This is a genomic window from Pseudomonas brassicacearum subsp. brassicacearum (assembly GCF_008801605.1).
Taxonomy (GTDB): domain Bacteria; phylum Pseudomonadota; class Gammaproteobacteria; order Pseudomonadales; family Pseudomonadaceae; genus Aquipseudomonas; species Aquipseudomonas brassicacearum.
This window is the reverse complement of record NZ_VZPJ01000001.1, coordinates 1-57,259: the sequence shown is the minus strand read 5'-3', so window position 1 is coordinate 57,259 and position 57,259 is coordinate 1. Positions and strand designations below refer to the sequence as shown.

General features: G+C 60.9%; 52 protein-coding genes. 31 read left to right on the top strand and 21 right to left on the bottom strand.

Annotated elements, in window-relative coordinates; all coding sequences use genetic code 11:
- Positions 1-69 precede the first annotated feature (69 nt).
- Together F7R20_RS00250 and F7R20_RS00245 are read right to left on the bottom strand one after the other, a co-directional pair.
- Entirely contained in the window at positions 70-1,209 is a 1,140-nt protein-coding gene (locus F7R20_RS00250) for an epoxide hydrolase family protein (protein WP_003201304.1), read from the bottom strand.
- 17 nt (positions 1,210-1,226) lie between these two features.
- The gene (locus F7R20_RS00245; protein ID WP_013693213.1) at positions 1,227-1,688 is read right to left on the bottom strand and encodes a GNAT family N-acetyltransferase; all 462 of its coding nucleotides are present in this window, start codon (positions 1,686-1,688) and stop codon (positions 1,227-1,229) included.
- Between the two features lie 129 nt (positions 1,689-1,817).
- On the opposite strand from F7R20_RS00245, the gene F7R20_RS00240 reads away from it, so the two are divergent.
- A complete protein-coding gene (locus F7R20_RS00240) occupies positions 1,818-2,117 on the top strand; it encodes a DUF2628 domain-containing protein (RefSeq protein WP_003201306.1) in 300 nt (99 codons plus the stop codon).
- 20 nt (positions 2,118-2,137) lie between these two features.
- On the opposite strand, the gene gcvA is transcribed toward F7R20_RS00240, so the two are convergent.
- On the bottom strand, positions 2,138-3,052 hold the full coding sequence (gene gcvA / locus F7R20_RS00235) for a transcriptional regulator GcvA (RefSeq protein ID WP_003201308.1): 915 nt from the start codon (positions 3,050-3,052) through the stop codon (positions 2,138-2,140).
- 106 nt (positions 3,053-3,158) lie between these two features.
- Here gcvA and F7R20_RS00230 point away from each other — a divergent pair, with 106 nt between their 5' ends.
- Positions 3,159-3,767 carry a LysE family translocator gene (locus F7R20_RS00230; RefSeq protein ID WP_003201310.1) on the top strand — a complete coding sequence of 203 codons (609 nt, stop codon included), beginning with the start codon at positions 3,159-3,161 and terminating at the stop codon, positions 3,765-3,767.
- A 9-nt stretch (positions 3,768-3,776) separates the two neighbouring features.
- Here the strand turns inward: F7R20_RS00230 and F7R20_RS00225 are convergent, their stop codons facing one another.
- From F7R20_RS00225 to xylA, 4 genes are all read right to left on the bottom strand, one after another.
- Positions 3,777-4,913 (bottom strand): sugar ABC transporter permease, encoded by a 1,137-nt coding sequence (locus tag F7R20_RS00225; RefSeq protein ID WP_003201312.1) that lies wholly within the window; start codon positions 4,911-4,913, stop codon positions 3,777-3,779.
- On the bottom strand, positions 4,914-6,470 hold the full coding sequence (xylG, locus tag F7R20_RS00220) for a D-xylose ABC transporter ATP-binding protein (RefSeq protein WP_003201314.1): 1,557 nt from the start codon (positions 6,468-6,470) through the stop codon (positions 4,914-4,916).
- Positions 6,471-6,648: 178 nt separating this feature from the next.
- Positions 6,649-7,650: a D-xylose ABC transporter substrate-binding protein gene (gene xylF, locus F7R20_RS00215; protein WP_003201316.1), complete on the bottom strand. Its 1,002-nt coding sequence runs from the start codon at positions 7,648-7,650 to the stop codon at positions 6,649-6,651.
- Between the two features lie 146 nt (positions 7,651-7,796).
- Positions 7,797-9,113 (bottom strand): xylose isomerase, encoded by a 1,317-nt coding sequence (gene xylA / locus F7R20_RS00210; RefSeq protein ID WP_003201318.1) that lies wholly within the window; start codon positions 9,111-9,113, stop codon positions 7,797-7,799.
- A gap of 154 nt (positions 9,114-9,267) precedes the next feature.
- Between xylA and F7R20_RS00205 the strand changes: the two genes are divergently transcribed.
- The 3 genes from F7R20_RS00205 (at position 9,268) to F7R20_RS00195 (ending at position 12,177) form a co-directional block, all read left to right on the top strand.
- Positions 9,268-10,455, top strand: a complete 1,188-nt coding sequence (locus tag F7R20_RS00205; RefSeq protein WP_003201321.1) for a XylR family transcriptional regulator — start codon at positions 9,268-9,270, stop codon at positions 10,453-10,455.
- A 96-nt stretch (positions 10,456-10,551) separates the two neighbouring features.
- Entirely contained in the window at positions 10,552-11,679 is a 1,128-nt protein-coding gene (locus F7R20_RS00200; protein ID WP_003201323.1) for a saccharopine dehydrogenase family protein, read from the top strand.
- Positions 11,680-11,682: 3 nt separating this feature from the next.
- A complete protein-coding gene (locus F7R20_RS00195; RefSeq protein ID WP_003201326.1) occupies positions 11,683-12,177 on the top strand; it encodes a DUF2269 family protein in 495 nt (164 codons plus the stop codon).
- Here F7R20_RS00195 and F7R20_RS00190 read toward each other — a convergent pair.
- Positions 12,174-12,659, bottom strand: a complete 486-nt coding sequence (locus tag F7R20_RS00190) for a thiol-disulfide oxidoreductase DCC family protein (protein WP_003201328.1) — start codon at positions 12,657-12,659, stop codon at positions 12,174-12,176. The genes F7R20_RS00195 and F7R20_RS00190 overlap by 4 nt on opposite strands.
- 112 nt (positions 12,660-12,771) lie before the next feature.
- Here F7R20_RS00190 and F7R20_RS00185 point away from each other — a divergent pair, with 112 nt between their 5' ends.
- Entirely contained in the window at positions 12,772-13,710 is a 939-nt protein-coding gene (locus F7R20_RS00185) for a hypothetical protein (RefSeq protein ID WP_033028106.1), read from the top strand.
- Positions 13,711-13,841: 131 nt separating this feature from the next.
- Here F7R20_RS00185 and F7R20_RS00180 read toward each other — a convergent pair whose 3' ends face one another.
- Positions 13,842-14,078, bottom strand: a complete 237-nt coding sequence (locus F7R20_RS00180; protein WP_003201330.1) for a hypothetical protein — start codon at positions 14,076-14,078, stop codon at positions 13,842-13,844.
- Between the two features lie 151 nt (positions 14,079-14,229).
- Between F7R20_RS00180 and F7R20_RS00175 the strand changes: the two genes are divergently transcribed.
- Positions 14,230-14,571, top strand: coding sequence for a hypothetical protein (locus tag F7R20_RS00175; protein WP_003201332.1), 342 nt, complete (start codon positions 14,230-14,232; stop codon positions 14,569-14,571).
- 114 nt (positions 14,572-14,685) lie between these two features.
- Here F7R20_RS00175 and F7R20_RS00170 read toward each other — a convergent pair whose 3' ends face one another.
- Entirely contained in the window at positions 14,686-15,579 is an 894-nt protein-coding gene (locus F7R20_RS00170; RefSeq protein WP_003201334.1) for a LysR family transcriptional regulator, read from the bottom strand.
- A 93-nt stretch (positions 15,580-15,672) separates the two neighbouring features.
- On the opposite strand from F7R20_RS00170, the gene F7R20_RS00165 reads away from it, so the two are divergent.
- From F7R20_RS00165 to F7R20_RS00150, 4 genes are all read left to right on the top strand, one after another.
- Entirely contained in the window at positions 15,673-16,680 is a 1,008-nt protein-coding gene (locus tag F7R20_RS00165; protein WP_003201336.1) for an aldo/keto reductase, read from the top strand.
- Between the two features lie 111 nt (positions 16,681-16,791).
- Positions 16,792-17,586 (top strand): DeoR/GlpR family DNA-binding transcription regulator, encoded by a 795-nt coding sequence (locus F7R20_RS00160; protein ID WP_003201338.1) that lies wholly within the window; start codon positions 16,792-16,794, stop codon positions 17,584-17,586.
- 131 nt (positions 17,587-17,717) lie between these two features.
- Positions 17,718-18,644: a Gfo/Idh/MocA family protein gene (locus F7R20_RS00155; protein WP_003201340.1), complete on the top strand. Its 927-nt coding sequence runs from the start codon at positions 17,718-17,720 to the stop codon at positions 18,642-18,644.
- Positions 18,645-18,659: 15 nt separating this feature from the next.
- A complete protein-coding gene (locus F7R20_RS00150) occupies positions 18,660-19,355 on the top strand; it encodes a tRNA (adenine(22)-N(1))-methyltransferase (RefSeq protein ID WP_003201343.1) in 696 nt (231 codons plus the stop codon).
- Between the two features lie 47 nt (positions 19,356-19,402).
- On the opposite strand, the gene F7R20_RS00145 is transcribed toward F7R20_RS00150, so the two are convergent.
- On the bottom strand, positions 19,403-19,780 hold the full coding sequence (locus F7R20_RS00145; protein ID WP_003201346.1) for a hypothetical protein: 378 nt from the start codon (positions 19,778-19,780) through the stop codon (positions 19,403-19,405).
- A gap of 114 nt (positions 19,781-19,894) precedes the next feature.
- Here F7R20_RS00145 and F7R20_RS00140 point away from each other — a divergent pair, with 114 nt between their 5' ends.
- Positions 19,895-20,521, top strand: a complete 627-nt coding sequence (locus F7R20_RS00140) for a hypothetical protein (protein ID WP_003201348.1) — start codon at positions 19,895-19,897, stop codon at positions 20,519-20,521.
- 25 nt (positions 20,522-20,546) lie between these two features.
- Here the strand turns inward: F7R20_RS00140 and F7R20_RS31825 are convergent, their stop codons facing one another.
- Complete coding sequence (locus F7R20_RS31825) at positions 20,547-20,912, bottom strand: CPBP family intramembrane glutamic endopeptidase (RefSeq protein WP_223528722.1); 366 nt, start codon at positions 20,910-20,912, stop codon at positions 20,547-20,549.
- 102 nt (positions 20,913-21,014) lie between these two features.
- Between F7R20_RS31825 and F7R20_RS31820 the strand changes: the two genes are divergently transcribed.
- Positions 21,015-21,227 (top strand): hypothetical protein, encoded by a 213-nt coding sequence (locus F7R20_RS31820; RefSeq protein WP_223524342.1) that lies wholly within the window; start codon positions 21,015-21,017, stop codon positions 21,225-21,227.
- A gap of 135 nt (positions 21,228-21,362) precedes the next feature.
- Here the strand turns inward: F7R20_RS31820 and F7R20_RS00130 are convergent, their stop codons facing one another.
- Complete coding sequence (locus F7R20_RS00130; protein WP_003201352.1) at positions 21,363-22,133, bottom strand: class I SAM-dependent methyltransferase; 771 nt, start codon at positions 22,131-22,133, stop codon at positions 21,363-21,365.
- A 188-nt stretch (positions 22,134-22,321) separates the two neighbouring features.
- On the bottom strand, positions 22,322-23,566 hold the full coding sequence (locus F7R20_RS00125; protein WP_003201354.1) for an acyl-CoA dehydrogenase family protein: 1,245 nt from the start codon (positions 23,564-23,566) through the stop codon (positions 22,322-22,324).
- A gap of 377 nt (positions 23,567-23,943) precedes the next feature.
- Between F7R20_RS00125 and msuE the strand changes: the two genes are divergently transcribed.
- The 8 genes from msuE (at position 23,944) to F7R20_RS00085 (ending at position 31,867) form a co-directional block, all read left to right on the top strand.
- Positions 23,944-24,507: an FMN reductase gene (gene msuE / locus F7R20_RS00120; protein ID WP_003201356.1), complete on the top strand. Its 564-nt coding sequence runs from the start codon at positions 23,944-23,946 to the stop codon at positions 24,505-24,507.
- Between the two features lie 40 nt (positions 24,508-24,547).
- Complete coding sequence (gene sfnG, locus F7R20_RS00115) at positions 24,548-25,645, top strand: dimethylsulfone monooxygenase SfnG (RefSeq protein WP_003201358.1); 1,098 nt, start codon at positions 24,548-24,550, stop codon at positions 25,643-25,645.
- 14 nt (positions 25,646-25,659) lie between these two features.
- Positions 25,660-26,820, top strand: a complete 1,161-nt coding sequence (locus tag F7R20_RS00110) for an AMP-binding protein (RefSeq protein ID WP_003201359.1) — start codon at positions 25,660-25,662, stop codon at positions 26,818-26,820.
- Between the two features lie 13 nt (positions 26,821-26,833).
- Complete coding sequence (locus F7R20_RS00105) at positions 26,834-27,616, top strand: ABC transporter ATP-binding protein (protein WP_003201361.1); 783 nt, start codon at positions 26,834-26,836, stop codon at positions 27,614-27,616.
- Positions 27,617-27,683: 67 nt separating this feature from the next.
- Positions 27,684-28,565 (top strand): branched-chain amino acid ABC transporter permease, encoded by an 882-nt coding sequence (locus F7R20_RS00100; RefSeq protein WP_003201363.1) that lies wholly within the window; start codon positions 27,684-27,686, stop codon positions 28,563-28,565.
- Between the two features lie 11 nt (positions 28,566-28,576).
- Positions 28,577-29,644, top strand: coding sequence for a branched-chain amino acid ABC transporter permease (locus tag F7R20_RS00095; RefSeq protein WP_027911750.1), 1,068 nt, complete (start codon positions 28,577-28,579; stop codon positions 29,642-29,644).
- A gap of 72 nt (positions 29,645-29,716) precedes the next feature.
- Complete coding sequence (locus F7R20_RS00090) at positions 29,717-31,042, top strand: ABC transporter substrate-binding protein (protein WP_003201366.1); 1,326 nt, start codon at positions 29,717-29,719, stop codon at positions 31,040-31,042.
- A 57-nt stretch (positions 31,043-31,099) separates the two neighbouring features.
- A complete protein-coding gene (locus F7R20_RS00085) occupies positions 31,100-31,867 on the top strand; it encodes an ABC transporter ATP-binding protein (RefSeq protein ID WP_003201368.1) in 768 nt (255 codons plus the stop codon).
- A gap of 62 nt (positions 31,868-31,929) precedes the next feature.
- Here the strand turns inward: F7R20_RS00085 and F7R20_RS00080 are convergent, their stop codons facing one another.
- From F7R20_RS00080 to F7R20_RS00060, 5 genes are all read right to left on the bottom strand, one after another.
- Positions 31,930-33,033 (bottom strand): sigma-54 interaction domain-containing protein, encoded by a 1,104-nt coding sequence (locus F7R20_RS00080; RefSeq protein ID WP_003201370.1) that lies wholly within the window; start codon positions 33,031-33,033, stop codon positions 31,930-31,932.
- 318 nt (positions 33,034-33,351) lie between these two features.
- Positions 33,352-34,383: an HlyD family secretion protein gene (locus tag F7R20_RS00075; protein ID WP_003201371.1), complete on the bottom strand. Its 1,032-nt coding sequence runs from the start codon at positions 34,381-34,383 to the stop codon at positions 33,352-33,354.
- Positions 34,384-34,389: 6 nt separating this feature from the next.
- The gene (locus F7R20_RS00070) at positions 34,390-35,955 is read right to left on the bottom strand and encodes an MFS transporter (RefSeq protein ID WP_003201374.1); all 1,566 of its coding nucleotides are present in this window, start codon (positions 35,953-35,955) and stop codon (positions 34,390-34,392) included.
- On the bottom strand, positions 35,952-37,400 hold the full coding sequence (locus F7R20_RS00065; RefSeq protein ID WP_003201375.1) for an efflux transporter outer membrane subunit: 1,449 nt from the start codon (positions 37,398-37,400) through the stop codon (positions 35,952-35,954). Before F7R20_RS00065 ends, F7R20_RS00070 begins: the two co-directional genes overlap by 4 nt.
- Before the next feature lie 356 nt (positions 37,401-37,756).
- Positions 37,757-38,128: a response regulator transcription factor gene (locus tag F7R20_RS00060; protein ID WP_003201377.1), complete on the bottom strand. Its 372-nt coding sequence runs from the start codon at positions 38,126-38,128 to the stop codon at positions 37,757-37,759.
- A gap of 471 nt (positions 38,129-38,599) precedes the next feature.
- On the opposite strand from F7R20_RS00060, the gene F7R20_RS00055 reads away from it, so the two are divergent.
- The 6 genes from F7R20_RS00055 to F7R20_RS00030 all read left to right on the top strand — a co-directional run bounded on the left by F7R20_RS00055 (position 38,600) and on the right by F7R20_RS00030 (position 49,560).
- Entirely contained in the window at positions 38,600-44,089 is a 5,490-nt protein-coding gene (locus F7R20_RS00055; RefSeq protein ID WP_003201378.1) for a trifunctional serine/threonine-protein kinase/ATP-binding protein/sensor histidine kinase, read from the top strand.
- A gap of 117 nt (positions 44,090-44,206) precedes the next feature.
- Complete coding sequence (locus F7R20_RS00050; RefSeq protein WP_003201379.1) at positions 44,207-44,785, top strand: lecithin retinol acyltransferase family protein; 579 nt, start codon at positions 44,207-44,209, stop codon at positions 44,783-44,785.
- A gap of 95 nt (positions 44,786-44,880) precedes the next feature.
- Complete coding sequence (locus tag F7R20_RS00045) at positions 44,881-45,531, top strand: response regulator transcription factor (RefSeq protein WP_003201381.1); 651 nt, start codon at positions 44,881-44,883, stop codon at positions 45,529-45,531.
- A 167-nt stretch (positions 45,532-45,698) separates the two neighbouring features.
- Positions 45,699-46,961, top strand: coding sequence for a serine hydrolase domain-containing protein (locus F7R20_RS00040; RefSeq protein WP_003201383.1), 1,263 nt, complete (start codon positions 45,699-45,701; stop codon positions 46,959-46,961).
- Between the two features lie 118 nt (positions 46,962-47,079).
- The gene (locus tag F7R20_RS00035; protein WP_003201385.1) at positions 47,080-48,417 is read left to right on the top strand and encodes an alginate export family protein; all 1,338 of its coding nucleotides are present in this window, start codon (positions 47,080-47,082) and stop codon (positions 48,415-48,417) included.
- 39 nt (positions 48,418-48,456) lie between these two features.
- A complete protein-coding gene (locus F7R20_RS00030; RefSeq protein ID WP_003201387.1) occupies positions 48,457-49,560 on the top strand; it encodes a polyamine ABC transporter substrate-binding protein in 1,104 nt (367 codons plus the stop codon).
- 51 nt (positions 49,561-49,611) lie between these two features.
- Here F7R20_RS00030 and F7R20_RS00025 read toward each other — a convergent pair whose 3' ends face one another.
- Positions 49,612-50,223 (bottom strand): TetR/AcrR family transcriptional regulator, encoded by a 612-nt coding sequence (locus F7R20_RS00025; RefSeq protein ID WP_003201389.1) that lies wholly within the window; start codon positions 50,221-50,223, stop codon positions 49,612-49,614.
- 505 nt (positions 50,224-50,728) lie between these two features.
- On the opposite strand from F7R20_RS00025, the gene gabP reads away from it, so the two are divergent.
- The 4 genes from gabP to F7R20_RS00005 all read left to right on the top strand — a co-directional run bounded on the left by gabP (position 50,729) and on the right by F7R20_RS00005 (position 56,874).
- Complete coding sequence (gabP, locus tag F7R20_RS00020) at positions 50,729-52,129, top strand: GABA permease (RefSeq protein ID WP_003201391.1); 1,401 nt, start codon at positions 50,729-50,731, stop codon at positions 52,127-52,129.
- Between the two features lie 308 nt (positions 52,130-52,437).
- Positions 52,438-54,159, top strand: a complete 1,722-nt coding sequence (locus F7R20_RS00015; RefSeq protein ID WP_003201392.1) for a type I secretion system permease/ATPase — start codon at positions 52,438-52,440, stop codon at positions 54,157-54,159.
- Positions 54,152-55,522, top strand: coding sequence for an HlyD family type I secretion periplasmic adaptor subunit (locus F7R20_RS00010; protein ID WP_003201394.1), 1,371 nt, complete (start codon positions 54,152-54,154; stop codon positions 55,520-55,522). The genes F7R20_RS00015 and F7R20_RS00010 overlap by 8 nt, the downstream gene beginning before the upstream one ends.
- 2 nt (positions 55,523-55,524) lie before the next feature.
- The gene (locus tag F7R20_RS00005; RefSeq protein ID WP_003201396.1) at positions 55,525-56,874 is read left to right on the top strand and encodes a TolC family outer membrane protein; all 1,350 of its coding nucleotides are present in this window, start codon (positions 55,525-55,527) and stop codon (positions 56,872-56,874) included.
- Positions 56,875-56,968: 94 nt separating this feature from the next.
- Here F7R20_RS00005 and F7R20_RS31780 read toward each other — a convergent pair.
- The coding region (locus F7R20_RS31780; RefSeq protein ID WP_212613442.1) for a hypothetical protein at positions 56,969-57,259 on the bottom strand (291 nt) is incomplete at its 5' end.

Genomic DNA, 57,259 nt, shown 5'->3' with positions numbered 1-57,259 from the left:
GGAGCAAAGCTTGCTCCCACAGGAACAGTGCTCCCACAGGAGGCTTGCGGCGAGTATCTTCAGATTTTTCTAGCGACAGCCGCGAAAAAAAGCCCTGACATCCTCCGCCAACAACTCCGGCTGTTCCAACGCGGCAAAGTGACCACCGCGAGGCATGACGGTCCAGCGATCCACTTTAAAGCAGCGCTCCACCCAGCTCCTCGGCGGCATAGGCAGTTCGTTGGGAAACAGCGCAACCCCAACAGGCGGTTTCAGCCGTTCACCGTCGTTGAACAGCAACGGCCGCTTGCCACCTTCCACATACTGGCGAAACGACGAGCCGATGCAGTTCGTCAGCCAATACAGCGTGACATTGGTCAGCAACCACTCTCGGTCGATAGCGGGGCTGTCATCGCACCAGGACAGGATCTTTTCCCCCATCCACGCCAACAGTCCCGCCGGTGAATCATTCAGGCCCACCGCCAGGCTCTGCGGCTTGGTTCGCTGAATGTGCCCATAGGCGCCTTCGGCATCGGCAAAGGCAGCAGCGCGTTGCAGGAAGGCCGTTTCTGCCTCGGTCAGCGCAGGCTCGGTTTCGCCAAGGGGAGGGCGATAGGACCCGGGGATGTAATTGAGATGAATGCCCGTCACCCGCTCGGGAAAGCGCACGCCCAGCCACGTCGACACGCCTGCACCAATGTCCCCGCCCTGGCAGCCAAACCGGTCATAGCCCAACCCGCTCATCAACTCACCCCACAAACCCGCCACTTCATACGGCCCCATGCCGGATTGCTGGAACGGTGCGGAAAAGGTGTAGCCGGGCAGCGACGGCACCACCACATCGAAGGCGTCCGCAGGATCACCGCCATGGCGGGCCGGGTCCGTCAGCAATGGGATGATGCGCTGCATCTCGATGAACGAGCCGGGCCAGCCATGGGTGAGGATCAACGGCATCGGCTTCGGCCCGACGCCACGTTGATGAATGAAATGGACCCTTTGCCCATCGATGTGGGTGACAAATTGCGGCAAGCGATTGAGCACCGTTTCCTGGGCACGCCAATCGAACGTGTTCGACCAATAGGCGAGAAGCTCCCGAAGCACATCCATGTCGATGCCTTCGCTCCAGCCTTGGCCGGCCAGGGGTTCTGGCAGCCTTGCGTTCAGCAGGCGGTGGCGAAGGTCCTCAAGGGCGCTGTCGGGGATGTCGATGGAGAAAGGCTCGATGAGCATGCGTGTTTTCGTCCTGATTACCTAACATCTGAAAATGATATGACATGGGTCGCAAAATCATCTTCTACCGGCCGAAATCCGCAGCGCAGGTAAAAGGCTGCGCCCTCCGGCGTGTCTGTAGACAGGCGCACCGCTTGGAACCGTGACGCTGCGTGTTCCAAGAGATGTTCCACCAAAAACCTGCCCACCTTCAGCCCCCTTGAGGTTCGCGTGACATATACCCTTCGTAACCTACCGACACTCGGGGCGGCATAGGGATCACATGAAAGTCCGCCAACAGCAATCAGTTGCCCGTTGTCGAAGACTCCTAGAAAGCACTCCCCAGGTTGATCGAATCGATTGGACCCGTTTCTCCAATCGATGATCAAGCGAGTAAGAAACCTAAAACCCTCTGTAACAGATTCTGCCTCCAGTTGCAGAATCGCTGGAGGAAGTTCTAGCAGTTGCCGTACCGTCAGTGCTCGTACTGATTCAATCACTGGACATTCCTGTGTTGCTTTTAGTTGCCGGCACGACTTGGGCGCAGCTAGTGTAGCCACGATGGCCGTGCTTGATGCTGGACGAGTGCAGCAGATTAAAAATGGAAATATCTAACGAAGGAGTGGTACATGGCACGCTATTTCAAGAGCCCGGACAGTGATCAAGTTGAAGAAGTGGACGCGTTCCAGGTGTTGGCGATCCTGTTCTTGGGCGTGATCTATCTGTTTTTCGCAGGGCTCTGGCGACACTTGTTGATCTGGCTCGGCATCCTGGCGATCGGGCTTGTGGCGGGGCCGTCATGGATGGCAGGGGCAACGGCGCTACTGCATGTCGTCTACTGTTTCATGATCCGCAAGATTGTTGCGCAGGATTATTTGCGCAAGGGTTGGATTGAAGTCGTTGATCCAAAAGTTGTTGCTGGAAATTGAAGGCAAGCGGCTTTGCAGCTCTACGAGCTCTTTACTGGACCCTGTCCATCCCAATCCTGCTGGACCTGAGAAAACAACCAATCAACAAAAACCTGCGTCTCAGCCACCGCATCCCCGGACACCCCGTAGTAATAGCGGGCTAACGGCAGGCGCAACGACGGCAGTGGACAGGTCAGGCGCCCGTTGGACAAATCCCTGCCCAGCAGCGAAGCCGGACACAGCGCCACGCCCAGCCCATCGACGGCGGCCTGCAGCACGAGGTGCATGTGATCGAATTGCAGGGTCGGCGAGTTGTTTAATGACTCGATCCCAGCGTGTTCCGCCCAGTCTTGCCAATCGCTGCTGCGCGTCCTGCCCGACAACAAGGTGTGTCGGGCCAGGTCGTGGATGGTTTCCAATGGCACGCTGTGCAGCAACGACGGGGCGGCGACCAGCAGCAGGTCGTCTTCCAGCAGTACCGTGGGCTGTACATGGGGCGACCAGCCGGCGTGCCCGCGGCGGATGACCACGTCGAACGTTTCCCGTGATGGATCGGGAGGTAGGGTGCTGGTGACGATGTCGGGCTTGATGTCCGGGTGAAGCGCCATGAAGTCGGGCAGTCGCGGGATCAGCCAACGCACCGCGAAGGAGGGGCGTACGTTGATGGTCACTTTGCGCTGGGCAGCGTTGCGCGTCAGTGCGGTGGCGGCGTTGGCGATCTGGGTCAGGGCCTCGCTGACCTGTTCGTAGAAAGCCCGGCCGGCCGGTGTGAGCAAGGACTGGCGGGTTCGACGTTCGAACAGCAGCACGCCCAAGCGCTCTTCGAGCAACTTTACGTGGCGGCTGACGGCACTGTGGCTCACGTGCAGTTCTTCGGCGGCGCGGCTGAAACTCTGGTGGCGAGCGGCAGCGGCGAAGGCGCGGACGGCGTTCAACGGGGGGAGGTTGGCGATCATGTGTCTAATTTAGTCACATATGTAGTGCAATTAAAGCGTTTGTCAGCGTCCCGGTGCCACGCCACCCTGAAGTCCACAGCAATTCGCTTTCAATGTGGAGTGATGCATGGCCGGTTACGGACTTTTTCTGATCCTGGCGACCCTGACGGTGCTCAGCCCGGGCCCCGGTGTGGTGCTGACGATTTCCAATGCCTTACGCCATGGCTGGCGAGGTGCGTTGCCGGGGATCTTCGGGATCGCGTCGGGCGCGTTTATCGTGGCGGGTATCTGCGCCAGCAGCTTGGGGTTGATCCTGGCCGCCTCGGCGACGGCCTTCACGCTTTTGAAATACATCGGCGCGCTGTACTTGTTGTACCTGGGCATCAAGATGTGGCGAACCCAACGCTTCGTGCCCGAACTCACGGCCACGTCCACGCGCCCATGGCGGCGATTCGGCGAGGCGCTGTCGATCCAGTTGCTCAACCCCAAGGCCGGTTTTTTCTTCCTCGCCGTGTTCCCCCAGTTCATCAAGCCGGCGGGTGACTACTACAGCCAGTTCTTCTTGCTGGTGTCGTCCTACAGCGTGCTTGTGGTGCTGGTGCATTCCGGTTATGCGCTGATGGCCAATGGCGCCAGGGGCTGGCTCTCCTCAAGCCAGGGCGCCAGGGTTGTCGGCAAATTCTCGGGCATCACCTTCCTGGGCTTTGGTGTGTTGATGGCGTCTGCCAGCAAATGATGAGTTTCCTCAACGTCGCCCTGTCCGCGTACTGACATCCACCCACACCGCCAGCACCAGAATGCTGCCTTTGACGATCATCTGCCAGTAGCTGTCGACATCGAGCATGGACATGCCGTTGTCCAGGCTGGTGATCACCAGCGCGCCGAGGAGGGCGCCGTAGACCGTGCCGGAGCCGCCGCGCATGGAGGTGCCGCCGATGAAGCAGGCGGCGATGGCGTCGAGTTCACCCATGTTGCCGGCAGAGGGTGAGCCGGCGGCCAGGCGTGCGGTATTGACCACGCCGGCGAGGGCGCACATCACGCCCATGATGCCGAAGATCCACAGCTTCACCGCCTGTACGTTGATGCCGGACAGGCGCGTGGCTTCCATGTTGCTGCCTACCGAATAGACGCGGCGGCCGAACACGGTCTGGCTGGTGACGTAGCTGAACACCCCCAGCAGGATCAGCAGGAGCAGCACCGGCACCGGGATGCCATCGTAGCTGTTGAGGGTATAGACGAACCCGGCCAGCACCGCGCCGATCACCACCACGCGCAACACGTCACGTACCAGGGAGTGGGCCGCGAGGCCATGGAGCGCGCGGTTGCGTCGCTGTTTCCAGGTCAGGAACAGAGTCAGGGCGAACAGCAGGATGCCGAGCCCGGTCCCGACCGTGTGCGGCAAATAACCCTGGCCAACGTAGACCAGTTCCGGTGACACCGGGGCAATGGTGGTGCCGCCGGTCACCCCCAGCAGGACGCCGCGAAACGCGAGCATGCCACCCAGGCCAACGATGAACGACGGGATACGCAGGTAGGCGGTCATGTAGCCGTTGCCCAAGCCAATCACCAAGCCGCACAGGGCTACCAGGCTCAGGTTCGCCAGCAGCGGAATGTGATAGACCACGTCGAGAATCGCCGCCAGGCCACCGAGCAGCCCAAGCAATGAACCCACCGACAAATCGATCTCGCCGCTGATGATCACCAGCACCATGCCGCAGGCAAGGATCCCGGTGATGGACATCTGCCGCAGCAGGTTGGAGAGGTTGCGCGGGGTCACGAACCCACCCTCGGTCTGCCAACTGAAGAACAGCCAGATCAGCGCCACGGCGATCACCAGCGCGAGCATTTTGTAGCGGGAAAACAGCTGTTTGACCTGATTCATCTACGCGGACTTCCGATCATTATTGTTATGGCCATCGGGATGGCTGAGCGCGGCGGCGAGCACCTGTTCCTGGGTCAGTTCGTGGTTGATGAAGTCGCCGCGCAACTGAGCTTCGCCGATCACCAGGACGCGGTCGGAAACCCCCAATACCTCGGCCAGTTCCGAGGACACCATGATGATCGACACGCCTTCGGCCGCCAGCGCGCCCATCAGCTTGTAGATCTCGTACTTGGCGCCGACGTCCACACCCCGGGTCGGTTCATCGAGAATCAGCACGCGGGGTTTGGTCAGGAGCATTTTCGCCAGCACGGCTTTTTGCTGGTTGCCGCCGGAGAGACTGGTGATCGGCAAGAACGGGCTCGCGGTCTTGAGGTGCATGCGCGCGATCTCCTTGTCGATGCTGCCCAGTTCGGCTTCGGCGTCGATGCGCGTCAGTTTCGAATAATTGTCCAGCACCGCCAGGGTGATGTTCTGGCCCACCCCCAGGTCCGGAATGATGCCTTGGCGCTTGCGGTCTTCGGGGACCATGCACAGGCCGGCACGGATCGACTTGAGCGGCGTGCGCGTGTCGATTTGTTGGCCGCCCAGCCAGACTTCACCTTCGTAGCGGCCGGGGTAGGCGCCGAACAGCGCTGACACCAGTTCCGTGCGGCCGGCGCCGACCAGCCCGGCGATGCCGAGGATTTCCCCGCGCTTGAGAACGAATGAAATGTCGTCGACCCGTTTGCGCCTGGGGTTGTCGACGTCGTAGCAGGTGAAGTGGCGCGCCTCGAAAATCACTTCGCCGACGTCATGGGGTTCAGTGGGGTAGAGGTTGCTCATTTCCCGTCCGACCATCTGGGTGATGATCTTCGGGATGCTCATGTCCGCCATGGCGGTGGTGGCGATGTGTTTGCCATCGCGGATCACCGAGATGGTGTCGCAGACGGCGGCCACTTCATCGAGCTTGTGGGAGATGTAGACGCAGGCGACGCCTTTGGCCTTGAGGTCGCGGATGATGTCCAGCAGCACCTCGATTTCCGAACGAGTCAGGGCCGAGGAGGGCTCATCGAGGATCAACAGCCGCGCCTGCTTGTTCAGCGCCTTGGCGATTTCCACCAATTGCTGGTAGCCACCGCCGTACTGCGAAACCGGCAGCGAGACGTTCATGTCCGGCACTTTGAGTTCACGCATCAGGGCTTCGGCGCGGTGGATCATCGCCGGGTAGTTCATGCGCCCGCCGGGCAGCGTGAGTTCGTGGCCCATGAAGATGTTTTCAGCCACCGACAAGTCGGGGACCAGGGTCAGCTCCTGGTGAATGATGACGATCCCGGCGGCTTCGGTTTCGCTGATGGACTGCGCCTTGAGCGGCTGGCCGTCCCAAACAATTTCACCCTCCCAAGTGCCGTAGGGATAGACCGCCGACAGCACCTTCATCAGCGTGGATTTGCCGGCGCCGTTTTCACCGCACAGGCCTACACACTCACCCGGCTTGACCTTGATGTCGATGCCGTTCAGGGCTTTGACACCGCCAAAGGTTTTGACGATGCCGTTCATTTGCAGCAGGTAGTCGGACATGGCAAGGACTCATGAAAAAGGGCTCACACATCAGCAGTGGGGCAGGCAGCCAAGCCATGTGACCTGTGGGAGCGAGCTTGCTCGCGATAGCGGCGGTTCAGCTTGCATCAATGTTGGATGTGCTGCCGTCATCGCGAGCACGCTCGCTCCCACAGGGGGGCTTGATTGCCTGGTCAGATCACTGCCCGGCGATCTGCGCCTTGGTGTAGAACCCGTCCTTTTCCAGCAGGTCGATGTTGTCCTTGGTCAACGGCGTGGGGGTAAGCAGGATGGTGTCGACTTTCTTGCTGCCATTGTCGTATTGCGAGCTGAAGGTCGGCCTCTCGTTGCGCGCCAGTTGCACCGAGAGCTTGGCGGCTTCGGAGGCGATCAGTTTCAGCGGCTTGTAGACGGTCATGGTCTGGGTGCCATCGATCACCCGCTTGACCGCTGCCAGGTCAGCGTCCTGGCCGGAGATCGGCACCTTGCCGGCCATTTTCTGGGCGGCCAGGGCTTGGATGGCGCCGCCGGCGGTGGCGTCGTTGGAGGCGACGATGCCATCGATCTTGTTGTTGTTCCGGGTCAGGGCGTTTTCCACGATGCTCAGGGCTTCGGTGGGGTTCCATTCCTTCACCCACTGCTGGCCGACGATCTTGATGTCGCCCTTGTCGATGGCCGGTTGCAGCACCTTCATCTGGCCTTCGCGCAGGACCTTGGCGTTGTTGTCCGTAGGGGCGCCACCGAGCAGGAAGTAATTGCCCTTGGGCGCTGCCTTCAGCACGCCGCTGGCCTGCATCTCGCCGACCTTTTCGTTATCGAAGGAAATGTAGGCGTCGATATCGGCGTTTAGGATCAGTCGGTCGTAGGACACGACCTTGATCCCGGCCTTCTTGGCTTCGGCGACGGCGTTGGTCAGCACGGTGGCGTTGAATGGCACGATGACGATCACATCGACGCCGCGGGAGATCAGGTTTTCGATCTGCGAGATCTGCTTCTGCTCGTTGGCATCGGCCGACTGGACGAAGACCTTGGCGTCGAGTTTTTCCGCCGCCGCGACAAAGTAGTCACGGTCCCGTGACCAGCGTTCCAGGCGCAGGTCATCGATGGAAAAACCGATTTTCGGATGGGCCGCATCGGCCATGACCGGAAGCGAGAGCAGGGCGAGGGCGCCGGCGAGCAGGGTACGTTTGAATGTATTCATGTGGTGCGTCCTTTTATTGTTGTTTGAAAGACACTGCCTGACGATGAGCGTGATACCGGGTAGAACTGTAGAGCGTTGCAGCGCGCCGTGGGCACAGATTTGTCGCGCGAATGTAACAGCCCCTGTGCCCCGACCATTGCCCGTTGTCAGGGGTAGATGAACCGATTGACCACGTTTTCGAGCATCTCTTGTCGACCGCTGACGGCTTGGGGATTCAGCTCGTTGGTGAAGGCATGCTCGGCCAGTGATTCAAGGCTGAAGTCACCGGCCAGTACCGCTTTGCCAAATGGTTGCTGCCAGCCGGCGTAGCGCTGGTCCTTGAACTGTTGCAACTGATCGTTCTGCACCATGGCCGCCGCGCGTTCCAGGGCGAGGGCGAGGACGTCCATGGCGGCGACATGGCCGTGGAACAGATCGATCTCGTCCAGGCTCTGGCGCCGGACCTTGGAATCGAAGTTGAACCCACCATTGCGAAAGCCCCCGGCCTTGAGGATTTCATAGGTGGCCAGGGTCATTTCCTCGACGCTGTTGGGGAACTGGTCGGTGTCCCAGCCGTTCTGCGGGTCGCCACGGTTGGCGTCGATGCTGCCGAAGATGCCCAGGGAGACGGCCGTGGCGATCTCGTGATGGAAGCTGTGCCCGGCCAGGGTCGCGTGGTTGGCTTCGATGTTGACCTTGATCTCGTTTTCCAGGCCGAACTGTTGCAGGAAGCCGAACACCGTGGCGCTGTCGTAATCGTACTGGTGCTTGGTCGGTTCCTGGGGCTTGGGCTCGATCAGCAGGTCGCCCTTGAAGCCGATCTTGTGCTTGTGCTCGACCACCATGCGCATGAAGCGGCCCAACTGTTCGCGCTCGCGCTTCAAGTCGGTGTTGAGCAGGGTTTCGTAACCTTCACGGCCGCCCCACAACACGTAGTTGGAGCCTTTGAGGCGCTGGGTGGCGTTCATGGCGCTGAACACTTGCGCGGCGGCGCAGGCGAATACTTGCGGGTCCGGGTTACTGGCGGCGCCGGCGGCAAAACGCGGGTTGCTGAAGCAGTTGGCGGTGCCCCACAACAGTTTGATCCCGGTCTCTTCCTGATGGCGCTCCAGATGATCGACCATCAGGGCGAAGTGTTCGCGGTACTCTTTGAGCGAACTGCCTTCGGGGGCGACATCGGTGTCGTGGAAGCAGTAGTAGTCGATGCCCAGCTTGGAGAAGAACTCGAAGGCCGCTTCGGCTTTGCCGATGGCCAGTTCCATGGGGTCCCCGGCGTGCTGCCACGGGCGCTTGAACGTGCCGGCGCCGAACACGTCCGATCCCGGCCAGACGAAGGTATGCCAGTAGCAGACCGCCATGCGCAGGTGCTCGCGCATGGGCTTGCCGAGCACCAGTTTGTTGGCGTCATAGTGACGGAAGGCAAGCGGCGAGTCGCTGGCGGGACCCTCGTAGCGAATCTTGTCGACAGCAGGGAAGTACGACATGGGCGAGTTCCTTTTTATTCTTGGCGGTGTCTCGATACTAACGCCGGCCCCGTGGCTGCTGATTATGAAAATCACCAACAGGGCGTTCGATTTTGAGTATTGAGGTTCGTCGCTTGCACGCCTAGTCTGTGTGCATCGGCCCAGGGTTAAACCAATGAAAACCGTCCCGCCCGTTCACCGCATTGCACTGTTGTTCAACGGCAGCAAGATCTACGACCGCGGCATCATCAGCGGCATCGGCAACTACCTGAGCAGCACGCGCGCGTCCTGGGACTTGTTCCTCGAGGAAGATTTTCTCTGTCGCTTGAAAGGGATCGAGCGCTGGCAGGGCGACGGGATCATCGCCGACTTCGACGACCCGCTGATCGGCGAGGCGCTGGCCGGGATCAAGCTGCCGGTGGTGGCGGTGGGCGGCTCTTATCAGGATGAACGCGCCTACCCCAAGGGCATTCCCTATGTCGCCACCGACAATGATGCGTTGATGACGTTGGCCTACGAGCACCTGATCGAGGCCGGGCTAACCCGTTTTGCCTGTTTCAGCCTGCCTGAAGCACAAGCCAATCGCTGGGCCCAGGAACGGGAAAAAGCCTTTCGCCGGCTGGTGCAGCGCGATGGCCTGCACGCCGAGGTCTATCGCGGCATGGGCACCAGCGCACCGCTGTGGGACAGCGCCGTCGAACAACAGATCGCCTGGCTGCAAAGCCTGCCCAAACCCATCGGCATCATCGCCGTCAGCGACGCCCGCGCCCGGCAGTTGCTGCAAGCCTGCCTGACCGCCGGGATCGCCGTGCCCGAGCAGGTGGCGTTGATCGGCATCGACAACGACCCCCTGACCCGCAGCCTGACGCGGGTGCCGCTGAGCTCGGTGATCCAGGGCACCGAAACCATGGGCCGCACCGCCGCACGCCTGCTCCATCAAATGCTGCACGGCATGCCGTCCACCGGCACACAGATTCTGATACCGCCGGATGCGATCAATGTGCAGGTGTCGAGCCTGCATCAACCGTTGGGCAACCCTTATGTCATGCAGGCACTGCTCTTCATCCGCCAATACGCCTGCCAGGGCATCAAGACGGCCCAGGTGGCGGCCTATGTGGGAGTGTCGCGCTCATCGCTGGAATCGCACTTTCGCAAGGAGCGCGGTTGTAGCGTCCACGACGAAATCCTGCGCTTCAAACTGGCCGCCGCCGCCAACGGATTGGAAAACACCAATTCGCCGATTGCTGACATCGCCCAGAATTGCGGCTTCAAATCGGCGCAATACCTGCACACCGTGTTTCGCCGCGAGTTCGGCTGCACCCCTCGGGAGTATCAACAGGGAACTAATGCGGCCACTCACTGACCTCCTGCCGAACCGCTCTTGTGGCGAGGGGGTACACCACCGAGTCGTCCTTGTGGCAAGGTTGCTGGCTTTATCGAATATTTAGGGAAGGATGGAATGACGCTCAGGGTGATGGTGGTCGGCGGGTATGGAAACTTCGGCAGTATCGTTTCCAGGCACCTGGTGGTGATGCCAGGTGTACAGCTAGTGATTTCGGGGCGTGACGCCCAAAAACTGCAGCTCAAAGTCGAGGAGTTGAACGCTCAATCGGGCACGGTGTGTGAAAGTTGGTGCGGCGACGCCATGGGAGCGGGCTTCAAATCCATCCTTGGATTGATGAACATCCAATGGGTCATCCATACCGGTGGCCCATTCCAAGGGCAATCCTATGCCGTGGCCGAAAGTTGCATCGACGCGGGTGTGAACTACTGTGACCTGTCCGATTCCAGAGACTTCGTCACCGGCATTGGCGCACTCGACGCCCGGGCAAAACAAGCAGGCGTGGCGATCCTCAGTGGTTGCAGCTCAGTGCCGACGCTCTCGGCCGCACTCATTGATCAGCAGCGGCATCGCTTTAAACGTATCGACACGATCGAACATGGTATTTCCTCTTCGGCCAAGATGCCGGGGTTGTCCACCGTCGAAGGCGTTCTGGCCTATGCAGGCAAGCCGATCAAGCAACTCAGGAATGGCCGAGTGCATGAGGTCCTGGGATGGCAGGATCTGACACTTCGCAGAATGCGCCATATGGGAACCCGGGTATTGGCCAATGTCGACGTGCCGGACATGGATATCTTCGCCAGCCGCTACGGTGCCCAGACCCTGACCTTCAAGGCCGGCTCAGGCTTGAAGCTCGGCGGCATTGCCAATTATCTGCTGGCCCAGGCAATGAGGATGGGGGTGGTGCGTGACCATGTTACTTGGGCCGCCAGGCTTCATCGGTGGGGGCTCTGGTTCGAACGATTTGGCGATGGCAAAAGCGCAATGTACATCGACGTCCATGGCATGGGGGCCAATGGCGAACCGTTGTCGATGAACGTGCAGCTCACCGCCATGAACGACAAGGGCCCGGAGATTCCCAGCTGTGCAGCCGTTGCCTTGGCGGCAAAAGTCGCCCAAGGGTATCTCCCCGAATCCGGTGCTCGGGCCTGCGTGGGTGAAATCACCGTTGACGAATACATGGCTGCCATCAACGACCCCGAAAACTTGAGCCTGTCCGTTCACTTCTCTGACGAGCAGGGCTGACAGATGCTCTATCTTTGCCTGAAGTACCTCCACATCATTGCTGCCATTTTCCTGTTCGGCTTCGGCATGGGGTCCTACCTCTACCTGATCGCGGCCAGCCGCACCGCCAACCCTCAGATCATTGCCCACGTGGCCAGGACGGTCGTCCAGTTCGACACTTGGATTACCACGCCGGCGGGCTTTATTCAGATTGGGACGGGCTATCTGTTAATGAGACTGGCCGGACTTCCCCTGACCACGGAATGGATAATGACGTCGTTGATCATTTTCTTTTGCGTGGGGGCGCTGTGGCTTCCTGTGCTGGTGCTCCAGAAGCGTTTATACGTGATGGCTTCGAGCGCGCTTGGGGACGGGCGGGTGCTCGGTGATCGATACTCATCCGTGTATCAAAAGTGGTTCTGGATGGGGGTTTTTGGCTTTTTGGGGATGTTTGTCATTGTGCTGATCATGGTGACGAAGATGACGCCACCTCAGTGGATCGAGCTACTGAAGGGCTAAGTACCGATCCGTTCCACCGGATGGCTCCCAGGCGTTGGAGCCGTCAAGAAACGCCGCTCATGATCCGGGCTCGGTAAAAGGCACACGTCGTATTTGCCAAACAGCCGATAACGATTCAGGGCAATGCGATCATAAGCCCAATCCCGAAGCTTGCGGGGGACGTAGCGCAGCAGTTTCACCGGGCGCCAGGGCCAGGGCAGCAGGGCTACGACTTCAAAAATTGCATCCGAACGCACCCAGTAATGCTGATCGCGAACCACGGCCATGGTGTCGAACTGCTGCAAGGGCAGGCCCGCCCAGGCAAGCAAGGCTTGTCCTTCGGGCGACTGTACGGAGGCCAACCGCACGCGGCGGGCGTGGTCATGGCGGATCAGGAACTTCGCCCAGCCATTGCACAGTTTGCAAACGCCGTCGAACAGGACCACTGTCTCGCCTGGCTTGAGCAAGGGCGCGGGTGAGGGACGAGTTTGGGAGATCGGCATGAATGGGTGTCTACATGGCGCCTGGTTATCCGGATAATACGCCTGTTCCAGCGTCAAGGGGCGACCCGGAGGGTTGCTCGACCATGATGACTTCAAGGGCATGATCCGATCCATGAGTGATGACACCTACAGCCTGTATATACGCTTCCAGACCCCCGATCCTGACATCGGCCCACGGGAGCGGGTGCCGATGCTGGAGCAGGAGCTGGCCTGGGCGCGGGAGCACGCAACCATGCATCGCTTCAGCTGGATCATGGTGCTGGTGCCGCCGTTGGGCCTGGGTCCGGTGTTGCCAGGCATCGCGTTTTCGCTGGGGCTGCTGGTCTATCAAGGGTTATCCGCCCCAGGCGTCAACCTTGACCGGATCGTCGAGGCCTCCCTTGACTGGCTTGTACTCGCCACCTTGCTGTTCATGGCTGCCTGGGTCCTGCATAACTACTTGCGCGATAAGCGCGACCCGACCAAGCGATATTGGCAATCGATGCCCGATCAAGGGCTGGTCGAGCTCGAACACCATACCCTGGTCTGCGGCGTCAACCTGTGGTCCAACGACTATGATCCGGACTGCAACACCCTCATGCAATGGACCGACGGCAAGTTGAAGTGCGTGCAAGACAGCGGTGTATCGCAATGGATTCTGGCCAAGACCGCGGCGGGGCACTGGCTGGTGCTCAAAGAGCAATTTTCGGGCGACTTCAGCTACGGACGGGAAGGGCAAATGCCTGCACCGGACAAGCTGTTGCAACCTCGCCAGCAACTGGCGATCGCTTTCGCCCCTGGCACAAACCTGCAACTGGGCCGGCGTTTCGATGGGCCGCCGATGCCATTGGTGGATACGCCGTACTGGCTGTCTGCCGATGAGCTCAAGCGCCTTGTCGAGGCCGCCCATCACTGGAATTTTCTACCGCCGAACCGCTATGGGGTGATCAATGACCAGGATGCCGCGTGGGTGCAACGGTTGCTGAACAGGGCGCAAGCGAGCGTTGGGCCTGTAGGAGCTGTCGAGCGAAGCGAGGCTGCGATCTTTCCCAGACATTTGAGCCACAAGTGAAAGATCAAGAGATTGTCCGAACGCGGCCTGAGCCTTCGGCAGCTCCTACAGCGCAGTCCAGCGGGAGCAAGCTCCCTCGCCACAATGAGTCGAACACATTCCTGGAAGTCCGGCCTGTCCTTGGCCGGGCGCTAAAGCCACGTATTCACCACCCGCCGATCCAGCTCTTCCCAATCCGCCATGCCCAGTACCCGAGTGGTGTTCAACCCGCGCAAATAACCGCGCAGTTGATTGGCCGTGGCGCGCCTGAGCTCCGGGTCGGGTTCGGTGCTGCTCAACAGCACGCTTTCGTACTGGATCAGGTAATCAGCCACCCGCTCACGGAAGTCGGGCAATACCGCGTCGCGAATCAGATCAAACGTTCTCATGGCTATACCTCATCAATCTTTCTCGGCTTGCAACTATTGCTAGGAGTAATAGTGACCATTACGAAATGCAAGTTCTGCTTTGCCGACAATCATTGGAAAATCAGCGCCATCGAACACGCAACCGATTATTTTATTTTCAGGACCCCCACTCATGCGCCCTTTATTTTTGCTTCCCCTGGCGTTTTCCCCGTTGTTGCTGGCCGGTTGTGCCTCGGCGCCGAACGATCCGACCCTGACCTTGCAGACCAGCAAGACACCGGCCCAGTACGCTGAATGCGTCATACCGAAATTGCAGGGCAATGCCTTGAACCCGATGGTCTCGCAGACCCAGCGCAGCTACCGCATCGTGGTGCCGAGCAAAGTCTCGGCAGACAACGTGCTGGAAGCCTACAAGGCTGGCAGCGGCGGCAAGGTATTCATCTACGAGCGACATTTGCTGGCTTCCAACCTCCTGCCTTCGAGTTTTGAACGCGCCGCGCAGGAATGCATCTGACCGGCCCGTAAACGTTTTTCACTGTGCTCCTTTGGTTGGCCGCAACCAACCAATTTCCTTGCCCCGCACCGTATTCGGTCGCGGGGCTTTTTTTGTCTGCCGGTTTCAGGTTGGTCAATCATCTGCCCGGATGAACTCGATGAACGCTTTCAGGGCCGGTGGTACGTGACGCCGGCTGGGGTAGTAGAGAAAAAACCGGCTTGGCGGCGCTTTCCATTGCGCGAGCAGTTCCGTGAGCTGCCCATTGCGGATGTCATCGCGCACCAGCTCCTCGTAGACGTAGGCAATTCCGGCGCCATCTTTTGCTGCCTGAATCATCAGCGCATCGTCTTCAAGAATGAGCGGTCCGGTGACGGACAGGCGGATCGGTTGCCCTTGTGCCTGATACTCCCAGGCATAGAGTTTGCCGCTGGGAAAACGTCGGGCGATGCAGGCATGGTCGAGCAAGTCGCGTGGAGCCTGGGCGATTCCCTTCGCGGCCAGATAGGTTGGCGAGGCCACGGTCACGAACGATTGAGGGGGGCCGACAGGGACGGCGATCATGTCGCCGGCCAGGCTTTCGCCAAAGCGCACACCCGCGTCAAACCCGCCGTTCACGATATCGGTCAAGCCATCATCGGTGACCAGGTCCAGTTGAATACGTGGATACCTGGCCACGAATGGCGCGAGCACTTTCGCAAATACCGCACGCGCCGCCGGACGCGCCACGTTGAGACGAAGCTTGCCGGCAGGCACTTCCTGCATCGAGGTCAGTTGCGCCAGTGCATCGGCAACCTGCTGCAGGGTCGGGGCCAGCGTTGCCAATAGCTGGTGGCCGGCCTCGGTCGGGGTAACGCTGCGCGTGGTTCGATTGAGCAGCCTGACACCCAGGCGTGCTTCCAGTGCACGCATCGCGTGACTCAAGGCAGACGCCGAAACGCCACGCTCGTCGGCGGCCTTGCGAAAGCTGCGATGGCGAGCGACGGCCGCAAAGGCATCCAGTTCGGAAAGATCGGGGTGCTGACTCATGAATTCTGTTCAGTAGTTCAAATAAGATTACCTATCTTATCGTCATGAGATTGCTCCCGGATACTGGCCCACATCATCTGTGGAGTACTCGCTATGCAAAAGAATCGTCTTGGATCATCGGATTTTCTGATTTCGCCCATTGGCCTGGGAACCTGGGCCATTGCTGGCACCGGCTGGGAATACAGTTGGGGCGCGCAGGACGACGAGGACAGCCTGGGCGCCCTTGAATATGCCGTCGAGCGTGGTGTGAACTGGATCGATACCGCGGCGGTTTATGGCTTGGGCCACGCCGAACAACTGGTTGGGCAACTGTTGCGCCGGGTGCCGGCTTCACGGCGTCCGTTGGTGTTCACCAAGGGCAGTCTGGTCTGGGACCCGGTCACCAAAGCGATCTCGCACTCGCTGGCGCCTCAATCGCTGCTTGCCGAGGTCGAGGCAAGCTTGCGCCGGCTGCAAGTCGAAACCATCGATCTTTATCAGATCCACTGGCCGGCCTTTCCTGCCGACGGCAGCAGTGAAGGAATCGAAAGTGCGCTTTCGGCGTTGGACACCGCCCGCGAACAGGGAAAAGTTCGCGCTATCGGCGTCTCCAATTTCGATGTCGCGCAACTCAAGCGCGCCCAGGCGGTAACCGAGATCGTCTCACTCCAGCCGCCTTATTCCGCCCTGATGCGAGATATCGAGGAAGACGTCCTGCCATTCTGCGAGAAGGCGGGGATGGGTGTCCTGGCCTATTCCACCCTTCAATCGGGCCTGCTTTCGGGGAGCATGACGCGCGAGCGCATCGCCCAATTGCCCGATGACGATTGGCGCAAGGCCCGCAGCGCGGACTTCCAGGAGCCGCGCTTGAGTGCGAACCTGGCGCTGGTCGAGGTTTTGGCCGGTATCGGTGAACGGCATGGGGTGAGCGCGGTGGCAGTCGCCATCGCCTGGGTACTGCGCAAGCCGGTGGTGACCGGCGCCATCGTCGGTGCCCGCCGTTCCGCGCAGGTCGATGGGCTGATTGCCGGCGCACAGCTGCGCCTCAGTGCCGAGGAAATCGATGAGATTCAACCTTTCCTGCCCTTGAGTATGGGCACGAATGTCCCTGGGGCCGCTTGATCTTTAACGTTTGACAGCCCGCTTGACGAGCGGGTTTGACGCCTCGCTGCATAAGCGGCACTATTTGCTCGTTTGTGATCATTAGTGCTCGTTTATGCAGGTTGTACTGTCATGACTTCTCCTCACGAAGCGTTCCCCGGCGAACGCCAGCAATTGATCAGCCAGCGTCTTGCCCGGTATGGCCGGGTGATCGCGGCCGACTTGGCCAGCGAATTCAATGTGTCCGAGCATTCGATACGGCGTGACCTGGGCGCGTTGGCAGCGGCGGGAGTGTGCAAGCGCGTTTATGGCGGCGCGATACTCTTGCCCGCTCCCGAAGGGCCGATGGAGGTACGCGTGCGCAAAGACCCGGCGCGCAAGGGCAGTCTCGGCCAAGCGGCCGCTGCACTGCTGCGCGCGGGCCAGCACGTCTTCATCGACGCCGGGTCGACCAATCTGGCCGTGGCCTGCGCCATCGATCCGCAACTGCAGCTGACCCTCACCACCAATTCGCCGCTGATTGCGGTTCAGTTGATGAAGCTGCCCCGCGCTGAGGTCATCCTGCTGGGTGGCCGCTTGAGTCCTAACGCGGGTGGTGTGATCGGGCTGACGGCTGTCCAGCAATTGCGTCAGTTCAGTTTTGACGTGTGCTTCCTCGGTGCCTGCGCCATCGATCCGGACAATGGCGTCACGGCGTTCGGCCTGGATGACGCGGAGTTCAAGCGCGCGGTGGTCGCGGCAAGCGGGCAGGTGATCGCGGCGGTGACCAATGAGAAACTCTCCAGCGTTGCCCACTATCAGGTGGCCGCCTGCGAAGAGGTCGCCACCCTGGTGGTGGAGCACGATGCGCCGCGTGAGCGACTCGAACCCTTCTTCGGCCGGGTGACCAACGTCGTGACTGCAGCCAGTGAGCTACGGCACAGCTGAGGTCTTTGCGGCACTGCTGTTACCCAATTGCGCAGGACCATCGTATAGATACTGCACGGCCCCCATTGTCCGCCGGGCGATTTGCGTCTAGTTTGCTGGCCGATCACAAGTACAAAAATCAGGAGTCATCGATGCAACCGATTCGTCTCGGGCTGGTGGGCTACGGCAAGATTGCCCAGGATCAACACGTTCCAGCCATCCACGCCAACCCCGCGTTTCAACTGGTGGCTGTCGCCACGCAAGGGCTGCCTTGCGCCGGGGTGGATAACTTCCGGTCCCTGGGCGAACTGCTCGAAAACGGTCCGCAGGTCGATGCCATTGCGTTTTGCACACCGCCACAAGGTCGATTTGCCCTGGTGCAACAGGCGCTGGCGGCTGGCAAACACGTGCTGGTGGAAAAACCGCCGTGCGCCACGCTGGGAGAAGCCATGGCGTTGGTGGAGCAGGTCCGCGAGCAAGGCGTCAGCGGCCTGTTCGCCTGGCATTCGCGTTACGCGCCGGGCATCGCAGCCGCCCGTGACTGGCTGGCGAGTCGCACCTTGCAGAGCGTGCAGATCGACTGGAAGGAAGACGTGCGCAAGTGGCACCCCGGCCAGGCGTGGATCTGGCAACCCGGTGGCCTGGGCGTCTTCGATCCGGGTATCAATGCCTTGTCGATTGTGACCCATCTGCTGGCGTTGCCGCTGTTCGTGGAGTCCGCCGAGTTGCGCGTGCCGGACAACTGCCAGTCGCCGATTGCCGCCAGCATCAAGATGGCCGACGCGCGCCACCTCGATGTTCGTGCGGAGTTCGATTTCGACCATGGGCATGACGAGCTCTGGAGCATCGAGATTCGCTGCGCCGAAGGCGTCCTGCGTCTGGACAATGGCGGTGCGCTGTTGAGCATCGACGGCGTGGGCCAGGCTGTTTCCGAGGAAGGCGAGTACGCGGCGGTGTATCGACATTTTCAACAACTGATTGCCGACAAAACCAGCGACATGGACCTGCAGCCGCTGCGGTTGGTCGCGGACAGCTTTTTTGTCGGCAGTCGGACGGCGGTTGAGCCGTTCTACGATTAATCCAGGGAACTGCAGTTGAACGAACAGACCTTGTCCATGCGCCTGGAGCGCGTGGCGGCGCATATGCCGGCAGGTGCGCGCCTGGCCGACATCGGCTCGGATCACGCTTACCTGCCGGTGGCCTTGCTGCGCCGTGGCGCCATCGCGATGGCGGTGGCTGGCGAGGTGGCGCTGACGCCGTTTCGCGCCGCCGAACGCACCGTTGGGGAGAATGGCCTGGAACAGCAGATCAGCGTGCGCCTGGCCAATGGCCTGGCGGCGATCGAGCCGGAAGACGGGATCACGGCGATCAGCCTCTGTGGCATGGGCGGCGAGACGATCCGCGACATCCTGGACAGCGGCAAAGCGCGGTTGAGCGGCCAGGAGCGCCTGATCCTGCAACCCAACGGCGGCGAGCAACCGCTGCGTCAATGGCTGATGGAGAACGACTACCGCATCCTCTGCGAGGAAGTGCTGCGGGAAAACCGTTTCTACTACGAGATCATCGTCGCCGAGCGCGCCGGGCCGGTGACGTACACCGCCGAGGAGCTGTACTTCGGCCCGCTGCAGCTGCAAGCCCGTAACCCGATCTTCCTGGCCAAGTGGCAGCGCCTGCTGTGCCAGAAGCAAAAGACCCTCACCAGCTTCGCCAAGGCGCGGCAAGCCGTGCCGGAAGAGAAGCTGCAAGACATAGCCCGGCAGGCCCGTTGGATCACTGAGCTGTTGGCTTGAGTTGCATTGAGGTCATCAGCTAAATGCCACGGTCCCCAGGTGACTGATTATCGACCCACCACCGGGTAGTGCTTGATACGACACGCATAGGAGTTGCCGTCGCCTTTACAAACGCCATCGAGGTAGCGGTAGTCCACCCGTACCGACTGCCCTTTGCCGGGCCATTGTCGGCGGGGCAGCGTGGCTTGGTAGTCCGGGGTTTCCGGGGTGAAGGTGAGCGATGAGCCTTGCGCGGGGCACTCCACCGAGGCGGATTTCGGCCTGGCTTTCACGATCTGCGCCTGAAGCTGTGGGTAGGGTTGTTTCAAGACCTCGACGATACGCAGCTCCAGGTGGCAGATCTGCCACGTAGAGGCCTGGACGGGCCCACTCAGGAAGGCGAGCGTCAAGGCAGACAGTCCGAGGCACGCTGCGTGAGAGTTCATGGTTGCCCTTGTTTGAGGTACTGACGTTTGCGAAATCATAGTGTGGCATTGTAGCCAGCGGGAGGGTGATGGCACTATGCCAAAAATCTTCAGGCCGATACAAGGAAGTGACCCATGCCCGGAATCCCTGACGTCGCATCCGCGTTTCGCGACTTCATGCAATCGTGGAAGGAGGACCGCAAATACCTGCCGTCATCCATCAGTGCCCTGGCCAACGGTTTCGAGGGCTGGCTGAAATTCGAGTTCTATTTCTGGTTGATCCACGCCCGTGGGCTTCGTGGCCCCGACCGCGAGCTGGCCGATGTGGGTGTCGAGTACAAGGTGGCGCTTGATCAGCGTTGGTCGCAGATGGATATCGTCTCCAAGCAATGCGACCTGTGGATCCGCGACCAGGATGAAAAGCGCTTTCACTTCATTGAACTCAAGACCCCCTTCGCCAATGCCAACCAGGGCAAGATGTTCGACAGTGCGGCCAGAGACTATTGGTACATGACCCGCTTGAAAGCCCAGGCGGAAAAGGTGGCGACGGGCAGCGTCATTATCTTTGGCGTGAACTTTGATCAGGCGCGCTGGGAAAAGCATCTCCAGTACGTCGAGGAATATGCCGGCTACGTCGAGCATTCATCCAAGGCCTCCGACACCGTGCCAGGCGTGGAGGGACTGAGGTGGGCGGTCCTGACCATGCATTACTCACCGCTGGGCGAGCTTCCTCTGCCGCAAGTCGAGGTTCAGGCGCCATAAAGGGCTCTGGCCTGGCACCGCTGGCTTAACCGTAAAGCCCCATCAGCGAGAAAGACTTATCAGTGGTCAGTGCAACCATTTCGGCCAGCGAATGCAGGAGCACCGGAACCAGCAGGCCACCGCTGACCACTCTTGCGATAGCGAATATGCCCCCACAGGCGAAGATCAGCACGACGGTGATCCAGTTCCCGTATTGGATGTGCATGGCGGCGAAGATGGCCGACGTAACGATGACCGCGATCCATGTCCAGGCACGGCTGTTCTCGTAGGGGAACAGTCGGAGCATGTAATGGCGGAAAAACAACTCTTCGGCGATGGGTGGCAGCACGATCAGCGAGGCGATCTTGATCGTGGCCTGCCAGCTGTTGAGCCCGTCCAGAAGCTCGGCCATGAACACTTCTCGTGGCAACCCCAGCACGAGGGTGGCCACCCCGAAAAACAGGTAGGCGCCAACGATGCCAAGCGCACCCCACCGCAGGGGGGGGCCTATGTAATGACCACGCCATTGAGTGCGCGCATCGGCGCGGTACTGCAGGGCGAAGAGAGCGAGGAGAACGAGCGCGGTGATACCCGAGGTGGTCGTGAACGTCAGGTAGGCCTGCATGTCTGCGGGTATGAACAGGACTTCGGGCACTGCTGCCAGGAAGACTATCAGGGTCGCAAGTACAAGCATCCCGAGCCGGGGAAAGAGGCGGTAGGGCGGTAAAGTGGCGGCGGGAGCAAACTCAGGGGCGGCACAAAGATTCGTCACAGTCACTCCATGAGTGCAAGGAAAAAGGCATGATGCCAGTGTTTTGGGGGCGTCAGGTACGAGTTCCTGCCGGGTTGATGGCGTCGTGATTCAATCCAGGCGGCGACATGAATAAGCGTGGGTCTGATAAGGGAACTCAATGTGCTTGCGCCCGCGCAGCGCCGGATGGGTCTGAATCAAGGCCCGTAGTTGATCCGCTACCTGTTTTTTCTCTGCGTCAGGCAGCGCTGCGATGAAGCTCACGGACAGAAAGCGATCCAGGATGACCGTCTCGGGGCTGCCTGCGTGGCTGTAACTAAAACAGGTCAGTTCGGGCTCCGAGAAGTAACGTCCGTTGAAGGGGCGTCGCCAGTTTCCGGTATGAAAGCGTGGGGTATCGCCTTCGAAGGGGGTGATGATTTTGGTGATGTCGGCCACCCAGTCCACTGACTCATCACGCACGTTCCAGATCAGACCGAGCCGGCCGCCCGGTTTGAGTACTCGGTGAATCTCTTGGAGCGCGGTTTCATTCGCGAACCAGTGGAAGGCTTGAGCACATACGAGCGCCTGCGCCGCCCCTGCCTCGAGGGGAATGGATTCGGCCGTTCCCTCCAGAATCCTGGTGTTCGGCAGATGCTTGGCAAACTCGATTCGCATCGCCTCGACCGGTTCGATGGCGATGGTATTGATCGTCATTGAGTCCAGCAGGCGAGTGAACTTACCGGTACCGGCTCCTAATTCAATGACTGTCGATCCTGGGCTGATTTCCAGTGCACTGCTGAGCCAGGCCTGTATTTCGCTTGGGTAGTCTGGGCGCCCTTGGGTATAGGTGCGGGCTTCTGCTGAGTATCCTATCTGAGCGGCCTTATGGATAACTGTCATCTTCAGCGACCCTTCGGGTGGATGGGGGTAGATCGATTATGCGGTGTGTTTGGGTCGTCAGCTAGTTGATCCTTTTTGTGCTTGGTCTTGTCTGTTTGTATTGGGGTAAGTCGCTTGTTGGGTTTTTTTGGGGGGAGGGGGTGTATATCCGTTCCTGCGGTAACGGATATACACACCAACCCACCTACTCAACGCTGCTTGGACCCCCCGCCAATCTGCCAGACATACGGCGGTTCCGTACCATTGATTTCCCAATCACCAATAATGCGCTCCTTGTAGATCAACGGATTGTGCGAAGCGGCGGTTCGGGCATTGCGCCAGTGACGGTCGAGGGCCTTGCTGGTGCTGGTGGCCGAGGCACCAAGGGCATTGAACAGGTCGCTGGTGGTGCGTAGCACCAGGTCGGAGATGACCACCTGGGCCTGGGCCGATTCCAGTTCAGCGGCGATGTTGGCGGTGTGTTCGGTCTCGGTGTTCTGACTGAAGCGGCTTTCGTAGGCGCGTTGGGAGGCGCTCGCGGCTCGCAGGGCAGTGGCTTCGGCGGCATAGACCTGGGCCGAGGCCCTGCCGACCACTTGCTGCACCTGCACGTCCTGGCTCACTTCGCTGGCATTGCCGGTGCTGAAGACCCGCGTGCGTTTGCGCACTTGCTCGGTAATGTCATGAACCGCAGCGCGGCCGGCACCGATCAGCACGGCCAGCAAGACCAGTTGATAAAACGCGGTCTGGTATTTGAAGCGGGTGGAGAAGTCGATGAGGTTCTGCGCCTCGACCAACGCATTCTCGAACAGCGACGTGCCGCTGCCGGTAGTGCGTTGGCCAAAACCGTCCCAGTCATCGCTTTGCTTGACGCCCGACTGGTGCACGCGCACGGCGGCAATCACGTCGGCGCCGTTGTCGTCGCGTTGGGCATACACGTCGATCCAGTCGGCGAAGATACTGCCGGTGCTGTAGTACTTGGTGCCGTTGACGACCCATTGATCACCCAGGCGGGAAACCCGGGTGCCGACGTCGCCGATTTTCACGGCGCCGACTTCCGTCCAGGCATTGCCCACCAGTTCACCCTCGACGAAGCGCTTGAACCAGATGTCTTGTGGGCTGCTGGCGTGGGCGTTGAGGCGGTCCTCGACAAATGCAAAGTGCCCGCGAAGCGCCTGGGGCAGGTTGGAATCGGCTTCAGCCAGTTCGATCAGCAGTTGCAACAGTTGCGGCAACGACGCCCCGGCGCCGCCATATTCGACCGGTACGCGAATGGCACCAAAGCCTGTTTCCTTCAGCCATTTCACCTGTTCAAAGGGCAAGCTGCGCGTCTGCTCACGCTCCAGGGCGCCGGCCTGGATGCGTGTAAAGATCGGCCGAAAACGTTCGGCCAAGGGCTCATAGTCGGTGCCGGTGGAAAGGATCGGCGGCAGGTGTTGTTGCTGTGCGGTCATGGTGATGTTCCTTCTTATGACGAATAGGTGGGCAGGGGGAGAAACCTGCCGGTGCCAGTGGCTATTGCACAGTCCATGCCCGAGGCCCAACGCCTGTAAATACGGGGCTTGTACAGCGTTCATCAGGGAAAGGGCTGCCCTCGCTGCGAACAATCTGTTGCGCAAGTGTGTGCCCGGCAACAGTTGCTGCCACAAACATCGACGCAGCGAATGTTCGTCAGGCAACAGTGGATCAACAGCTTGTCCGTCAAGCGACAGTGACATGATCCGGCTAAGATCCTAAGCAGTTGATTAATAAATGAATATTCAACTGGCACGGTTGCTGCTCTACACCTTGTGCAGACGCTGAGGTGGCGTCTCCAGGCATGGGGTAAGCGATGAGCAAGCAATTCAAAGTGGTGGCGGTGTCAGGCAGCGTGCAGCACCCGTCACGCACGCTGGTCCTGCTCCAGGCATTGGTGGACAGGCTCGGGCAGCAACTGCCGATCGAGCTGCGTTTGATCGAACTGGCCAAGGTCGGTCCACAGTTCGCCGGGGTCTTGCGTCGCGAGGCGTTGCCGGCTGCCGTGCAGGATGACCTGCTGGCCATTGAGTCGGCTGATCTGTTGATCGCCGCCAGCCCGGTGTATCGGGCCTCGTACACCGGTCTGTTCAAGCATCTGTTCGATTTCGTTCATCACGAAGCCCTCAAGAATTTACCGGTACTGCTGGCCGCGACGGGGGGCTCGGATCGCCATGCCTTGATCATCGATCACCAACTGCGACCCCTGTTCGGCTTCTTCCAGGCCCTGAGCCTGCCGGTGGGGGTCTATGCCAGCGAAACCGATTTCACCCAATACCGGATCTCCAGCGCACAGGTATTGGAGCGTATCGAACGCGCCGTCGAGTCGGCGTTGCTGAGCCTGGTACCGAGCGTTCGACGCGACGCCAGTGCCGCTTGATCAATTTCTTCCTTTCAAAACGAGCCGTGGAGTACATGCAATGAGCCAGGACACGATCAAATTTGCCTACTGGGTGCCCAACGTCAGTGGCGGGCTGGTGGTCAGCAAAATCGAGCAACGCACCGACTGGGGCATCGACTACAACCGCAAGCTGGCCCAGATCGCTGAAGCGGCCGGCTTCGACTACGCCCTGTCCCAAGTGCGCTTTACCGCCGGTTACGGCGCCGAATACCAGCATGAGTCCGTGGCGTTCAGTCATGCCTTGCTGGCCGCCACCACGCGCCTGAAAGTCATTGCAGCGGTTCTGCCGGGGCCGTGGACGCCGTCGGTGTTGGCCAAGCAGGTCGCAACCATCGATCACCTGACAGGCGGCCGGGTGGCGGTCAACATCGTGTCGGGCTGGTTCAAGGGCGAGTTCACCGCCATTGGCGAGCCATGGTTGGAGCACGATGAGCGCTATCGCCGTTCCGAAGAATTTATCACCGCGCTGAAGGGCATCTGGACCACCGACAACTTCACCTTGCGCGGTGACTTCTACCGCTTCCACGACTACACCCTCAAGCCAAAACCACTGCAGCAGCACCCGGAGATTTTCCAGGGCGGCAGCTCGCGGGCGGCACGGGACATGGCCGCCCGGGTATCGGACTGGTACTTCACCAATGGCAATACCGTGGAAGGCGTCAAGGCGCAGATCGATGACCTCCAGGCAAAAGCCGCGGCCAACAATCACAAGGTCAAGGTCGGTGTAAACGCCTTTGTCATTGCTCGAGACACCGAAGAAGAGGCGCGGGCGGTCCTTGCCCAGATCATCGACCAGGCCGACCCCGAGGCCGTCAATGCCTTCGGCGATGCGGCGAAACAGGCCGGCAAATCAAGCCCGGAAGGCGAGGGCAACTGGGCCAAGTCCAGCTTCGAGGACCTGGTGCAGTACAACGATGGCTTCAAGACCAACCTGATCGGCACACCGCAGCAGATCGCCGAACGCATCGTCGCGCTCAAGGCCGTGGGTGTGGATCTGGTGCTCGCCGGCTTTCTGCACTTCCAGGAAGAAGTCGAGTATTTCGGCCGCAAGGTGCTGCCGCTGGTGCGTGAGCTGGAGCAACGCAAAGTGGCAGCCAAAACGGCGGCAGTCGCTTAGGCGCGGGAGGCAGTATGGGCACGTTCACCGACACTCTCGACACGGCACCGGCCAGCTTGCCCCAGTGGTTGCGGCAACAGGCGCATTGGCATGGCGCGGATGTCGCGTTGCGCCATAAGCACCTGGGTGTCTGGCAGGAGCGGAGCTGGGCGCAAGTGGCCGATGAGGTGCGCCGTTTGGCGAGTGCCCTGCAAGCCCGCGGTTTTTCAGCGGGCGCGACCCTGACGATCATCAGCCGACCCAGACCACAGGCGCTGCTTGCAGCCTTGGCCGCGCAGTGGCTGGGGGGCGTGGCGAGTCTGTTCGATCCACTGGAGGTGGCGGCCGAACAGGTGCAACTGCTCGGCACGCTGCAGCCGGATTTCGTCCTGGTGGAAGGGTTGGAAGAGATGCTGCGTCTGCGTGCGGCGCAGGTGGCTGCGCGTGTGCTGGTTTATCTCGACAAGCGTGGCCTGGCGGATTCGACGCCATTTGTTCAAGCGCTGGATTACGCCGCGCTGGTTGCCGAGCAGCCAATCAATGAACGGGCACCGCAAGGGCGAGTGCTGCAAACGGCCTTTGTGTTTTATCGCGGGGCTGGGCAGGCGATTGAAGAGCAACGCGTCAGCCACGCCGAGCTGCTGCAGGAGGGCCAGCGGTTGGTGACGCGCGAAGGTCTGGGACGGCAGGAAGAGGCATTGGCCGCGCGGGCGTTCGCCTCGGGCGGACAAGCCCGCTATCTGCTGGCGCCCTGGTTGATAGCCGGTTTTCGCCTGAATTTTCCGGAGAATCTGGCGACCCGTGATCGCGACCGCCGCGAGCTGGGCCCGACGCTGGTGGCCGGGACGCGGGAAACTTATGAGCGTTTGTACCGTTATGTGCTGGAGCGTTTGCCGGCGCCGGGCAGTTGGTCGCGTGGGCTGGTGGACTGGGCGTTGGCGGCCCATCCCGACGTCCTGCAACGGCATCTGGGGGATTGGCTGGTGCGCCGGCCTCTGCGCGATGTGCTGGGGTTTTCCCGGACCCGCGCACCGCTGCTGGTGGGCGATGCGTTACCGCCCGAAACCCAGGCGTTTTTCCAGGCATTGGGTATCCGGGTTCGCCAGTGGAGCGATGCGGCCCACTGGGAAGCGTCGACGCATCTTGTGCAGCAAACCACCGATGACTGGAGCGGGCTCCAGTCGCAACTGGCCTGAGAGGAGACGCCTCATGACCCAGACGGCCGCCACGCATTTGCTGGAGCTGGACCATATTTCACTGTCATTCAAAGGCGTCAAAGCGGTCACGGACATCAGCTTTCGCGTCGCCACCGGAGAGATCTGCGCCTTGATCGGCCCCAACGGCGCCGGCAAGAGTTCGCTGCTGAATGTCATCAGCGGCGTGTATCAGGCCCAGGAGGGGCGTATCCGTTTTGATCGACAGGAGCGGCGCCGGATGCGCCCCCACGACGTGGCGGTACGCGGCATCGCCCGCACGTTCCAGAACATCGCGCTGTTCAAGGGCATGAGCGTGCTCGACAACGTGCTCACCGGACGCAACCTCAAGCGGCGCAGCACTTGGATCGAGCAGGCGCTGCGCATCGGTCGCGCCCGGGCCGAGGATGACCGCCAGCGCGAATCGGCCGAGCGCGTTATCGCGTTCCTGCATTTGCAGCCCTGGCGCGACACCCTGGTGGGCACGTTGCCCTATGGCTTGCAGAAGCGGGTGGAGCTGGCCCGGGCGCTGGCGGCGGAGCCTCGGCTATTGCTGCTGGACGAACCCATGGCCGGGATGAACGCCGACGAGAAGCAGCAGATGAGTCGCTTCATCGTCGACATCAATCGTGAGCTGGGCACCACCGTGGTGTTGATCGAGCACGATATCGGCGTGGTCATGGACATCAGTGATCACGTGGTGGTGCTCGATTACGGTCGCAAGATCGGCGATGGCTCGCCTGAAGACGTACGGCAGAACCCCGAGGTCATTTCGGCCTACCTGGGCACTCGCCACTGACACTGGATATTCGACGCCTTCCCGCCTGGGAGGGCAGGCTAGTTGCGCCCGCAGAACAGGAACAGCGATGGAATTTTTCTTTGAAGTATTGATTGGCGGGTTGTTGGCGGGGGTGATGTACGCCTTGGTGGCCATCGGTTTTGTGCTGATCTACAAGGCCTCCGGGGTATTCAATTTCGCCCAGGGCGCGATGGTGCTGTTCTCGGCGCTGACCTTCGTCAGCCTGCTGGAACGCGGTGTGCCGTTCTGGCTGGCGTTCCTCATCAGCCTGGCGGCGATGCTGCTGATCGCCGTGGCCGTGGAGCGTGTGGTACTGCGCCCTTTGGTCAACCGTTCGCCGATCACGTTGTTCATGGCCACCCTTGGCCTGTCCTACGTCATCGAAGGCTTCGCCCAGGCGCTGTGGGGCGCCCAGGTGCATGGCCTGGAGCTGGGCATCAGTGACGAACCGCTGGAGCTGGGCGGGATGTTGTTGTCGCAGTTCGACATTTTTGCCGCGTTGACGGCAGCGCTCCTGGTGCTGCTGCTGTCCTGGCTGTTCAACAAGACCCGGCTCGGATTGTCGTTGCGGGCGGTGGCCGATGACCCGCTGGCGGCACTGGCCGTGGGCATCCGCTTGCAGCGAGTGTGGGTGGTGGTGTGGGCGGTGGCGGGGTTTGTCGGGTTGGTCGCCGGGCTGCTCTGGGGCGCTCGCCTCGGTGTGCAGTTCTCGCTCTCGCTGGTGGTACTCAAGGCCTTGCCGGTGCTGATCATCGGCGGCTTCACCTCCATCAGCGGCGCGATTGTCGGCGGCTTGATCATCGGCGCCTCGGAGAAGCTGGCGGAGGTTTACCTCGGGCCCTTCATCGGCAGCGGCATCGAGAACTGGTTTCCCTACGTGCTGGCGCTGCTGTTTCTGCTGGTGCGTCCGGCGGGGTTGTTTGGCGAACGGGCCATTGAACGGGTTTAGGGGAACGCATGATGTTTTATCGAGAAGCAGGCCAGTTCAACACCCGCTATGCCCAGGACCGCCGGGTCTTCGCGCTGCGCCAGGACCGTCACGGACTCGTCGCGTTGCTGCTGTTTGCCTTTGTCGTGGTGCCCTGGTTGGGCAATGACTATTGGTTCAGCGCGATCCTGATTCCGTTCCTGGTGCTGTCCCTGGCCGGGTTGGGGCTCAATTTGCTCACCGGCTATGCCGGGCAACTGTCCCTTGGTTCAGCGGCGTTCATGGCGGTGGGCGCCTTTGCCACTTACAACCTCGAAGTACGGGTCGCCGGTTTGCCGTTGCTGGTCAGTATCGCCTTGGGCGGATTGGCGGCGGCGTTGGTGGCGGTGCTGTTCGGCCTGCCGAGTTTGCGCATCAAGGGCTTCTATCTGCTGGTCTCGACCCTGGCGGCGCAGTTCTTCGTGACCTGGGCGCTGACCCGGTTCAGTTGGTTTTCCAATAACAGCGCCTCTGGCGTGATCAGCGCGCCGCGCCTGGATGTATTGGGGGTGAACCTCGACGCGCCGGCCGGCCGCTATCTGCTGACCCTGAGCGTGGTGGTAGCGCTGTTCTGGCTGGGCAAGAACCTGGTGCGCAGCGAGTTGGGGCGCAACTGGATGGCGGTGCGCGACATGGACACCGCCGCCGCGGTCATCGGCATTGCGTTGGCAAAAACCAAGTTGCTGGCGTTCGCCATCAGCGGTTTTTTCCTCGGGGTGGCCGGCGCGCTCTGGGCTTTCGCTTACCTGGGCACGGTGGAGCCCCACGGTTTCGACCTCAATCGGTCGTTCCAGATCCTGTTCATCATCATTATCGGCGGCCTCGGCAGCCTGCTGGGCAACTTCCTCGGCGCGGCCTTCATCGTGCTGTTTCCGGTGTTGCTCTCGAACCTGGTGTCGCTGCTGCCCGGCGGGCTGGTTGACGCCGGCCAGGTGGAGAACCTGCAGAAGATGATATTCGGCGCCCTGATCATTCTGTTCCTGATCAAGGAGCCAGAGGGCCTTGCGCGCCTCTGGCAGAGATTTCGCCAGCGCGCACGGCTGTGGCCATTGCGCTACTGAGCGATGCGCACGGCGCGGGTTTGCAGTTCCATTTTGTTGGCTTACCTATGGCTTCATAACAAGGAAAATCCGATGTTCAAACGATCACTCGCCAGCAGCCTGGCACTGTCCCTGAGCCTCACCGCCGCGGCCTTCACCGTCCAGGCGGACAACGAACAATATTTCCCGCTGCAAAGCTATCGCGTCGGCCCTTATGCGGCCGGCGGCACCGGTTTTTTCGGCGGCTTCATCGACTACCTCAAGTACGTCAACGCCAACGGCGGCGTGAACGGCGTCAAGTTGACCTGGAGCGAGTGCGAGACCGAATACGTGGTCGAAAAAGGCGTCGAGTGCTACGAGCGCCTGAAGAAAGGCTTGAACGGCGCACCGGCGGCGGCCACCAACCCGCTGTCGGTGGGCATCGCCTACGCCACGCTGGAGCGTTCGACGGCCGACAAACTGCCGCTGATCACCATCAACCACGGTCGCACGGACTCCACCGATGGCAGCGTGTTTCCCTACGTCTTCCCGTTGCAGTTGAACCCGTATTCTGAAGTGTCGGCGATCATCAACTACATCGGCCAAAGGGCCGGGGGGCTGGACAAACTCAAGGGCCTGAAGATCGTCACCCTGTATCACGGCTCGCCCTATGGCAAGGAAACCAACGAGGTGCTGCAGACCCTGGCCGACAAGTACGGTTTTGCGCTGACCTTGCTGGAGGTGCCGCACCCGGGCAACGAACAACAATCGCAATGGCTGAATATCCGTCGGGAAAAACCCGACTGGGTGATCCTGCGCGGATGGGGCGTGATGAACCCGGTGGCATTGAAAACCGCGCAGAAAGTCGGTTTCCCGGCCGACCACATCATCGGCAACATCTGGAGCAATTCCGAGGATGACGCCGCGCCGGCCGGTGCCGCGGCCAAGGGCTTCATCGCTATCACCACGCACCCTTCGGGCACCGATTTCCCGGTGTTGCAGGGCATCAAGAAACAAGTGGTCGACGCCGGTCATGGCGACCTGGCCGACCCCAAGCGTTTCGGTACGGTGTATTACAACCTCGGTGTGGTCAACGGCATTCTCAACGTAGAAGCGCTGCGCATTGCCCAGCAGAAATTCGGCAAGCAACCCCTGACGGGTGAGCAGGTGCGTTGGGGCTTTGAGAACCTCAAGCTCGACGACGCCCGGCTCAAGGAACTGGGGGCGTTGGGCCTGGTGCAGCCGTTGCAGTTGTCGTGCTCGGACCATGAAGGCGGTGGTGCGGTGCGCTTCCAGCAATGGGACGGTACGCAGTGGAAGCTGATCAGTGACTGGGTACAGGCCGACCGCGCCCTGCTACGGCCGATCATCGAAGCATCTTCGCATCAGTACGCCCGGGAAAAAGGCATTACGCCGCGTGATTGCAGCAAGGAATCCTGAGGCATCGCGGCGGCCGGGCGCATGCGTCCGGCCGCTGCCTGAAAAGGCGAAACTAGCATGACGACGAACGTGCCGATCCTGCAGGTCGACGATATTGAAGTCCTCTACGAACAGACCATCCTGGCCGTGCGCAGCGTGTCGCTGGAGGTCGCAAAAGGGCAGGTCGTGGTGCTGCTGGGCGCCAACGGCGCGGGTAAAAGCACCACGTTGAAAGCGGCCTCCAACCTGGTGCGCGCAGAACGGGGCGAAGTGGTGCGGGGGCGGATCGTCTACCAGGGACGGGAGGTGACCCACTGCGCGCCTCACACCTTGGCTGCGAACGGTTTGGTGCAAGTACTCGAAGGTCGGCATTGTTTCGCCCAGTTGACCGTGGAGGAAAATCTTCTGGCCGGCGCCCTGGCGCGCCAGGTGCCGCGGCGCCAGTTGCTGGCTGACCTGGAGTTGGTCTATGGCCATTTTCCGCGGCTGAAACTGCGGCGCAAAAGCCTGGCCGGCTACACCTCGGGCGGTGAGCAACAGATGATCGCGATAGGCCGTGCGCTGATGGCCAAGCCGCAACTGGTCTTGCTTGACGAACCGTCGATGGGCCTGGCGCCGCAAATCGTCGAGGAAATCTTCGAGATCGTGCGCCAACTCAATCAGCACGACGGCGTCAGTTTCCTGATTGCCGAACAGAATATAAACATCGCCCTGGGCTACGCCCACTATGGTTACGTGTTGGAAAGCGGTCGCGTGGTCAGTGAAGGCAGCGCCGAACAACTGGCGGCTCGCGGTGATCTGCAGGATTTCTACCTGGGAACGCGGAGGAGAGGCCAGGAAGCATGATCATTCCCACGCTCCAGCGTGGGAACGATCAAAGATCCCAGGGCCCTGCAGGAGCCTTGGACTCAGGTCGACAGGTTGACCACCCGGCCATCCTGGGTGTCCAGTGCCGGGCGGCGTCGGTTGACCACCAGTTCGCCGATCCTGATCAGCAACGTGCGGGTGACATTGCGGCTCAGGCCCAGCAGGCTGGCGGTGTGAACCTGATTGCAATTGGCGTAGCGGTAGGCGGCGCGCAACAACTCGGCCTCGACCTTTTCATACAAGTCGCCATGCTCTTGCTCGAGCAGTTTCTCGAAGGCTTTTTGTAAAAGCGCCTCTGCGCTTTGAGGGGGCGCCTGCGGCGGGTTGTCCTGGCGTTCGATACGCAAGTTAGACAGGTGCAGGTCCTGCACGCCGATCACGTTGTTGCGGCAAATCAACAGGGTGTGGTGGATGACATTTTCCAGCTCGCGAATGTTCCCCGGCCAGGAATAGTCGAGCAATTTGCGCTGCGCCTGGGCATCCAGCGTCACCTCGCCGTGACCGAGCCTGCGGCTGTACTCGGCAATGAAGTGGCGGATCAGCGGCAGGATGTCACCGGGGCGTTCGCGCAGCGGTTTGAGCACCAGGCTGACCACGTTCAGACGGTAATAGAGATCTTCGCGAAAGTGCCCGGCATTGATGGCTTTTTCCAACTGTACGTTGGTGGCCGCCAACACGCGCACATTGATCTTGATGCTCTTGCGCGAACCCAGCCGGACCACCTCGCGCTCCTGTAGCACCCGGAGCAACTTGACCTGGATCGGCAACGGCAAATCACCGATTTCATCCAGGAACAACGTCCCGCCGTCAGCTTCCTCGAACCAGCCGGCCTTGGCCGTCAGTGCGCCGGTGAACGCGCCTTTTTCATGGCCGAACAGCTCGGCCTCCACCAGGGTTTCGGAAAACGCCCCGCAGTTGACCGCAACAAACGGTTTGTGGCGACGGGCGCTGAGGTTGTGTACGTGGCGCGCCACCAGTTCCTTGCCGGTCCCGGTCTGGCCGATGATCAGCACGCTGGCGTCACTGGGCGCGACTTGTTGCAGATGCGCCAGCAAAGCGCGGGAGGTGGGGTCTTCGAAGACCTGGGCCGTGGCACGAATCGAGGTGGCCAGGCCGGGGGAGGGAGGAAGCGTTAGAAGCTGCATGACGGTGGCCCGTTAATGAGATTGCCGTGACTGAAAATGGGTAAATGCCAACGTTCTTGAGGCAGTACCGCGAAGCCATTGGGCTTAAGGCTTAATCTAAATGATCTAAAAAACATACAACAAATAACCTTTAGTTATTTGCTTAGGGCTTCACCTGCGCATGCAAGGGGATTTGTCCTGCCGGGTTCTGTAGGAGCTGGCGAAGCCTGCGATCTTTTGATCTTTCGCTCGCGATTCAAATGTCTGGGGAAAGATCGCAGCCTCGTTGCACTCGTCAGCTCCTACAGAACCCAGCTCGTCACAAAAACCCTGATGGATTTATTCACCAATGCGGATATGCGGCGTGACGGACATCCCCACGCGCAGTTTCGCCGCCCCGGGCTGGTCGGGGTCGATGCGGATGCGTACGGGCAAGCGCTGGACGATCTTGGTGAAATTGCCTGTGGCATTGTGCGGGGCAATGGCGGAGTAGCTGACGCCGCTGGCCGGCCCCAGGCTTTGCACCGTGCCTTCCAGCGCCTGGCCGGGCAAGGCATCCACTTCGATATCCACGGTTTGTCCGGTCTCTACGCGCGCCAGTTGTGTCTCGCGAAAGTTGGCGGTGATGTAGACGGCGTCCAGCGGCACGATCGCCAGCAAGGGTTTTCCGGCATTGACGAAAGCACCGACACGTATCGATTTCTCCCCGACGGTGCCGCTGATCGGTGCGGTGATGCGGGTATAGGAAAGTTGCAGTTGCGCGATGGCTTGCGCCGCCTCGGCATGGGCGAGGGCCGCCTTGGCCTTTTCCAGATCGGCCTTGAGGATATCCACGTATTGCCGGGCAGCCTGCAACCCCGCCTGGCTCTTGTCCCGGCTGGCCAGTTGAACGCTCAACTGCGCTTCGGCCTGCTGCTGGGCCTGTACGGTGCCCGACCCATCGGTGGCCAGGTTGCGATAACGGGCCTGATTGACGCTGGCCAGCTTGAGCGCCGCCGCGTCTGCCGCTACCACTGCTTGTGCCTGGCGTATGGTGGTTTCCTGTTGGATCAAGTGCGCTTGCAGGCTGGCGATGCCGGCCCTGGCGCTGGCGACCTGTGCTTGCGCCGCGTTCACGGCAGCGACGAAATCGCGGTCGTCGATGGTTGCCAAGAGGTCGCCTTTTTTCACCGGTTGGTTGTCTTCGACCAATACTGTCTCAACCGTGCCCGATACCTGCGGTGCTACCGTAGTGAAGTCGGCATGGACGTAGGCATCGTCCGTAGACTGTATCGATGCACTGGATTCAGGACGATTGAAATAGAACACAGCGCCGATGGCCACCGCGAGCAGTGTGGCGCTGATGATCTGGGCTTTCTTCGGTAATGCCATGATGAGTCACCCGTGTGAGGAGGAAGGTGCTGAGGCTGCGTGCATGACAGGGGCGGGGATGTAGGTCAGTCGCAACACCAGAGGAATCAACAGCAGCGCGAGCAGGCCCAACACGCGATAGGCATCAGCAATCGACAGCACCAGCGATTGCTGGCCGATGAGACTCATCAGTTGCGCTGGCTCAGGCACAAACGCCAGGCTGTTACCTGCCAGTGCTCCCTGGTCCAGCAACATTTCTCCATGGAAGCGACCGCGCACGGTGATGAGCTGGGCAACTGCCGCTGCACCGGCCAGCGATCCGAAGGCGCGCAACGTGTTGATCGTGCCGGACACATAAGGCCCTTCAGCAGGCTGCACCACGCTGGTGATCAGGAACAACATCGAGACCACCGCCATCGGTTGTCCGAGGGCCTGCAGGGTTTGCGCCATGACGAACTGGTCGCGGTTCCATTCGCTGGTCAGTTGTGAGCCGGCCAGGCACGCCAGCGCGATCAAGCACAACCCCAGGGCGAACACGACACGGGCATCGACCCACTTCTGATACAGCAGTAGCGCAACCACGGGCCCCAGGACCAGTTGCGGCAGCGCGACAATCAGGCCGACCGACGCCATCTGGAAGGGGCGATAGTCCTGAAGCGCGCCGAGATAGTTGGCCGGTAACAACGCGCTGGACATCAACACCACCAGCAGTGCGAAGAACAGCGTGCAGCCCAGTCCCAGGTTGCGGCGCCCGAGAATCTGCAACTTGATAAACGGTGACGGGTGATACCACTCGGTCAACAGATAGATCGCCAGCAAGGCCAGGCCTACCAGCAGCGAAGACGTGATCAGCGGTGAATTAAACCAGTCCAGCCGCACGCCTTGATCCAGTGCGACAGTGATCAAACCGAACGCCGGCACACCGCAGGCCATGCCAAACCAATTGGCCTGCCGGAAGCGTGGGACCTGGATGGGTTCCTTCGCCAGTCCCCAGGCGATCAGGCCTGCGGCGATGAGGGCGAGGGGAATGATCTGCCAGTACACCCAGCGCCAGTCCTGCAATCCGTCCGTCCAGTGCCCGGCCAACCAGATGGACAGGTTAGGCGCAAAGGTCGCGGTCATGGCATACAGCGCCAGGCCATACAACCGTATGGGGGGCGGCAGGAATTTGAGCGCCGCCATCATCAGCAGCGGGATGGTGGTGCCGCTGGCAATGCCTTGCACAAAGCGCAAGGTCAGCAAAAGGTCCAGGTCGTGGATGAAGGGCAGGATCAAGGCGAGTAGCGTACAACCGCCGAGCATCCACAACTCCAAGCGACGGACCGAGAGTGTGATGGCGAACCACGCCGAAAAGGGCATGGCAATCAGCTCGCCGGCGCTGTACGCAGTGGTGAGCCAGGAGCCATCGTCGAAGCCCAAGGCCATTGCGCCTCGCACATCTGCCAGGGCCAATGCACCGACCCGGGTATTCAACCCCGCCATCATGGCGGCGAGAAAAATGCCGACCAGGCCGACCATCGAGCGTTTCGAGGACGAGGCCTGAGGCCCTGCGCTGGCCACCACGTGCGCTGGCGACAGTGCGACGCTGTTCATTGGGCAACCTCCGGATTCCAGCCGCCACCCAGGGACTTGTAGAGATTGACCACGGTCAGCGTGGCGTCAGTCGCGTTGGCATTGAGGCGGGTTTGGCTGGCCAGCAGGTTGGACTGGGCCGTCAGTACACTCAAATAGTCGGCGGCGCCTTGCTGATAACCTCGCTCGGCGGCATGCAGCGCCTGCTTGTTCTGTTCATAGGACATCAGCAGTTCATCGTGTTGACGCTGTTGGGCCCCCCAGGCATCCAGGGCGTTGTCCACTTCATGCCAGGCTCGCAAGACGGTTTGGCGATAAGCGAGTGCCGCGGTTTTTTGCCGTGATTCGTTCAGGGCCAGGCGTTGCATCAAACGTCCGCCCTGGAAGATCGGCAGATAAACCGTGGGACCGATGGAGAAGAACCGGGAATCCCAACTGGCGAGATCGCCACTGTCGAAGGCTTCCACGCCGATTTGCCCTTTCAGGCCAATGCGCGGATAGAAGTCAGCTTTGGCCACGCCGATGGCAGCCGTGGCGGCATGTAGCTGGGCTTCGGCGCGCAGGATGTCGGGGCGCCTATGGGCCAGTTCAGAGGGGACACCAACCGGAACCCCGGAGGGCAGGGCAGGCAAGGGCAGTGCCTTGCCCAGTTGCCCATCGAGGGCACGGGGTTGTTCGCCCATCAGCAACGCCAGCGCGTTCATCTGGGCGTTGCGACGTTGGTCCAGCTCAGGAACCATGGCCTTGATCGTGGCCAACTGCGCCCGGGCAGAGGAGGTTTCGAAGCGCGTCCCGACGCCGTTACGCTCGCGGCTTTCAGCCAGGCCGAGGGTGCGCTCCGCGACCGTCAGGTTTTGCCGGGTGATGTCCAGTTGCGCCTGGGTTCCGCGCAATTGCAGGTAGGTCCGTGCCACTTCGGCGGCCAGGGCCACCTGTGCGGCTTCGCGATCGTAAACCGTGGCTTCCAGCGTCGCGGCAGCGCCTTCGCGGGCCCGTTGTGCGCGGCCCCACAGATCGATCTCCCAACTGGCATCGAAGCCCAGTTGCCAGAAATTGTTAGGGCCGGTCGGAGCCCCCAACGCAGCGAACTTGCCATTTTCACTGAGGGCCTCACGGGTGTAGCTGGCATTGGCGCCTACGCTGGGCAGTAATTGCGAAGCAGCGATGCCCAGCTGGGCGCGGCTTTGCTCGATGCGCTCGGCGGCCATCTGCAGATCAAGGTTGCCCGCCAGTGCACGCGCTTGCAGCCCGGTGAGCACGGCGTCATTGAACAGTGTCCACCATTGGGACGGCACCGCGGCAGCGGACGTCGGGATGACGCTTGCGTGCTCTTGTCGGGGTGACAAGAGCACAGCGTCAAGCCCGCTCTCAGGTTTCACGAAGTCTGGGCCTACCGTGCAAGCGGTCAGGAAGCTCGTGCCGATGAGCGTCAAAATGCGTCGAGGTAACCCGAAGATAGCCGACATAGCCAGTTCCCCGTAAGGTTGCTGCGTGGCCCGACGAGCGCACGCCTGGGGTCAATGAGTCAGCGATTGGCTCGCTGTGAACTCATGGTATCGGGGGGCTCTTCCAGGCGCACTTCTACATCGGGTCAGCGAAACCATACGTCAGTGGCGGGAGATCTATACGAAGGTGTGGGGTCAGTGGCGTGATGGAAGCATCGTGGCGAGGTGCTGCTCCCGTTCGACGGCTGTAGGCGCTGGCGAAGCCTGCGATCTTTTGATCTTTTGATCTTTCGATCTTTAGCTTGAGATTCAGGTGTGTTTGGAAAGATCGCAGCCTCGTTGCACTCGACAGCTCCTACACAGCTCCTACACAGCTCCTACTGGCGCAGGGCAGTGTCGATACAGGACAGCAGTTTGTCGGCATCACAGGGTTTGGGCAGGCAGGCGATCAGCCTCGGTATGTGTGCCCCAAGGTCTGGGTAAGCGGTAATGAAGATGGTCGGGATCTGGAAACCCATGGCACCGAGCTGTTCATGCAGTTCCAGGCCGCTCATCCCCGGCATCTGGATATCGGAAATCAGGCAGCGGGTAGCCGCCGGGGCGTTTGCGTCGAGGAAATCCATGGCGCTGCAATAGGTTCGAACGTCATAACCGCTGGACCGTAACAGGCTTTTGAGGGCGGCCCGAACGGATTCGTCATCATCGACAACGGCAATCGTCGTTGTATTGCGTATCGGGGTGTCATGCATATCGGGTCGCTCGCACAAGCGCCTGTCGTCATTACAAGATACGCGGTCTCCTCGGGTGCAAAAGTATACCTAGGTATAGCGCGCTAAGACCAAAGGGTTGACTTTGGATCCAGCAGTTTGCCCCAGGGCTGCTTTCGCTGTACGCAGGTACAACTGACCGGTGCTGGCGTCTCGCCTAGACTGGCACGCATCGTTTGCCTGGGGCTCGACACAAAAAATCCAAGGCGAGTCAATTCGTTGTTCCCAATGAAATCACTTGAAGGGCTTTCATGAGGGGTTAATCTAGATATCGGCAACACGACCCGTTCTGGATCCCGACAGAGCCCCATCCTCATCGGGCGCCCAGCGCAGCCACGGACGTCGCCCCAGCGCGACGGCATCGGCCATGCGACGTGACACCGGATGCCAGCCCGACGGCAACGTGCGGCGGATAACCCACTACAAAATGCTCGCGTGCCGACGGATAACTACATGCAAATTTTATGGGACGATGGTGAACGTATCTTCTGCCGGGAACTGCGTCCGGGTGTCGAGGGCGATTGCAGCGTACTGGTGGCGCGGCCCGCTGCCGAACAACCGCGTCCCGGCTGCCTTGGCCGTCTGGCCCACGAGTTTGGCCTGAAAGACGAGCTCGATGGCACCTGGTCGGTGCGACCGCTGGAGATGGTGCGCGAAGGCGCCCAGACGCAGCTGGTGCTTGAGGATCCAGGCGGCACGCCACTTGTGCAGTTGCTGATTGCGCCCATGGAAACGGCCACGTTCTTGCGTCTGGCGGTGAGCATCGCCGTGGCACTGGGCAAGCTCCACCGGAGTGGCCTCGTCCATAAAGACATCAAGCCCAGTCATATCCTGGTGAACTGCTTCGACGGACAGGCCAGGCTCACCGGGTTCGGCCTCGCCTCACGGTTGCCACGGGAGCGGCAGGCGCCCGAGACCCTCGCAGGGACGCTCGCCTATATGGCACCCGAGCAGACCGGCAAGATGAATCGCTCGATCGATTCACGCAGTGATCTCTATTCCTTCGGCGTCACGCTGTACCAGATGCTGACCGGCTCGCTGCCATTCCTGGCATCGGACCCGATCGAGTGGGTGCACTACCATATCGCCAAGAAACCCTTGCCGCCTCGCGAGCGGGTTGGAACCATTCCCGAGGTGCTGTCCGACATTGTCATGAAGCTGCTCGCCAAGACGGCCGAGGAACGTTATCAGACCGCAACGAGTCTGGAATATGATCTGCGGCGCTGCCTCGCCGAGTGGCAGCAACAGCACCACATCAATGCCTTTGCGCTGGGCGAGCATGGCACATCCGATCGGTTGTTGATTCCCGAGAAACTCTATGGTCGCGAGCATGAAGTCGACACCCTGATCGCGGCGTTCGCGCGTGTCGTTGAAAGCAGCGCGCCGGAGCTTGTCCTGGTCACCGGTTATTCCGGTATCGGCAAATCCTCGGTGGTCAACGAGTTGCACAAGGTGCTGGTTCCGCCGAGGGGATTGTTCGCCAGCGGCAAGTTCGATCAATACCACCGCGACATCCCTTATGCGACGCTGGTGCAGGCCTCCCAGAGCCTGGTGCGCACCCTGCTTGGCAAGAGTGACACGGAACTGGCCAGTTGGCGTGACGCGCTGCAGGAAGCGCTGGATGTCAATGCGCGGCTCATGACCGATCTCATTCCCGAGCTGAAGCTCATCATCGGCGAACCACCACCGGTTTCGGCACTTGATCCGCAACAGGAGCAACGCCGCTTCCTGCTGGTGTTCCGGCGTTTTATCGGCGTGTTCGCCCGCGAAGATCATCCGCTGGCGCTGTTTCTCGATGATTTGCAGTGGCTCGATGCGGCCACGCTCGATTTGCTGGAGGATCTGCTGACCAGCGCTGATGTGCGGCACCTGTTGCTGGTGGGCGCCTACCGCAGCAACGAAGTGGACGTCACCCACCCGCTGACAGGCAAGCTCCAGACTATTCGGAGCGCGGGAGGCAACGTCGTCGAGATCATGCTGGCGCCACTCGCCAAGGTGCATATCGAGCAGTTGATCGTCGAGGCGCTGCATGACGAGCGGGCCCGCATCGAGCCCCTGGCGCAGTTGGTGCTGGAAAAAACCGCCGGCAATCCGTTCTTCGTGATTCAGTTCCTGCAAACGCTCGCCGACGGGCAACTGCTGACCTTCGATCATGACGCCCCGCAGTGGTGGTGGGACCCGGACCGCATTCATGCCGAGGGCTACACCGACAATGTCGTGGACCTGATGGTCGGTAAGCTGGTGCGCCTGCCGGGCGAGACGCAGCAGGCGCTGCAGCAGCTGGCTTGCCTGGGTAACGTCGCCGGGATCGAGGCGCTTTCGACCGTGCTGGGCATTCCCGGGGCGCAGGTCCGCGGGGTGCTCTGGGAGGCGATTCGCCTGGAACTGGTCGAGCGGCTGGACGACGCTTATGGTTTTGTCCACGACCGTATTCATGAAGCCGCTTATTCGCTGATCCCCCAGGATTCGCGCGCCGAGACGCACCTGCGAATCGGACGATTGCTCGCCGCGCAGACATCCGCGCAAGGGCAGGAAGAGGCGATCTTCGAGATCGTCGGCCAGCTCAATCGCGGCGCCGTATTGATCACCGACCCGGCTGAGCGGGAGCAGTTGGCTGCATTCAACCTGATTGCCGGCCAACGCGCCAAGGCGTCGACGGCTTATGCGTCGGCGCTCAACTATTTCACCACCGGGACGCAGTTGTTGGGCGAGGACTGCTGGGCGCGTCGTCATGGGCTGATTTTCGCGCTGGAGTTGAATTGCGCCGAATGCGAGCTCTTGACCGGGCAGCTGTCTGCCGCCGATGAGCGTCTCACGGCGTTGTCGGATCACGCCATGACCGTGATCGAGCGGGCCAATGTCGCGTGCCTGCTAATGGATGTCTACTTGCTCCTGGATCGCAGTGACGGTGCGGTTGCGGTCTGCCTGGCCTACCTGCGGCATGTGGGGATCGAGTGGTCGGCCCATCCGAGCGACGATGACGTGCGCAGCGAGTACGACCGTATCGGAGCGCTACTGGGGGACCGGGCAATCGAGGACCTTATCGACTTGCCGTTGATGGAGGATGCGACGTCCCTGGTGACCGTCAATGCGTTGGGGAAACTCTTCGCGCCAGCCCTGCAGAGTGAAGCGAACCTGGCGGACCTGTTGATCTGCAAAGCGGTCAATCTGAGCCTTGAGCATGGCAACTGCGATGCTTCATGTTTGCTCTACGCCAATTTATTCAGGGTCGCCGGTCGCCGGTTCGGTGATTACCAAGTGGGCTTCCGATTCGGTCAGCTTGGCTGCGAGCTCGTTGAGAAACGTGGTTTGGCTCGATTCGAGGCGAGCACCTATCTTTGCTTCTCGTGCTTTGCCGTACGCTGGATGAAGCCTGTGGGGCAATGCCGCGACCTGTTGCGTCGTTCGTTTACGGCGGCGAATCGAATCGGCGATCTACCGTATGGCGCCTACGCGGGCAACAACCTCACTGCCGATCTGCTCTTCGCCGGCGAGCTGTTGTCCGATATACAAGGCGAAGCCGAGCGGGGTCTTGTTTACGCCAGGAAAGTACGCTTCGGGTTGGTGACTGATTTCATCATCACGCAACTGGCGCTGATCCGGATGCTCCGAGGCTCGACGCTAACCTTTGGTCGCCTGGACGACGGCGAGCTAACCGAGTCAGGCATCGAAACCCACTTGGCCAGCAATCCGGATCTGGTACTGGCTGAGTGTTTGTACTGGGTACGAAAATTACAGGTTCGCTACATGGCCGACGATGCTGAGGCGGCATTGGAGGCCGCTGCAAAGGCGCAGCGTTTACTCTGGGTTTGCCAGTCGTTCTTCGAGGAAGCCGAGTTTCATTTCTATGGCGCCCTGGCCCGGGCCGCCCGCTGCGATAGCCTCCCGGTGGACGAGCATGGGCAGCACTTGCTGGCGATAGTTGCCGATCAGCAGTGGCTCCAGACCTGGGCGCAGCAGTGTCCGGAAAATTTCGCCAGCCGCGCCGCGCTGGTGGGTGCCGAAATCGCCCGCGTTGAAGGGCGCATGATCGACGCCGAGTTGCTTTACGAGCAGGCTATTGATTCCGCGCAAGAGAGTGGCTTCGTGCACATCGAGGCGCTTGCCAATGAACTCGCGTCGCGCTTCTACGCGGCGCGGGGCTTCGGGAAAATCGCTCGGGTCTATTTGCAGGATGCCCGTTACGGTTACCAGCGTTGGGGTGCCGATGGCAAGGTGCGGCAACTGGAGAACAAGTACCCATCGTTGAGGGCCGAAGCGCCTGAACTCGGCCCGACGACAACGATGGCGACACCGGTCGAACATCTTGACCTTGCCACGGTACTCAAGGTCTCCCAAGCCGTATCGGGCGAAATCGTCCTGGAAAAGCTGATCGATATGATCCTGTGCACGGCCATTGAACAGGCCGGCGCCGAACGCGGGCTGTTGATCCTGTCCGATGGCGGCGAGCATCGGGTCGCGGCGCAAGTGACTACTGGCGGCAACGCAACGCAGTTACGCGATGAGCGGGTGAGTGCGACGCTGCTGCCCGAGTCGATTCTCTATCATGTGCTGCGCACCCGAGAGAGCGTTTTCCTTGACGATGCCGTGGCCGAGGCGCCGTTCGCCGCAGACCCCTATATCCGGCAGCAGCGGGCCCGTTCGATTCTCTGCCTGCCGTTGATGAACCAGGCCAGGCTCGTCGGCGCGCTCTATCTCGAAAACAATCTGGCGGCCCGTGTGTTCAGTCCGACCCGGATCGCCGTGTTGAAGCTGGTGGCTTCACAGGCTGCCATTTCGCTGGAAAATGCTCGCTTGTACCGTGAGGTCGCGGAACGCGAAGCGAAGATCCGGCGCCTCGTGGACGCCAACATCATTGGGATCCTCGTCTGGAACGCCGACGGCGAGATCATCGAAGCCAACGATGCCTTTCTGCGTATGTTGGGATACGAACGAGCAGACCTTGCCTCGGGCCATCTGCGCTGGGCAGACCTGACGGTCCCTGAGTTTCGAGAACTCAGCGAACGTAGATTGGCCCACGCTTTGCTGACCGGGCATGCCCGACCCTATGAGAAGGAATATTTGCGCAAGGACGGCAGCCGACTGCCGGTCATCGTCGGCCTGGCGAAGTTCGAAGTCGGTAGCAGGGAAGGGGTCGCCTTTGTGCTGGATCTGACCGAGCGCAGGCAGGCGGAAGAAAAAATCCGCGAAAGCGAGCGGCGTTATCGCGAGGTTCAGACCGAGCTGGCCCACGCCAACCGTGTCGCGACCATGGGGCAGTTGGTGGCTTCGATCGCCCATGAAGTCAATCAACCAATTGCCGCGGCCATCCTCAACGCCAATGCCGCATTGCGCTGGTTGAACGTGCAACCGCCGGAAATCGGGGAGGTCCGGCAGGTGCTGGAGCGCCTCATCTTCGATGCCAACCGAGCGGCGGACGTGCTGGGTCGCATCCGTGGGCATATCCGCAAGGCGCCACCGCAAAAGGGACCGGTAGACATCAACGCGGCGATCAGCGAGATGATCGACTTCACCCGTGGCCAGATCGGCAAGAGTGGCGCCTCGATACAGACGCAACTCATGGACGGTTTACCCGCCATCGAAGGCGATCGTGTAGAGCTGCAACAGGTGTTGCTCAACCTGATCATGAATGCGCTCGAGGCCATGAGCGGTGTCAGCGAAGGCGAGCGGCAGTTGCTTATCTGCACGGTGCGCGATGATGCCGGATGCATCGTGGTGAGTGTCAGTGACACCGGGCCGGGGTTCGCCTCGGACAGTACCGACCTGGTCTTCACTTCCTTCTACACCACCAAGCCTACGGGCTTGGGGTTGGGGTTATCGATCTGTCGTTCGATCATTGAATCCCATGGCGGCAGTTTGAGGGCAAGCGTCAACCCACCCCGCGGTGCCACTGTTCAATTCACGCTGCCCATCGCAGCCTTCAGCTCAACGACAATGTCTTGATTAATACTTAGGTTTAAGACCTGTATATCAACCGGTCATTGAAATCAGTCCCATGTACAAATGAAACTCCGCAACCCCGGCGATACAGTGTTTTCAAGGGTTGCGGAGTCTCTTCTCATGAATAATCTAACTGCCCATGCCGTGGATGAGTTTTCATCACTGCGTTCCATTGTGCTTATTTGCCTGGCACTCATGACAACGAATGTTTTCTATCGCTTGAGTGCGCCCACGTCCCAAGGTCAACTGCCGAAAGACATGTCGGATGTTTCGTTGGAACCGGTCAATATCGAGCAGGCCCCGGGCAGCGTGCCCATAGGTGCACACCTGGTCAGCCCTCGCCGGTTCTACCTGCATCACGGCATATACCTTGGCGGCGCAGAAGTTGCCCATTACTCGGGGTTCAGCGGCTCCCTCAAGTCGGGGCCTATCGAAGTGACCGATCTTGAACATTTCGCCAAAGGCAAGCCCGTGTGGATAGTTGAAGAGCACTGTGAATATTGCGCCGAAGAAGTTGCCCATCGGGCGCGTTCGCGACTAGGCGAAGACCAATACAGGGTCTTATCCAATAACTGCGAGCACTTTTGCAGTTGGTGCACCACCGGGGAAAGTTACAGCAGCCAGATCAATGCGTACCTGCATCGACCTCGTCATCTTTTTGCACTGATATCAGCGTTGCACCCCCAGCTCATTGCATAGCGTCTACATCACGGTTCGGGCCATTCCTACCGTACTTTTCGGCCCAAGGCGCTGTGCTACAATTTTTTTCCGCCCACTCCCCAAGAGGATCGTGCATGAACGGCAATTCCCCATCCAATGACCCGAGCAGCAAGGATTCAATTGTGTTCGTGGTGGATGACGATGCCTCAATGCGCGATGCATTAAGCAACCTCTTGCGCTCGGTCGGCATACGCGTCGAGACGTTCGCCTCCACGGCGGACTTTCTCCAACAACCCAAGACCGAAGGTGCCAGTTGCCTGGTGCTCGATGTACGGCTTCAAGGTAGTAGCGGCCTGGACTTTCAACGTCAGTTGGCGGGGTCGAACGTCACTATCCCCATCATTTTCATCACCGGCCATGGCGACATCGAAATGTCGGTCAAGGCAATGAAAGCAGGGGCCGTGGATTTCCTGGCCAAACCCTTTCGTGAACAGGATTTGTTGGACGCGGTGTCAGCCGCACTCCAGGCCGACGTCAAGCGCCGAGCCGTCGAGCGTCAGCTTGCGGACCTGCATGCCCGCTACGAAACGCTGACGGCCCGTGAAAAAGAGGTGATGACGTTCGCTGCCAAGGGCCTGATGAACAAACAGATTGCCGGGCAGATGAACCTGAGCGAAATCACCGTGAAAATCCACCGCGGCCACGCGATGAAAAAAATGCACGCCAAGTCCTTCGCTGACCTGGTTCGAATGGCGGAGTCATTAGGTGCCGGGCAAGACTATTGAACAGAGTGACAGGCCTGCATGAACGCCAGTTCCCGGATTCGCGACACCGCTCAGGCGGCGGTGGATAGCTAATTGCTGATAAAAAGATTTATTGACTAAAAAATTACATCGGGTAATTATTTCTCTGCATCTGCTTTCACGCAGAGTCATTTTGCAGGGGCAACCCGATGAATCAGAACACCGTGCCTTCACTGGCCAGTCTTTACGTCGAGACTCACGAATCGCCATTTGACGCACGCCTGGCGCCTTCACTCATGCAAGGCTTTCCCGCCGAACCCCAGCGCCGCGTCACCTGGCACAACTGGATGAGCCCACCGTTCAACCAATGGGGTTTCCGCAACCTGGCGCGCTTGCGTCCTTCCATCGATGTGCAGGCCGGCAGCGGTCCGGTCAGCGCGTTCAGGCAGGCGCTCCAGGCGCTGGATGAGCTGCACTTCGACAGCGAGTGTGGCTTGAGCATCAGCGTGATCGATCACCTGGTCGCCAGCCAGACCGATGCTTTCCTGGTCTTGCAGGGCGACACCGTACTGTTTGAGCGCTACTTCAACGGCCAGCGTCCCCAGGACCGACACATCATGTTTTCGGTGACCAAGTCGCTGATCGGTGCCTTGGGCGAGCAACTGGTCTGCGAAGGCTTGCTGGACCCTACGTTGACGGCCACCCATTACGTACCGGAACTGGCGGGCAGCGCGTTTGCCGATGCCACCGTGCGCCAGTTGTTCGACATGGCGGTGGCCGTCGATTACAGCGAGGTCTATGAGGACCCGGATTCAGAGAGTTCCCAATACGGTTACGCCTGCGGTTTCCAGCCGGCGCCAGCGCAGTACGCGACCTTCGAATCCCTGTATCAGTACTTGCCCTCACTGAGGAAACGCGGCAGTCACGGCGGCTTTTTCCATTACGTGACGGCCACCACCGAGGTGTTGGCCTGGGTCATGGAGCGGGCATCAGGCAAGGCCTGCCATCAGTTGCTCCAAGAGATCTGGAGCCAGTTGGGCTGTGAACGTGACGGCTACTTCCTGGCGGACCCCTGGGGCCGCAGCGTCGCCGGTGCCGGTTTCAGTGCGACCTTGCGTGACATGGCGCGCTTCGGCCGTCTGCTGGCCAACGATGGCCGCCAGGGTGGGACACAACTGCTCTCGGCCGAGGCGCTGGCCGGTATCGCCGCCGGAGCCGACCCCGCGATCTACGCTGCATCCCCTGACTTTTCGAGCTGGACCCCAGGCGCGTCCTACCGCAGCCAATGGTATGTCTTCAACGACCACAGCCAGGCGCTCATGGCCGGTGGCATCCATGGTCAATACCTGTTCATCGACAAACCGTCCGGCGTGGTGATCGTCAAGCAGTCGTCCCTGGGCGAGGCCGTCAGCCCATTCGACGGCGACAGCGTGCGCATGCTGCGTGCCATCGCGGCGCACCTGACGCCCTGACTTCATCCGATAAACACAAGAATTTTGCGTTCCGCTCACCTGGCCCCACCAGGTGTTGGCGCGGGTTTGCGCCGCCATTTACTGCCCTGTAACAACAATAATCACACAGGAGCTCCATATGGTTTCCATGATGCGTTTGTCCCGAACGTTCCTCGTGCTCGGGTTACCCTTGACCGCCCAGGTTGCCTGGGCGGGCTACACCTTCGAGGAGGGCAACCTCAAGGGCGAGGTCAACTTCAGTGCCGGTGGCGCAGTCCTTTCTACCCGCAACGTCAACTTTGGCGGCGGCGTGGTGGACATGCGCAGCGGCAAGAATCGCGGCACGAAAATCGACTGGCAGGAGTTCTACGTCAAGCCGGGCGTCAAGTTGGAGTACACCGTGCAGCCGGATTTCAGCCTGTTGGCTGGCGGCTCCCTGGTGGGCGCGACCACCTTCGGTGATGGTGATGCCGGTGGCTTCACCCGTAGCTCCGACGGCAAGCTGTCGACCGAAGAGTTTTATGGCGGTTTCCGGGCCGGGGAGTGGACGGTCACCGGCGGTCGCCAGAACTACATGATCGGCAACGGTTTCATCGTGATGGATGGCAACCTCGACCAGTTGAACGACGGCGCCTACTGGCTCGCCCCACGCACTGCCTTCAAGGATTCGGCGGTGGTCGCCTGGGATCATGGCGCGTTGAAGGTCCAGGGCTTCAGCCTGGGCACCGACAGCGACCTGGGTGACTTTCGCATGAGCGGCGCGAACCTGGACTACAACCTCGACGACCAGGTGACGCTGGGCGCCACCGCGTTGAAGGTCAAGGCCATGGGCCCCAAGGGCAGCACGTTGCCGCGTCGCCGCGATGGCATGCTGGTGTACAACGTCAGGGCGTTGAACGCCAGGCTCCCGGGCATCGCGGACCTGACCCTCAATGCCGAATATGCCCTTGAGCGAGGCAGCGGCGAAGGCGTGGATTACGACGCCAAGGCCTGGTACGGCCAGGCGGATTACACTTTCAGCACGCTGCCGTTGACCCCGGTGATTGGCTACCGCTACGCGAGCTTTTCCGGCGACGACAACCTCACGGACAACCGACAGAAAGCCTGGGATCCGTTGAGCAAGGGCTTCGTCGACTGGAGCACCTGGCTGATCGGCGATGTCGTCGGCAACTACCTGCTGTTCAACAGCAACGAAAACGTCCAGCAGTTCTCACTCAAGACCCACCTCAACGAAACCCTTACGCTCGGCGCGATCCACTACCAGTTCTGGCTCGACGAAAAAAACTACATGGGCACCGCCGTCAGCGACAAACGGTTTGCCGACGAGAGTGTAGTCTTCCTGGATTGGGCGCCTTCGAAGTCGCTGTCCACCTCGCTGTCCTATAACTGGGTCAAGCCCATGGCAGCGGCCAAGCAAGTATTCGGCGACGACCGGAAATTCAGCGCGCTGGAACTCTACTTCACCTACCGCTATTAAGTGCCGCGAGCCTTCGCGGCCGCGCTGGAGTGTTTGATCATGAGCATGTTTTTGCGCAACACCTTGCTGGGCGCTGTCGTTTCGATGCTGGTTAGTGGCGCAAGCCTGGCCGAAGAGCGGACGGTGCGAATCTACAATTGGATCGAATACCTGCCGCCTGAAATCCTCAAGAGTTTCGAGGAGGAAACCGGCATCCGTCCCATCTACGACGTCTTCGACAGCGTCGAGACCTTGGAGTCCAAACTCCTGACCGGCAACTCCGGGTATGACGTGGTCTACCCGAGCAGTTCCAACGTCAGCCACCTGATTGCCGCCGGTGCCGTCCAACCCCTGGACCGCAGCCAATTACCGAACTGGCAGCATCTGGACCCCGAGTTCATGAAGTCCCTGGAGGCGGTGGGTGATCCGGGTAACCGCTATGCGGCGCCGTACCTGTGGGGCACGACGCTGATCGGTTACAACGTCGACAAGGTGCGCCAGGTGCTGGGCGCCGATGTGCAAATGAACACCTGGGACATCCTTTTCAAGGAAGAGAACATGGCCAAGCTGGCCAGTTGCGGCGTGGGATTGCTCGACGCCGCCAACGAGATCGTGCCCATCGCCTTGCACTACGAAGGGCTCGACCCCAACAGCCAGAAACGTGAGGACTACGCAAAGGCGCAGGCGGCCATGCTCAAGGTTCGTCCCTACATCACCTACTTCAATTCGTCACGCTATGGCATGGACCTGGCCAACGGCGAGATCTGCGTAGGGGTAGGTTGGTCCGGTGGGGTGGCCCTGGCCAAACGACTGGCCCAGGACGCAGGGAAGGGGGTCAAGGTGGAAATGGCGCTGCCCAAGGAGGGCGCGCCGATGTGGTCGGACGTCATGATGGTGCCCACCAACGCCCCTCATACCCAAGAGGCCTACGCGTTCATCAACTACATCTTGCGTCCCGATGTCATTGCCCGGATCAGCAACAAGATCGGTTACCCCAACCCGAACAAGGACTCCACGACGCTGGTCAACGCCGATATCCGCAACAACCCCGCCATGTATGTGCCGGACGAGGCGCGCAAGACTCTGTTCGCGTTGGAGCCGGTGCCGGCGGCGGTGGAGCGGATCCGCACTCGCACCTGGACCAGCATCAAGACGCATCGCTGATCAGCGTGACCCGGTGTTGCGGCGCCGGGTCCGTATCGGTGGGGTGTTCGCTCAGGCGCGCATGCCCAGGAAGAGCAATTCGGTGATACGCCGGACCTGGGTGGAGTGTGCCTCGATGTCCGGCTGTTCCTGGTTGACCAACCGGAACAGCTGCAAGTGCGAATAGTCGTTCAACAGGAAGGCGGCGAGGTCGACGTCGAGGTCGGCGCGCAGCTTTCCGGCCTGTTGCAATTCCCTGATCAGCCCACTGATTTCGGCCCTGAGCGCATCGTTCATGGCGCGATAACCCTCCGGCAGCCCGTTGTCGCCACCAAACAGAATCAGCGGCAGCAACTCGCGCCAAAGGCTCGGATGCATGACCTCCAGCGCGTAACCGGTCAACAGCCGTTCCAGATAACACAGTGCTTCGACCGGGTCTTCGATTTCAGGGATCTGGTTGCGGGTGTCCGTGAGTGCGCGCTGGTCGGCGTCGTGCAGGATCTCCAGGATGATCTCCTGCTTGTTGCCGAAGTACTTGAAGACGGTAGGCGCCGATACGCCGGCCTGGCTGGCGATCTGTTCGATGGTGGTGTTCTGGAAACCCTGGCGCTCGAACAGTTCGACCGCCGCCTTGCTGATGGCTTGGCGGCGTTCGGCTTTTTGACGTTCACGCAGTCCGCTCACGGGAGGTCCTTGTTGGAAAGAAAGCAGCGGTTAAAGGCCTTGGCGCACCAGCCCTGTGGGAGCGAGCTTGCTCGCGATAGCGTTGGATCAGCTGCATTGAAGTCGACTGAAATACCGCCATCGCGAGCAAGCTCGCTCCCACAGGGTTCCTGGTTAACAACAGGCCGGGTATAGGCATGCAAAATACTTAACCCAGTAAAGTTTTTAAAGGGTTTATTTCATGGCTCCCCTCAAGGACGCGGCTGAATACCGCGATCCAGACACCTGGCAAGCGGCAAAACGCCATGCCCCACTTGGCGAAATCAGGCACGGGGATGGCGCGTTCAGGTAACTAACTTGGGAGGGAAGGCAGGTAACGTGGCGCGACTTTTCACCGCAAGTGCGCACGTTCGCCCAGGGTGGATCAACCCGACCAAGAGGTACCGCTTCCAGGAGGGGCGGGAATACCAGAAGCACCGACTGTCCCTGCGCGCGTCTCAATGTTCGATCACAAGAGAATAAAAAAATGACCAGCCCCAGCTTCAAGGATTCGAACGGCCATTTGGCACAGGGCTTCAAGCCTCGTCACGTCACCATGCTGTCCATCGCCGGAATCATCGGTGCGGGTCTGTTCGTGGGATCGGGCCATGCCATTGCCGCCGCCGGCCCGGCCGTCATGCTGGCCTACCTGTTTTCCGGGCTGTTGGTGGTCCTGGTCATGCGCATGCTGGGCGAGATGGCGGTCTCCAATCCGGACACCGGCTCCTTCTCCACCTATGCCGACCAGGCCATCGGACGCTGGGCAGGCTTCACCATCGGTTGGCTCTACTGGTGGTTCTGGGTGTTGGTGATTCCCATCGAAGCGTTGGCCGCCGGTCATGTGTTGAACCAGTGGTTTCCCGCCGTCGATGCCTGGTTGTTCGCCTCGGTGTCGATCGTGCTGCTGGCGGTGACGAATCTGTTCAGTGTGTCCAAATACGGCGAGTTCGAGTTCTGGTTTGCCATGGCCAAGGTGGTGGCGATCATCGGTTTCATCTCCCTGGGTTTCGCGGTGCTGATGGGGTGGATTCCCGAGCGCGAAGCCAGCGGCCTGAGTCGCTTGATGGAGGAGCATGGCGGGTTCGCCCCCAACGGTCTGTCGGCGGTGGTGGGCGCGTTCATTACCATCATGTTCAGTTTCATCGGTACGGAGGCGGTGACCATCGCAGCCGCCGAATCCGACAACCCTGCGCAGAACATTGCCAAGGCCACCCGTTCGGTGATCTGGCGCATCGGTGTGTTTTACCTGCTGTCGATCTTCGTGGTCATTTCCGTCGTGCCTTGGAACGATCCACTCCTGGCTTCAGTGGGTTCCTACCAGCGAGCGCTGGAGCTGATGAACATTCCCCACGCCAAATTCCTGGTGGATGTGGTGGTGCTGATCGCCGTGGCCAGTTGCATGAACTCCTCGATCTATATCGCCTCGCGAATGTTGTACTCCCTGGGGCGTCGCGGCGATGCGCCAAAGGCCTTGAAGGTCACGTCTTCGGCCGGTGTCCCAAGGTCTGCGGTGATTGCCAGTACCGTGCTCGGCGCGGGCGTCACCTTGTTCAGTTACTTCATGCCCGCCGGCCTGTTCCAGTTCCTGCTCGCCAGCTCCGGCGCCATCGCGTTGCTGGTGTATCTGGTGATCGCCATCTCGCAGCTGCGCATGCGCCGGATGTTGCAACGGCAGAATATCGAGCTGCCTTTTCGCATGTGGCTGTTCCCCTGGCTGACCTGGTTGGTCATCGTGTTCATCTCGGCGGCGCTGGCGGTCATGATGATCACGCCCGAGCACCGCAGCGAGGTCAGTACCACCCTGGGCCTGGCGCTGGTCATTTCCTTTGTCGGCCTGGTGACGTCGCGGCATTCGCCCCAGCCTGAACGGGTCGTTTCCCTCGGCTAGCCGTGCTGTTTTCATCCTGTTGACGCCACGTTACTGGCGTCAACAAAACCGCTTTTTTGGCCCATTCGAGAGGCAATAAGCTTCGTCTCGAAGCGCGGCCCGTCCGCCTGTCACCCACTTGCAAGCACACCCCTGCAAACCGGCACTAACCCGCGGCTGCGTTGTCAGTAATTGGCGCCTGTAGGGATGAGGATCGCCCCTGATAACAGCGCGCCAGCTGGATAGTTTTTTCTCGATCACTCTCGGGAAAAAGAGCCTTGCGATGGATTGCGTCCTGGACCGACCATTTCTCTTGCAGGCGATTTCCCATGGGGTTTCTACTCGATCCGCGTCATGACATTGATGCTGCCTTATTGAGCTACCGCCGGGTGTTCTGGGCGCTGGCATTGTTCAGTGGCGTGATCAATCTGTTGGTGCTGGTGCCGTCGCTCTACATGATGCAGGTCTACGACCGGGTCCTGACCAGCCGCAACGAAACCACCTTGTTCATGCTCACCTTGATGGCCCTGGGACTGTTCATGTTCAGTGCCCTGATCGAGTGGGTCCGTGGCGAGGTGATGATTCGCATGAGCGCAGGGCTGGACGAAGCCCTGGGCGAGCGGATTTTCGACGCCGCTTTTGCCCGCAGCCTGCGCGAGCACAACGCCAACCCGGCGCAGGTGCTCACCGACCTGGCGACGCTACGCCAGTTGATTACCGGGCAGGGCCTGATCGCCTTGCTCGATGCACCCTGGCTGCCGATCTTCCTGCTGGTGGCGTTCATCTTTCACCCCTGGTTCGGTGTGCTGACACTGGTGTTGGCCTTGGTGCTGATCGGCCTGGCGTTGTGGGGAGAACTGGCGACGCGAGCGCGCCTGGGGGAGGCCAATCGGCTGGGGGTGCAGTCGTCGATCTATGTGAACAGCACACTGCACAATGCCGAAGTCATCCAGGCCCTGGGCATGCTCGGGCCGCTGCGTCAGCGCTGGAGCCTGTTGCAGCAACGGATCATTGCCGCCCAGGCCCATGCCAGCGACCGCAGCGCGCGTATCACCTCGACGACCCGTTTCGTACGTATCTCCGGGCAGTCCCTGGCGTTGGGGCTGGGCGCTTTGCTGGTGCTTGAAGGCCAACTGTCGGCGGGCATGATGATTGCGATGTCGCTGTTGCTGGGGCGAGCCCTGGCGCCCGTGGAAATCGCCATCGGCTCGTGGAAGCAATTCAACGCCGGACGCCAGAGCTACCAGCGCCTGAGCCAATTGCTGGCCCAACATCCGCGCGAGCGTCTGCGCATGCCGTTGCCGCCACCCACCGGCGCGGTGCGCCTGGAACAGCTGTATGTCGGTCCGCCAGGTGCTTCGCAGCCGATCCTGCGCGGGATCAATTTCAGCCTCGCCAAGGGCGATGTGCTTGCCGTGGTCGGGCCCAGCGCCAGTGGTAAGTCGACACTGGCGCGCGCCTTGGTTGGGGTCTGGCCGGCCATGGGCGGGTCGGTGCGCCTGGACGATGCCGAGATCAGCCAATGGTCCCACGACGCCTTGGGGCCGTACCTTGGATACCTGCCACAGGACATCGAGTTGTTCGATGGCACGGTTGCCGACAACATCGCCCGCTTCGGTGAGCAGGACGCCGACAAGATCATCGCCGCCGGGCGTCATGCCGGCATCCACGAAATGATCCTGCGCTTTCCCAAGGGCTACGACACGCCGTTGGGCCCTGGTGGGCTTGGCTTGTCCGGTGGGCAAAAACAACGCCTGGGCCTGGCTCGCGCGCTCTACGGACGGCCATCGCTGATCGTGCTCGATGAGCCCAACTCCAATCTCGATGACGCCGGTGAGCTGGCGCTGGTGCAGGCTATCAGTGCGCTCAAGGCGGCCGGCAGCACCGTGGTGTTGATTACTCACCGCCCCAGTGTGCTGGCGGTGGTCGATCACATCCTGGTGCTCAAGGACGGTACTCAACAAGCGTTCGGCCCACGGGACCGGGTGCTCAAGGCATTGATGCCGGGGCCCAGGCCGGCCGCGGTCAGGGAGGCGGGCGGCGATGCGTGATCTGACTCCAGGGGCACAAGCGTACAGCGAGCAAGGGTTGAGCGTGCGCAGCACCACGACGCTGCCCAGCGCCAGTACCGACGCCGGAAGCGCGGCTCGTTATGGCGTGGGATTCCTGGTCCTGACGCTGGGCGGTTTCCTGCTCTGGGCCTGCCTGGCGCCGCTCGACCAAGGGGTGGTAGGCAGCGGCACCGTGGTGGTGGCAGGGGAGCGCAAGGCCGTGCAGTCGCTGGTCGGCGGGGTGGTGGAAAAGCTGCTGGTCAGCGATGGCGACCGCGTCACCCAAGGGCAATTGCTCGTGCAGCTCAATACGGTGCAGGCGCAATCGCAACTGGACGTGACCCTGGGCAAGCTCCTCAATGATCGCAGCATCGAGGCGCGCTTGATTGCCGAGCGTCTGGGCAATGCCGAGATCCAATGGCCCGCGGAACTGCTGGCCCACGCCGACGAACCGCGAGTCAAGGCGGCCATGGCCTTGCAGAGCCAGTTGTTCATCACCCGCCGCGCGGAGCTGGGCAGCCGCTTGCAGATCATCGAGCACGAAGCCGCGGCCTTGCAGCAGCAATTGCTTGGCTACGAAGGCGTCAAGCGCAACTACGATGCGCAGATGCGCTTCCAGCAGCAGGAGCTTGAAGGCCTGCGCGATTTGGCCCGGGAAGGCTACGTTCCGCGCAACAAACTCTTCGAGGCCGAGCGCAACGCGGCCCAGTTGGCGGGGCAGATCGCCTCTGGGGTGGGTGATGTCGGCAGGACTCGCCAGGCGATCAATGAAAGCCGGCTCAAGGCCTTGCAGGCGCAGCAGGAGTTCCGCCGTGATGCCGAAACCCAGCTCAGCGAAGTCTCGGCCGAGGCCGCCGGTTATGCCGACCAGATTCGCGCCTTGCAGTTTGAAGTCGACAACGGTGCGATCCGTGCGCCAGTGGCCGGGCAGGTCATGGACGTGAGCATTCATACCGTCGGCGGCGTTGCGCAGGCCGGCCAGACCCTGATGCAGGTCGTGCCGCTGGATGCACCGATGGCGATCACCGCGCGTTTCGAGCCGCTGATGGCCAACAAGCTGCGTCCGGGCCTGCCGGTGCATGTGCATTTCACGGCGCTGCAACGGGTGGATACGCCGACGGTCACCGGCACGGTGACGACGGTGTCGGCGGACCAGTTGATCAATGAGCAGACACATCAACCGTACTTCTCCGCCAAGGTCGAGATTCCCGCCGACACCGTGGTTGCGTTGCAGAGCGCCGGCCTGCTGGTGCGCCCGGGCATGCTCGCCGATGTCACGGTGGTGACGGGCGAGCGCACCTTGATGAATTACCTGATGAAGCCTTTGCGTGAACGCTTGCTTGCAGCCTTCAAGGAGGAATGAGCATGGTCGATCGTTGCCGCTACCGTTTGCGTGTATTGCTGAGCCTGTGTGCGGGTTGGGTGGCGCTCAATCCGGTGTGGGCCGCCGAGGGGGGCCTGAGCCTGACCGCCGCTTATGATGCCTCGCGCCTCAACGATCCGACCGTTCAGTCGGCTGCCCACGCTTTTGAAGCTTCGCGGCATGAAGAGGACATCGGGCGTGGCGGCCTTTACCCGCAAGTGTCGCTGACCTCGCGCTACGGCTACGGCGGGCGGACCGACGGCGGTGACGACAGCACCTACGTCAACAGCAATGATTACCAGGCGAACAACGTGACCCTGGCGGCGCAACAGCCGCTCTACGACAAGGCACGCTGGGCGGCCTATCAGGAGGGCAAGGCGCGCGGTCAACTGGGCACCCAGGTGTTCGATGTGGCCGGCCAGACCCTGTATGACCGGGTGGCGAAGGGGTATTTCGACGTCGCCCGGGCCGAGAACGAGATCAAGTTGATCGTCCAGCAGAAGAGCGCGATCCAAAGCTTGGTCGTTCAAAGTAAAAAGCTTTATGAAGGCGGCCAAGGTGCGATCACCGATATCGACGAAGCCCAGGCACGGCTCGATCTGGTGCAAGCCCAAGAGGCTGAAGCCCAGGCGCGCCGCGTGGCGGCGTTGCGGGCCTTGTCCGGGCGCGCCAGCGTGCCCATCGATGACATTCAGCCGATGCGCGAAGAATTGGCCGCCGGTAGCCCGATCCCGCCTGAGCAGGACTTGCCTTACTGGACGGCGATTGCCCGTGAAGCCAGCCCCGAGCTGGCCGCTCGGCTGGCGGCGGTGAAAGTGGCCGAGGCCCAGGCCGACAGCCAGCGTGCCGGGCATTATCCAACCTTGTCGCTGACCACCCAGTTGACCCGCCGGGAAACCCGTCAATACCAGGAACTCGACCCGCGCCAGGACACCTATTACGTGGGGGTGCAATTGGATATTCCGTTGTATCGCGGCGGGGCGGTACGGGCCTCGGTGGCCAAGGCCGAAGCGCAACTGGCCGGCGCCCAGTCCGACTACGACGTGCAACGCCAGCAACTGGCCGAAGATATCGAGACCGATTACCTGGGCGTCGTGGCCGGGTTTGCCAAGAGCAAGGCGATGCAGCGGGCGGTGGAGTCCAATCAGCGTGCGCTGACCTCGACGGAAAAAGGCTTCCAGGGCGGCGTGCGTTCCACGGTGGATATTCTTGACGCCCAGCAGCGGCTGTTCCAGGCCCGCCGAGACCTGCTTAATACCAAGCTCGACATGCTGCAAAGCTATGTGAGCCTGCACACCCACACCGGCCAGATGAACCGCGCGGTACTGGAGCAGGTGCAGAGTTTGTTCTAGACAATCCAGGGTTCAAGTTTGCAACTTATCCCTGTGTGCGGGCTTGCTCGCGATAGCGGTGGGTCAGTCTGCCTTGATGTTGGATGTGCCGCCGTCATCGCGAGCAAGCTTTGCTCCCACAGTTTGGATCGGTGCCAGCCTGCGATTTCCCTGCCAACAAAAATCCCAGTGGGAGCAAAGCTTGCTCGCGATAGCAGCGTGTCAGTCTGCCTTGATGTTGGATGTCCGCCGTCATCGCGAGCAAGCTTTGCTCCCACGGTTTGGATCGGTGCCAGCCTGCGATTTCCCTGCCAACAAAAATCCCCAGTGGGAGCAAAGCTTGCTCGCGATAGCAGCGTGTCAGTCTGCCTTGATGTTGGATGTCCGCCGTCATCGCAAGCAAGCT

Coding starts and splice junctions, on each gene's coding strand:
- F7R20_RS00250 (WP_003201304.1), bottom strand. CDS start 1,209: ATGCTCATCGAGCCTTTCTCCATCGACATCCCCGACAGCGCCCTTGAG.
- F7R20_RS00240 (WP_003201306.1), top strand. CDS start 1,818: ATGGCACGCTATTTCAAGAGCCCGGACAGTGATCAAGTTGAAGAAGTG.
- gcvA (WP_003201308.1), bottom strand. CDS start 3,052: ATGATCGCCAACCTCCCCCCGTTGAACGCCGTCCGCGCCTTCGCCGCT.
- F7R20_RS00230 (WP_003201310.1), top strand. CDS start 3,159: ATGGCCGGTTACGGACTTTTTCTGATCCTGGCGACCCTGACGGTGCTC.
- F7R20_RS00225 (WP_003201312.1), bottom strand. CDS start 4,913: ATGAATCAGGTCAAACAGCTGTTTTCCCGCTACAAAATGCTCGCGCTG.
- xylG (WP_003201314.1), bottom strand. CDS start 6,470: ATGTCCGACTACCTGCTGCAAATGAACGGCATCGTCAAAACCTTTGGC.
- xylF (WP_003201316.1), bottom strand. CDS start 7,650: ATGAATACATTCAAACGTACCCTGCTCGCCGGCGCCCTCGCCCTGCTC.
- xylA (WP_003201318.1), bottom strand. CDS start 9,113: ATGTCGTACTTCCCTGCTGTCGACAAGATTCGCTACGAGGGTCCCGCC.
- F7R20_RS00205 (WP_003201321.1), top strand. CDS start 9,268: ATGAAAACCGTCCCGCCCGTTCACCGCATTGCACTGTTGTTCAACGGC.
- F7R20_RS00200 (WP_003201323.1), top strand. CDS start 10,552: ATGACGCTCAGGGTGATGGTGGTCGGCGGGTATGGAAACTTCGGCAGT.
- F7R20_RS00195 (WP_003201326.1), top strand. CDS start 11,683: ATGCTCTATCTTTGCCTGAAGTACCTCCACATCATTGCTGCCATTTTC.
- F7R20_RS00190 (WP_003201328.1), bottom strand. CDS start 12,659: ATGCCGATCTCCCAAACTCGTCCCTCACCCGCGCCCTTGCTCAAGCCA.
- F7R20_RS00185 (WP_033028106.1), top strand. CDS start 12,772: ATGAGTGATGACACCTACAGCCTGTATATACGCTTCCAGACCCCCGAT.
- F7R20_RS00180 (WP_003201330.1), bottom strand. CDS start 14,078: ATGAGAACGTTTGATCTGATTCGCGACGCGGTATTGCCCGACTTCCGT.
- F7R20_RS00175 (WP_003201332.1), top strand. CDS start 14,230: ATGCGCCCTTTATTTTTGCTTCCCCTGGCGTTTTCCCCGTTGTTGCTG.
- F7R20_RS00170 (WP_003201334.1), bottom strand. CDS start 15,579: ATGAGTCAGCACCCCGATCTTTCCGAACTGGATGCCTTTGCGGCCGTC.
- F7R20_RS00165 (WP_003201336.1), top strand. CDS start 15,673: ATGCAAAAGAATCGTCTTGGATCATCGGATTTTCTGATTTCGCCCATT.
- F7R20_RS00160 (WP_003201338.1), top strand. CDS start 16,792: ATGACTTCTCCTCACGAAGCGTTCCCCGGCGAACGCCAGCAATTGATC.
- F7R20_RS00155 (WP_003201340.1), top strand. CDS start 17,718: ATGCAACCGATTCGTCTCGGGCTGGTGGGCTACGGCAAGATTGCCCAG.
- F7R20_RS00145 (WP_003201346.1), bottom strand. CDS start 19,780: ATGAACTCTCACGCAGCGTGCCTCGGACTGTCTGCCTTGACGCTCGCC.
- F7R20_RS00140 (WP_003201348.1), top strand. CDS start 19,895: ATGCCCGGAATCCCTGACGTCGCATCCGCGTTTCGCGACTTCATGCAA.
- F7R20_RS31825 (WP_223528722.1), bottom strand. CDS start 20,912: ATGGCCGAGCTTCTGGACGGGCTCAACAGCTGGCAGGCCACGATCAAG.
- F7R20_RS31820 (WP_223524342.1), top strand. CDS start 21,015: ATGACCACGCCATTGAGTGCGCGCATCGGCGCGGTACTGCAGGGCGAA.
- F7R20_RS00130 (WP_003201352.1), bottom strand. CDS start 22,133: ATGACAGTTATCCATAAGGCCGCTCAGATAGGATACTCAGCAGAAGCC.
- F7R20_RS00125 (WP_003201354.1), bottom strand. CDS start 23,566: ATGACCGCACAGCAACAACACCTGCCGCCGATCCTTTCCACCGGCACC.
- msuE (WP_003201356.1), top strand. CDS start 23,944: ATGAGCAAGCAATTCAAAGTGGTGGCGGTGTCAGGCAGCGTGCAGCAC.
- sfnG (WP_003201358.1), top strand. CDS start 24,548: ATGAGCCAGGACACGATCAAATTTGCCTACTGGGTGCCCAACGTCAGT.
- F7R20_RS00110 (WP_003201359.1), top strand. CDS start 25,660: ATGGGCACGTTCACCGACACTCTCGACACGGCACCGGCCAGCTTGCCC.
- F7R20_RS00105 (WP_003201361.1), top strand. CDS start 26,834: ATGACCCAGACGGCCGCCACGCATTTGCTGGAGCTGGACCATATTTCA.
- F7R20_RS00100 (WP_003201363.1), top strand. CDS start 27,684: ATGGAATTTTTCTTTGAAGTATTGATTGGCGGGTTGTTGGCGGGGGTG.
- F7R20_RS00095 (WP_027911750.1), top strand. CDS start 28,577: ATGTTTTATCGAGAAGCAGGCCAGTTCAACACCCGCTATGCCCAGGAC.
- F7R20_RS00090 (WP_003201366.1), top strand. CDS start 29,717: ATGTTCAAACGATCACTCGCCAGCAGCCTGGCACTGTCCCTGAGCCTC.
- F7R20_RS00085 (WP_003201368.1), top strand. CDS start 31,100: ATGACGACGAACGTGCCGATCCTGCAGGTCGACGATATTGAAGTCCTC.
- F7R20_RS00080 (WP_003201370.1), bottom strand. CDS start 33,033: ATGCAGCTTCTAACGCTTCCTCCCTCCCCCGGCCTGGCCACCTCGATT.
- F7R20_RS00075 (WP_003201371.1), bottom strand. CDS start 34,383: ATGGCATTACCGAAGAAAGCCCAGATCATCAGCGCCACACTGCTCGCG.
- F7R20_RS00070 (WP_003201374.1), bottom strand. CDS start 35,955: ATGAACAGCGTCGCACTGTCGCCAGCGCACGTGGTGGCCAGCGCAGGG.
- F7R20_RS00065 (WP_003201375.1), bottom strand. CDS start 37,400: ATGTCGGCTATCTTCGGGTTACCTCGACGCATTTTGACGCTCATCGGC.
- F7R20_RS00060 (WP_003201377.1), bottom strand. CDS start 38,128: ATGCATGACACCCCGATACGCAATACAACGACGATTGCCGTTGTCGAT.
- F7R20_RS00055 (WP_003201378.1), top strand. CDS start 38,600: ATGCAAATTTTATGGGACGATGGTGAACGTATCTTCTGCCGGGAACTG.
- F7R20_RS00050 (WP_003201379.1), top strand. CDS start 44,207: ATGAATAATCTAACTGCCCATGCCGTGGATGAGTTTTCATCACTGCGT.
- F7R20_RS00045 (WP_003201381.1), top strand. CDS start 44,881: ATGAACGGCAATTCCCCATCCAATGACCCGAGCAGCAAGGATTCAATT.
- F7R20_RS00040 (WP_003201383.1), top strand. CDS start 45,699: ATGAATCAGAACACCGTGCCTTCACTGGCCAGTCTTTACGTCGAGACT.
- F7R20_RS00035 (WP_003201385.1), top strand. CDS start 47,080: ATGGTTTCCATGATGCGTTTGTCCCGAACGTTCCTCGTGCTCGGGTTA.
- F7R20_RS00030 (WP_003201387.1), top strand. CDS start 48,457: ATGAGCATGTTTTTGCGCAACACCTTGCTGGGCGCTGTCGTTTCGATG.
- gabP (WP_003201391.1), top strand. CDS start 50,729: ATGACCAGCCCCAGCTTCAAGGATTCGAACGGCCATTTGGCACAGGGC.
- F7R20_RS00015 (WP_003201392.1), top strand. CDS start 52,438: ATGGGGTTTCTACTCGATCCGCGTCATGACATTGATGCTGCCTTATTG.
- F7R20_RS00010 (WP_003201394.1), top strand. CDS start 54,152: ATGCGTGATCTGACTCCAGGGGCACAAGCGTACAGCGAGCAAGGGTTG.
- F7R20_RS00005 (WP_003201396.1), top strand. CDS start 55,525: ATGGTCGATCGTTGCCGCTACCGTTTGCGTGTATTGCTGAGCCTGTGT.